A 57,671-nucleotide genomic window follows, 5' to 3' on the forward strand; every position below is an offset into this window, starting at 1 on the left:
CGGCGTCGAGCGCGGTGCCGCCGGCGGCGAGCACCGCTTCGCCCGCGGCGAGTGCGGCGTTGAGACCGGCGCGTGCGGCGGCGTCGGTTGCGGCGCTCACCGTCTCGCGCGTCAGAATGCCGGCGCCACCATGGACCAGCAGCGTCCAGGGGCGGGGGGTGTCGTTCGGTGTCGTCATGTCCTGCATGGCGCGCGGCCTAGCAGATCGCGGGGCGCCTGCCACCCTTTGCGACCGGTGCCGGAACGCCCAGCAACATGCCCAACCCGGGCCAGGCGCGGGCGGCGCCATAGGCGGCGGCACAGGCCAACAGCGTGGCGGCGAGCAGCAGGGCCGCCTCCCGCCAGGGATCGAGCGCCAGCGGCAGGGTGAACCAGGTCACCAGTACGATCACTGGATGGTGGACGATATAGGCCGGGAATACTGCACGACTAAGGGGTCTGCGCCAGCGATGGTCGCTGTTGAACGCGCGGTCGGCGAGGTGAAACAGCGCGACGACCATCGCCCATGCCATGACCGATCGGGCGGCGCGGTTGGCCGCCATGGCGAGATGCGGCGGCACGACGTCGCCGGGATATTGCAGTTCGACCGACACGACGACCGCGCCCGCAACCAGTGCCAGCAGGATGGCGCCGGCGGCATGGCGGTGCAGCGCGCGCCACAATGCCGGCCGCCGCGCGACGAGATATCCGAGCGCGAACAGCGGCAAATATTGCGAGTGGCCCGCGATGTCGTGGAGCAGGCCCTGACCCTCCGGCACCACGAACAGCGCCGCCAGCCGGATCGTCGCCATCAGCGCGATCGGCGCCCACAGCAGCCGATTGCCGCGCGACAGCCACGCCGCCAGCCGATCCATCCGCCGCGCCGCGCCCGCCGTCGCGACGAACGCGGCGAGCAGCATCGAATAGGTCCAGAGATAGACCAGGAACCAAAGATGTTCCCAGCTGGGAAATTCGACGCCGTAGAAGGTGCCGACCCGCCAGCCGTCGAGCAGCCAGAAGCGGAGATAGCCGTGCGGATAGCCGCCCTCCAGCACCCGCACCCACATTTCGAGCGGCACGATGGCCAGCATGCCGAAGGCGAGCGGGACGAGCAGGCGGCGCGACCGTTCGGCGGCGAAGGCGTGCGGCGTCGCGGCGCGCGCGACCAGCGTCGCGCTGGCATAGCCCGATACCGCGAACAGCAGGCCCAGCCGCCACGGCGTCACCGCCGCCATCGGCGCGATCAGCGCGGTATAGGCGTGGCCGGTGGTCACGACCCAGTGCCACGGGCTGAACGCCATCGCGATATGATAGAGGATCAGCACGCCGAACGCACCGATGCGGAGCCAGTCCAGCCCGTAATGACGCGACGACAATGACTTGGGCCCGATTGGCACGATGGATTCCCGGCGCGACTTTCGCGTGAAGCAATGCGGGGCTATATCGGATCGCAAGTAACCCAATTGTTAGCGAGACTGTTCATGTCGATCCGCCCGTGGCGCGATATCCACCGCCGCCAGAGCCGCAAGATCATGGTCGGCAACGTGCCCGTGGGTGGCGACGCGCCGGTCACGGTGCAGACGATGACCAATACCGATACGTCGGACGCGGTGGCGACGATCGACCAGATCCGCCGCTGCGAAGAAGCGGGTGCCGACATCATCCGCGTGTCGTGCCCCGACGTCGAAAGCACCGCCGCCCTCAAGCTGATCACCCGCGCCGCGCGTGTGCCGATCGTCGCCGACATCCATTTCCATTACAAGCGCGCACTGGAAGCCGCCGATGCGGGGGCCGCGTGCCTGCGGATCAATCCGGGCAATATCGGGTCGAACGAGCGCGTTGCCGAAGTCGTCCGCGCGGCGAAGGCCAATGGCTGCGCGATCCGCATCGGCGTGAATGGCGGCAGCCTCGAAAAGCATCTGCTCGAAAAATATGGCGAGCCGTGCCCCGACGCGCTGGTCGAATCGGCGATGGACCACATCAAGCTGTTGCAGGACCACGACTTCCACGAGTTCAAGGTCGCGGTGAAGGCATCCGACCTGTTCCTGGCGGTCGCGGCGTATCAGCAGCTGGCCGAGATGGTCGACTGCCCGCTGCACCTGGGCATTACCGAGGCGGGCGGCTTCGTCGGCGGCACGGTCAAGTCGTCGATCGGCATCGGGTCGCTGCTGTGGTTCGGGATCGGCGACACGATCCGCGTCTCGCTGTCGGCCGAGCCGGAAGAGGAAGTACGCGTCGGGTTCGAAATCCTGAAGGCGCTGGGCATCCGCAATCGCGGGGTGCGCGTCGTGTCGTGCCCATCGTGCGCGCGACAGGGCTTCGACGTGATCCGCACCGTGCAGGCGCTGGAGGAACGGTTGCAGCATATCCGCACGCCGATGTCGCTGTCGGTGCTCGGCTGCGTCGTCAACGGCCCCGGCGAGGCGCGCGAGACCGATATCGGCATCACCGGCGGCGGCAACGGCAAGCACATGGTCTATCTGTCGGGGGTCACCGACCATCATGTGCAGGATGCCGACATGATCGACCATATCGTCAAGCTGGTCGAGGCGAAGGCGGCGGAGATCGACGCGGCGAGCGCGGCGGTGCCGCAGGCGGCGGAGTAACGCTGCTTGCCGTAATCCGTTTGGTTCGAGCAGCTTCGAGCCTGTCGAGAAGCGTCCGTCGAGACCCCCCCGTTTTGGCCGGGGCTTCTCGACAAGCTCGAAGTAAACGGGGTGGGAGTTCGGAAAGTTCTTACGACCCGCCGAGAACGTTCACGCTGAACGCCACCACGCCCAGGTTGAAGACGAACGCCATCAGGCAGTGCCCGGTCGCGGTCCGGCGCATCGTGCGCGAGGTGATCGACACGTCCGACGTCTGGAACGTCATGCCCAGCGTGAAGGCGAAATAGAGGAAATCCCAGTAATCCGGCTCGTCCGTGCCGGGTATGTCGATCCCGCCGCTGTCCTTGCCCGCGTCGTCGGCAGTGTAGAACAGATGGGCATAGTGCAGCGCGTAGATCGTGTTGGCGAAGGTCCAGGCGATCAGCAGCGTTGCGACGACCAGCACGACCACGCCGGTCGACGGGCTGCCGCGCTGCATCAGTTCGGCGGCGATCGCGGTCAGCAGCACGACCGCGATCGCGGCGGACAGGACGAGCAGCAGCGGTCGGTTGGCATCGTTGCGCACCGCGGCCTGTCGCATGCGGTCGGCCGAGGCGCCGAGCAGCGAGATGCACGACAGGAGGAACACGACCGCACCGATGTCGAACGCCAGCGGGCCGCCGATCCGCCAGCCGAGTGCCGGCACCGACCAGCATCCCGCGGCGAGCGTGACGGCGACGAACGCGACGAAACGGGCAGGGGCGAGGCGCTGGCCGAGGTGGAGGGGCATGGGGGTGGTGTATCGTGCCAACTGCGACGCGACAATTCCTCCCCGGCACGGGGAGGGGAACCGTCGCCGGAGGCGATGGTGGAGGGGGATCGCCGCGCAACGCTACGGTTCCGTTTGCCGACACCCCCCTCCACCATGCTGCGCATGGTCCCCCTCCCCGCGTGCGGGGAGGATCGGGTTGCATCCGGCTTCGGGCCGCGCGACAGGGACGCCATCATCCGCAGCCCGAAAGGTCCCCATGTCCGCCGCGTCGTCCAGCCTGCGCGCCTTCCTCGTCGCCGGGGCGGGGATCATGGTCTATACGATCATGGACGCAATGATGAAGCGGCTGTCGATCGATAGCGGCGCCTATAATGCGGTGCTGTGGCGGTCGCTGACCGGTGCGGCGCTTTGTGCCGTGGTGTTCGTCGCGGGCGGTCGGCGCTGGCCGGCATGGGCCGTGCTCAAGCTGCATATCGGACGCGGGGTCGCGGGCGGGGCGTCGGTCGTGCTGTTCTTCTGGGGCCTCGCACGCGTGCCGATGGCGCAGGGGGTGGCGCTCACCTTCCTCGCGCCGCTGATCGCACTGTATCTGGCGGCGTTCTTCCTCGGCGAGACGATCCGGCGCAGCGCGATCGTCGGGTCGCTGGTCGCCTCGCTCGGCGTGCTGGTGATCGCGGCGGGCGAGGTGCAGGCGGATGCGTCGACGCAGGCGGTGCTCGGCAGCCTCGCCTGCGTCGCGGCGTCGATCCTCTATGCCGTCAGCCTGATCCTGTTGCGGCGACAGGCGCAGGCGGCGGACCCCTTGGAGGTCGCGCTGTTTTCCAGCCTGGTCATGGGGCTGATGCTGCTGCCGGCGGCACCGTGGCTGGGCGCGATGCCGGCGCCGTCGCAATATGCGACGCTGCTGGGCGCGGTGGTGCTGGGCACCGCATCGATGATGGCGCTGGCCTGGGCCTATGCGCGGGCGGAGGCGCAGGTGCTGGCCCCGGTCGAATATAGCGCGTTCCTGTGGGCGGCGGTCAGCGGCTGGGTCGCGTTCGGCGAGACGGTGTCGCTCTATACGGTGGTCGGTGCGCTGCTGATCGTGGCAGGATGCATCGTTGCAGTCCGGCGGCGGGTGCCGGCGGTGCAGAGCGAGGCGGGGGCATGAGCGCGGACGAAGGATTGCTGGCGTGGATCGAGGAGTCGCTCGCGCCGCTCGGGCAGGTGACATGGCGGCGGATGATGGGCGGCGCGACGCTGTATCTGGACGGGACCGTGTTCGCGATCGTCGGCGACGATACGTTGTGGTTCAAGGCCGATGCGGAGAGCGATGCCGCCTGGGATGCGGCCGGTGCCGAGCGGTTTTCGATGGCGCGCAAGGACGGCAGCATCGCGACGATGAACTATCGCCGTGCGTCGGACGATGTGCTCGACGATGCCGATGCGCTGCGCGAATGGGCGGTGCTGGCGGTCGAGGCCGGGCGGCGCGCGCCGGTGAAGAAGCGCAAGCAGCGCGATCAGGCGTCACCCCGGACCTGATCCGGGGTCCCGCTTTCCCTTCCGTCGAGAATAAGCGGGACCCCGGGTCAAGCCCGGGGTGACGAAGAATGGGGGATCGTCAAGTGTATCCCCCAGAGGTCAAATCAGCGACCCGGAACTTCGTAGTCGTGCGGTTCCTCGCCCTGCGCCTTGGCTTCGTTGTAACGCTCGATCGCTTCGAGGGTGATGCGCTTGGCTTCCTCGGCGCCGCCCCACGTACCGATACGGACCCACTTCTTCTTTTCGAGGTCCTTATAGTGGGTGAAGAAATGTTCGATCTGTTCGAACACGATCTCCGGCAGATCGGCCTTTTCGCCGACATTGCTGTAATAGGGGAAGGTCGAGTCGACCGGCACGCAGACCAGCTTTTCGTCGCCGCCGGCTTCGTCCTCGAGGTTCAGCACCGCGATCGGGCGCGCGCGGACGACGCAGCCGGGGATGAAGGGCGAACGCGACACGACCAGCGCGTCGAGCGGATCGCCATCGGGCGACAGGGTGTGCGGCACGAAGCCGTAATTCGCCGGATAGCGCATCGGCGTGTGCAGGATGCGATCGACGAAGAGCGCGCCCGAAGCCTTGTCGAATTCATACTTGACCGGTTCGCCGCCGGTCGGAACTTCGATGATGACGTTCAGGCTGTTGGGCGGGTTGTCGCCGACCGGCACCATGTCGATGCGCATTGATAATACTCCCTCGTCTCACGCGTATGCGCGGTAGACGCGCCCTTTACCGGTTATTTACGAACGGAGAAGGGGCTTTTCCTTGGAATCGTTGCGGACGCGTCCATCCGGTCCCGATGTGGGACCGGATGGCGCGTGCGGCTTATCTGGCGGTCAGCAGGCGGTCGAGGCCGCTGTCGCCGTCGCCGACCTTTTCGAGGCGCGGATAGCGATGGCCGTCGAAATAGGGGATGGCGACCTCGCGCACGCTGTCGTCCATGCGGACGGTCAGGCGGATCGGGTCCTTGGTGCCCTTCGCCGCGCCAACCGCGTCGCGCAGCCGGTCGGGGGTATAGGCGGTGCCGTTCACCGCGACGATGGTCGTGCCGGTTTCGAACCCGGCCTTGAACGCCGGGCTGCCCCAGATCACCGAGCCGACCTTGCCGTCCTTGTTCACGGTCAGGCCGAGCGAATAGGGGACGGACACGCCGCCGGCGCTCTTTTCGCGCCCCTTCAGATACGGCGTTGGCGTGTCGGTATAGACGATCCGGTAGCCATTGGCGGCAAAGCCGTCGATCGGCGCGCGGTCGGTGCGGGCGTTCAGGCGCTTGTCGAGGAAGCCGGCCCAGTCATAGGGCTGGATGGCGTTCAGCGTCTTGACGATATCGGCCTGGGTATAGGGCAGCACTCCCCAGTCGCCGTCGCGCACGCCGAAGAAGGCGCGGGCGAAATCGTCCATCGACTTGGTGCCGCCCGACTGCTTGCGCAGGATCGAATCGACCTCCATCCACACCAGCAGGCCTTCGTTGTAATAATCCTCCGACCGCTGCCAGCTGACCCAGCCCTTGGGACGACGGGCGGTGATGACCGGATCGTTGGTGGTGTCGATCAGCGGACGCCACTGACGCCCCTCGCGCGCGTCCAGCGCCGCGGCGATGTCGGCATAGGCGTCGAGCGTATCCTGCTTCGACACCAGGCCCGAGCGTGCCTGCAGCACATAGCCCCAGAATTGCGTCTGCCCTTCATAGACCCACAGCATCGAGTTGCGCATCGGTGTGCGGAAATCGGGGGTGAACAGGTCCGCCCCGCGGCGGAACTTGCCGTCCCAGCTATGGGTGAATTCGTGCGGCAGCAGGTTGCGTTCGCCAGGGCCCGCATTCCAGTCGGTGAAATAGCCCGGATCGACGCCATTCTCCGAAGAGCGGTGATGTTCGAGGCCGATCGACCCCATCTTGTCGGTGATCGACAGCAGGAATTCGTACTTGTCGTAATGCTGCGCGCCGAACAGCTTCACCGCCTGTTCGACCAGCCGGGTATGTGCCGCGATCTGCTCGGGCGTAGCGGCCAGTTCCGACGGCTTGTCGGCGACGACGTTCAGCCCGACGCGGTCGGTCAGCGGGAAGCGCTTGAAATATTTGCCGGCGAACACCGGCGAATCGATCAGCGTTTCGTAGCTGGTGCGGTCGTAGCGATAGACGCCGTTCTGCACCTTCGACGGCAGGCCCGATGCGGCGGTCCAGCCGGCGGGGTAGCGCACCGTCGCCTCGATCGGGATACGGCGGGTGAAATAGCCCGCCGGATAGAGGCTGACCGATTCGAACTGGAGGTTCAGCATTTCCGGAGTCACGACGATGCGGCCCTGATCGCCCTGCTGCGCGGTCAGGAACTGGAACTGTACGTCGAGATTCTTCGCACCCGCCGGCACGTCGATATGGAAGGCGAACATGTCGAGCACGTCGCGGGTCCAAGGCAGCTCGCGCCCGTTGGCGCGTACGACCAGGCCGGCCAGCTTCTCGATCTCGCCGCGCGGGCCGTGCTTGCCGGGCAGCCATTTCGGCATCAGCAGCACCATGTGCCCGCTGCGCGCGACCGGAATGGTTTCCTTCACGCGGAAGATGCCCTGCACGGTGTCGGTCGCATCGACGTCGAGCTTGATGGTGCCGGGATAGTCCACTTCGCGCGCTACGGGCACGGTATCCACGATCGGCGTCGGCTGGGGCAGGGTGTTGCCGGGCGGGTTGATCTGCTGCGCGGCGGCGGGAAGGACGGTGGTGGTCAGCAACAGGGCGGCAAAGGCGATACGCAAGGGCAGGGACTTCCTTTTGAAAAGGATATGCTTCACCGGATGCTTACCATCGCGGGTGTAGCGGATAGCGCATGTATCAGCCCAACTCCTTGTCCTTGCAAGCCGAACCCGACCGGCGTCCGGCATCCGCGGTATCGTCGGGCGTGGGGTTGGCCGGGCTGGCCGGATTGTTCGCCTGGGTCGCGGTCGCGTGGCATTACGGGATGGACGGGCCCTATGCGGCGCTGACCAACGTCGCCGCCTGTGCGCTGCCGATGGTGCTCTGGTCGCTGCTGGTCGACAAGGTGCATCGCAACCCGTCGACAGGGATCGACTGGAACAACGTGCGGCCGTGGCGCGAAACGGTCGAGATCAGCCTGACCAAGCTGGCGGGCCTATGGATCACCTGGGCCGGAATCGCGGGGATCTATGCCACCGGGCGGTTCTATTGGGAGGGCGGGTTCGCCTTTTCGATGTGGGTGTTCGGGGCGGCGGCGGTGCCGCTGTTCGTGCTGTCGATCCCGTACATGCTGTGGATCGACCGGCGGCTGGTCGAGCCGAAGGACGGTTGCTGGGCGCTGGGCGCGTGGGCGATGCATCTTGACGAGCCGATCGACGCGCAAGCGATCTGGAACCATCTGCGCGGCTGGGCGGTGAAGGCGTTCTTCCTCGCCTTCATGCTCGCCATCGTGCCGCCGGGGTTCGGCGAGTTCATCCGCACGCAGCGCTCCGCCGTGCTGACCGGGCCGGTGCCTTTGGCCAATTGGCTCATCACCTTCATGTTCGTGATCGACGTGGCGTTCGCGACGGCGGGCTATATCCTTGCGATGCGGCCGCTCGATACGCATATCCGCAGCGCTACGCCCTATGCGGCGGGGTGGTCGGCGGCGCTGATCTGCTATCCGCCGTTCATCCTGATGGCCAATGGCGGACCGCTGGATTACCATCCGGGAACGGCGGACTGGACCTATTGGCTGGCCGATTATCCGGTGCTGTTGTGGATCGTGGGCGCGGTGCTGGTAGGGCTGACCGCGATCTATGCGTGGGCGACGATGGCGTTCGGGTTGCGGTTTTCGAACCTGACGCATCGCGGCATCCTGACGCATGGACCCTATGCGTTCAGCCGGCACCCGGCCTATCTGTCGAAGAACCTGTTCTGGTGGATTTCGACGATTCCGGTGCTGACCACCGCGGACAGCTGGACATCGGCGGCGCGGAGTACCGCGATCCTGGCCGTCGTCAGCGGGGTCTATTACTGGCGGGCGAAGACCGAGGAATGGCATCTGGGCGCTGACCCGGTGTACCGGGCGTATAGCGACTGGATGGTTCGGCGGGGGTTGGTGACACGGCTGTTCAACTCCTCCCCGCCCCGCGGGGAGGGGGACCATGCGCAGCATGGTCGAGGGACTTAGCCACGGGCGGAGCGTTTGCGGCGTCGCCCATCCACCATCCGCTGCGCGGACGGTCCCCCCTCCCCGCGAAGCGGGGAGGATCTGCTTAGAAACTATATTCGCCGTACACCTTCGACAGGTCGCCACCCCATTCGCCGGCGAACTTGTCGAGCAGGACCTGCGCCGGGACCTTGCCCGAACGGACGACTTCGCGCAGCGGTTCGAGGAAGCCGCTTTCGTCGTCGCCCGAGGCGCTGAGGCGGCGGCGGGCGCTGAGGCCCCGGCTGGCGATGTCGAGAACGTCACCCGCGACATCGCGCAGGGTGCCGCCGCCGGGCAGCGGGGCGTCGAGGCCGAGCGCAGGGACCGTGTCGCGGAGGCGCTGGCGGTCCTCGATCGACCAGCCCTTCACCAGATCCCATGCGGCGTCGAGTGCGCCCTGGTCGTAGAGTAACCCGACCCACAGGGCGGGGAGGGCGCAGATGCGGCCCCACGGCCCCCCATCGGCACCACGCATTTCGAGGAAGGTCTTGAGGCGCACTTCGGGGAAAGCGGTGGAGAGATGGTCGGCCCAATCCTCCATCGTCGGCTTTTCGCCCGGCAGGACCGACAGCTCACCCTTCAGGAAGTCGCGGAACGACAGGCCGGCGGCGTCGATATAGCGGCCGTCGCGATAGACGAAGTACATCGGGACATCGAGGGCGTAGTCGGCATAGCGTTCGTAGCCGAAGCCGTCCTCGAATACGAAGGGCAGCATGCCGGTGCGCGCGGGATCGGTGTCGGACCAGATGTGCGAGCGATAGGAAAGCTGGCCGTTGGGCAGGCCGTCGGTGAAGGGCGAATTGGCGAACAGCGCGGTCGCGAGCGGCTGCAGCGCGAGGCCGACGCGGAATTTCTGCACCATGTCCGCCTCGCTCGCATAGTCGAGGTTCACCTGGATCGTGCAGGTGCGCAGCATCATGTCGAGACCCATGCTGCCGACGCGCGGCATGTGGTTGAGCATGATGCCGTAGCGGCCCTTGGGCATGATCGGCAGTTCGTCGCGGCGCTTGTCGGGCCACATGCCCAGCCCGAGGAAGCCGAGGCCCAGTTCGTCGCCGACCGCCTTGACCTGATCGAGATGGCGGCCGGTTTCGGCGCAGGTCTGGTGCAGGTTTTCGAGCGGCGCGCCCGACAATTCGAACTGCCCGGCGGGTTCGAGGCTGACCGATCCGTCCTTGCCGGTCAGCGCGATGACCTTCCCGCCCTCTTCGACCGGGCGCCAGCCGAAGCGTTCGAGGCCGGCGAGCAGGTCGCGGATGCCGCCGGGTTCGTCATAGGACGGGGCGGCATGGTCGGACGTGCGATAGACGAATTTCTCGTGCTCGGTGCCGATGCGCCAGCGTTCGGCGGGCTTCTCGCCCCCGGCGAAATAGGCGATCAGTTGCGAGCGGTCCTCGATGACCGCTGCGTTGCTGTCCGAAACGGTCTTCGTGCTCATGATCGCGCCCATACGCCGCACGGACGGGCCGCGCTAGGGGGCTGTCATTGATACAGGGAAAGCCCGGCTACCAGTCGCCGGCCGCCGCCATCCACAGTGCGGTCGCCGCCGCCGCCGCCGTTTCGGCGCGCAGGATGCGCGGGCCGAGCGCCATGCCGACGGCTTGGCCTTGCGCGCGGATCTGTTGGCGCTCCTCCGGATCGAAGCCGCCCTCCGGCCCGATCAGGATCGCTGCCGGGCCGGGGCGGGTGCGCATGGCGTCGAAGGCAGGGACGCCGCCGGTCTCGTCGGCGAAGAACAGCGCGCGCTCGGCCGGCCAGTCGCGTAGCAGCGCGGGGAGCTTCACCGGTTCGACGAGCGCGGGCAGCGCGGTGCGGCCGCATTGCTCGGCCGCCTCGACCGCATGGGCGCGCAGGCGGTCGAGGTTGAGGCGATCGACCACCGTCCGCCGGGTGAGCACCGGCACGATCCGGTCGACGCCCAGCTCGCACGCCTTTTCGATCACCCAGTCGATGCGGCCCTTCTTGGTAGGCGCAATGCACAGCCACAGGTCGGGGACGATTTCGCGCGGGCGCAGCTGGTGCTCGACGGCGAGGATCAGGTCGCGCTTGCGCACCTCTGTGGCGCGGGCAAGCCATTCGCCGGTCGCGTCGTCGAACAGGCGGACGATGTCGCCGTCCTTCAGGCGCATCACCGACAGGAGATAATGTGCCTGTGCCCCGTCGAGGCGGATGCGGGCGCTTTCTGCGAGGGGCTGTTCGACGAACAGGCGGGGCGACGAATCGGGCGGCCAGGCGGGGGTAGCGGGCATGGAGACGGGGTTAGAGATGATCGGGTTCGGGTTCAAACGTCCGTATCCCCGCGCAGGCGGGGATCCAGAGCCGCGGACGCCCCGCTCCGTTACCCTGGATCCCCGCCTGCGCGGCGATACGGGTGCGGTCAGGACGCCAGCTTCATCAGCACCAGACCGCCGAGCAGCATCGACGCCGCGATCAGCCGCAGCGGCGTTACTGCCTCCCCCAGAATCACGATGCCGACGACGAAGGCGCCCAATGCACCGATGCCGGTCCACACCATATAGCTGGTGCCGAGCGGCAGCTGCTTCATCGCCAGCGACAACAGGCCGAAGCTGGCGAACATCGCGACGAAGGTCGCAAGCGTCGGCCAGGGTTTCGAGAAGCCGTCGGACAGCTTCATATAATAGGCCCAGACGATCTCCAGCAGCCCGGCGACGGTAAGCAGGACCCACGGCATCAGTCGGGGGTCCCGTCGCGTTCGACGCGGTAGGCGGCGTCGAGATAGCGCTCGGCCGCCGCGCGCAGCTCTGGCGCCTTGTCGAAGGCTTCGGCGGGCGGCGGGGCGAAGCCGAAGGCGTCCATCAGCGTCCACAAGGCGAAACGGCGCGAGGGATCGCGTTCGACGCCGAAATCGATGCTCATCCGCTCGCGTGCGGCATCCTGTTCGGCGGCGGTCAGCGTGTCGGGATCGGCGGTGCCAAAATAATGGTGGAGCAGCTGGTCTAGGTCCATGGCTCCTCCCGTAGCGGTCCCGGCGACATGACGAAAGTTTAACGCAACCTGCTCAGGGGCCGGACCGTAGATGCCGTCTCGATAGAAGGAGACGGGACATGCGGTTCGTTGCTCTGTTCGCCCTGCCCATCGCGATGGGCGCAGGCCAGCCGGCCTTCGCCAAGGGGTGCATCCGTGGCGCGGTCGCCGGTGGCGTTGCCGGACACATGGTCGGCAAGGGGCATGGCAAGCTGGGCGCGGTCGCCGGCTGCATCGCGGCGCATCATCATTATGGCAGGCAGGCCAAGGCGGCGGCCAAGCGCTGACGTTCGCCCTGTGCAAGCCGGCCGGTCCGTGGCAGCAGGGGCGGCATGTCGTCCCCTGCTCCTGCTACCCAAGTCGCCGATACCGAACATCGCGGGCTGATCGCCGTCCTGCCCGCCGCTGCGCGACCCTTTGCCTTGCTGGCGCGGTTCGACCGGCCGATCGGATGGTGGCTGCTCTATTGGCCCGGCGCGTGGGCGATCGCGCTGTCGGGTCGCGCGGTCGAGCGGTGGGACATGCTACTATGGTTCCTGCTCGGCAGCATCGCGATGCGCGGGGCGGGATGCGTCTATAACGACATCGTCGACCGCGATCTCGACCGGCAGGTGGCACGGACCGCCAATCGGCCGCTGGCGAGCGGGGCGGTGTCGCTCAAGGCGGCATGGGTGTGGCTGGTGTTCCTCAGCCTGATCGGCTTCGTCGTCCTGCTTCAGCTGAACTTCACCGCCGCGATCGTGGCGCTCGGCAGTCTGGTGCTGGTTGCCGCCTATCCGTTCATGAAGCGGATCACCTGGTGGCCGCAGGCGTGGCTGGGCATGGTGTTCAGCTGGGCCGCACCGGTCGCGTGGGCGCAGATGGCGGTGGCGGACTGGACGCCGCTGCTGTTCCTCTATGCCGGGGCGATCGCGTGGGTCATCGGCTATGACACCATCTATGCGTGCCAGGATATCGAGGATGACGCGATGGTGGGGGTCCGGTCGTCGGCGCGGGCGATGGGCGCGCGGGTGCGGCCGGGCGTCGGGCTGCTCTATGTCGTCGCGGTGGCTTGCTGGGCGGGCGCGGTGTGGCGGGTGTTTCCGACGCCGCTGGCGCTGGTTGCGCTGCTGCCCACCGCGCTGCACCTGTTGTGGCAGGTCGCGACGCTCCGGCCCGACGACGGGGCGAACACGCTGCGCCGGTTCCGGTCGAACCGCGATGCCGGACTGCTGCTGTTCCTCGGCCTGTTGACCGTGGGGCAGGCGGCATGAGCGTTGCCGTGAGGGGAGCGGCTTCCCATCTGGCTCCCATGCTCGATCCCCAGACCGCCGCCGACCGCGCCCAATCCGCCATCGCCCGCGCCCGTGCCCATGGCGCCGATGCCGCCGACGCGATCCTCGTCGCCGATACCGCGCTGTCGGTGTCGGTCCGGCTGGGGCAGCTGGAGGATGTCGGCCGGTCGGAAGGCGCCGAGCTGGGGCTGCGCGTGTTCGTCGGGCAACGGTCGGCCAGCGTCTCGACCTCCGACCTGTCCGAAGCGGGGCTTGCGGCCCTTGCCGAGCGGGTGGTGGCCATGGCGCGTGCGGCGCCGGAGGATCGTTGGGCGGGCCTCGCGCCGGCCGAACGGCTGCTGCACGGCGCGCCGCCGCTGCTCGATCTGGACGATGGTGGCGAGGTGCCGCCGCAGGTGCTGCGCGAGGCGGCGCTGGCGGTGGAGGATGCGGCGCGTTCGGTCGCGGGGGTGAGCAATTCCGAGGGCGGATCGGCCGGCTATAACCGCGCGATCGTCGCGCTGGCGACCAGCCATGGCTTTGCGCAGGGCTATGCCGTCACCAGCCACGGCATTTCGGCGAGCGTGCTGGCGGGCGAGGGTGCCGCCATGCAGCGCGACCATGCCCATCATTCGGCGCGGCACCGCACGATGCTGGAGTCGCCGGAGACGGTCGGCCGGCGCGCGGGCGAACGCGCCGTCGCGCGGCTGAACCCGGTGAAGATCGATGGCGGGGCGATGCCGGTCGTGTTCGACCCGCGCGTCGGCGGCAGCCTGATCGGCCATGTGCTGGGCGCTATTTCCGGCCCGTCGATCGCGCGCGGGACCAGCTTCCTGCGCGAACATCTCGGCCATGCGATCCTGCCCGAGGGGCTGTCGATCATCGATGATCCGCACCGCCCGCATGGACTGCGCGCGCGGCCGTTCGATGGCGAGGGGCTGGCGGTATCGCCGATGGCGCTGGTCGAGCGGGGCGTGCTTCAGACCTGGCTGCTCGACAGCGCGTCGGCGCGGCAGCTGGGGCTGGAGCCGACCGGCCATGCCTCGCGGGGCCTGAGCGGTCCGCCGGGGGTGACGACGGGCAACGTCCATCTGGCCGGGGGCAGCGGCAGCGTCGCGGCGTTGATCGAGGATGTCGAGCGCGGCGTCCTGCTGACCGAATTGATCGGGCAGGGGGTGAACGGCGTCACCGGCGATTACAGCCGCGGGGCGTCGGGCTTCCTGATCGAAAAGGGTGAGATCACGCGGCCGGTGTCGGGCATCACCATCGCCGGCAATCTGCGCCCGATGCTGCTGTCGATGCGTGCGGCGGGTGATCTGGAGCATCGGCAGGGTGTCAATGTGCCGACGATCCGGGTCGATGGCATGACGGTGGCGGGTGGCTGAGGCGGCGCTGCTAGACGAGGTAACCGCGATTGCGGGGGAGGCGGCGGCGCTGGCGCTGGCCAGCTGGCGTGGTGATTTCCAGACATGGGAAAAGGCGCCGGGTAATCCGGTATGCGAGATCGACCTGACCGTCGACCGGCTGCTGCGCGAGCGGCTGTCCGCGCTGCTGCCCGAGGCGGGCTGGCTGTCGGAGGAGACGGCCGATGATGCGAGCCGGCTGGCGCGGCGGCAGGTGTGGATCGTCGATCCGATCGACGGCACCCGCGACTATATTCGCGGGCGCGACGGATGGGCGGTATCGGTCGCGCTCATCGAGGATTGCCAGCCGGTGCTGGGGGTGCTGGACGCGCCGGTCCGGCGGCAGCGCTGGACGGCGGCGGCGGGGCAGGGGGCGCGGATGAACGGCGAGCGGCTGGCGGTCAGCCCGCGCGTCGACTTCGCCGGCAGCCGGACCCCGGTCGACGCGCTGCCCAAGGCGGACCGCGACCTGTTGATGGTCGCCAAGCCCAATTCGATCGCGCTGCGCATGGCGATGGTGGCGAGCGGGGAGGCGGATTTCCTGGCGACGCTTCGCTGGGGAAACGAGTGGGACGTGGCGGCGAGCATCCTGATCGCGCGCGAGGCGGGGGCGACGGTGACCGATGCGATCGGGCGGAAGCTGCGCTTTAACCAGGCACGGCCACAGTTCTTCGGGGTGATGGCGGCGGCGCCGGGCATCCATGGTGCGGCGGTGGAGCGGTTGAGGGACCGGGCGATCGTGGCGTTGGGGAAAAGGTAGGCTCGGCCGTATCCCCGCGAAGGCGGGGATCCAGGATCAGGAACGCGACGGTAGCGCTTGCGGCTCTGGATCCCCGCCTTCGCGGGGATACGCCGACCGTGGGCGAGGAACGGATCAGCCGCCATTCATCGGCGTTGTGCCAGCATCATGGCGATGACCACGACCCTTCCCGACCGGAGCCGTATCGGCGCGATGGCCGTGACGGTCGGCCTGCACGTGCTGCTTGGCTGGGCGCTGATCGTCGGGCTGGGGGTGGACGTCACGCGGACGGCGCAGAGTGCGTTGGCGACGTTCGACATCCTGCCGCCGCCACCCGATCCGCCGCCCCCGCCACCGGTGCCGCAGGTCGTGCGGCAGGGGCGGCCGGAGGGACGTGCCGCGCCGCCCAATATCCGGTCCAAGGCGACCGAGATCGTCGCCACGCCGCCCGTCGTGCCGCTGCCGGTGCCGCCGCCGGTCGTCACCGCACCGGTCGCCGGGCCAGGGAATGACGCATCGTCAGGCGCGACCGATACGGTCGGGCCGGGGACCGGGGCCGGCGGGGTCGGCGATGGCTTGGGTAGCGGTGGCGAGGGCGATGGCGACGGGAGCGGCGGGGGCGATACGCCGCCCGAGCAGATCGGCGGGTCGTTGCAGGGCGCGCGGCTGCCGCGCGAGCTGGAGGAATATGGCTTCGAAGGCTCGGTCGAGGTGCGCTATATCGTCGAGGTCAACGGGCGGGCGAGCGAGTGCCAGATCATGCGCTCCAGCGGCAATCGCGCGATCGATGCCGCGACCTGCCGGCAGGTCGAGCGTGCCTTCCGGTTCCGACCCTCGCTCGACGGGCGGGGGCGGCCGGTGCCGTCGGTGATGGTGCAGCGCCATTATTGGGACGTGGAACGCGACCGCGAATAGCGCGGATTCGCGCCAAAGTTCACTAAGTTCACACTAGTGACGTGTTTGCGTTGTTGCGTAGCATTCGCATGTGGCGGAGGTGTTGGATCGACGGTGGGAAAGAGCCGCACGGAGGGTAGGGCGGTTCGGGCGGTGTAGGAAAATGGTTTCTGGGTATCTGGCGTCATTCCCGCGAAGGCGGGATCGATAGACGCTGCGGCCGTGGTTCCATCGCCGATGTCGGCGTGTATGGCTTCCCGCCTTCGCGGGAATGACGGGGCCGCGGCCGGGGTTGGTACTGGCCCGAGTAGGCGGCTGGAGCACTATGACCTGAGGTTGAAGCGTTCGTGCCTAGGGACCGCTTACCAAGTGCTTCGATACGGGCCTTCGACTTCGCTCAGTCCCTACTCAGCACAAACGGTGCCGTTTGAGGTCGGCCGGATTCAACCGCGTCGGACGACGGGGTCGATTTCGTCCGTTCTGACTGGATGCCGGTCCGCTTTTACCTGCGGTCGGACAAGAAGCGGGACCCCGGGTCAAGCCCGGGGTGACGATGGAGGTGGAGAGGACGTTCCGGCCTATTCCTCGCCCTGATACTTGATCTGCAGAAACCGCTCGCGCGTCGCGAGGCTGTCGAGGTCGCCTTGGGCCAGTTGTTGCGTCATCGCGGCGATTTCGCTGTCGATGATCTTCAACCCGTCGACCAGTTGCTGGTCCGGGGTGCGGCCGTTGCGTTCGACGCGGCGGAGCGGTTCGGGGACGCGCCGGTAGCCGCGGACCAGTTCGGGGAGTTGCTCGCCGACCAGCTTGCGGACTTCGGCCGCCGCCGGTTCGTCGTCGGGCAGGGTGGCGAGCTGCGCCGAGAGCGTGTCTAGCTTGACGCCGATCGCGTCGGCCAGTGTGATGGCGGGCGCGGGGAGGGCGGGGCGTTGGGTGGCGAGCCAGCGTTCGGTCTGGGCGGGGAGCGACTTGATCGGGGCCTGACCCAGTTGCTCGACGGCGACTTCGCGGGTGACCGGCATCAGCGCGAACAGCGCGGTCGCGGCGATCAGCAGCGCCATGACGATCATCGCGCCGCCCAGACCCAGCGGCACGAACCAGCCGATGACCAGGGCGGCGAGGATGATCGCGCCATCGGCCGCAGCGATGCGGCCGAGGCGGCGCAGGACCTCCGCCTCGCGCCTGCGCCGGGCGCGGGGGGCTACGGCGCCGTGGCGTTCGCGGGCGCGTTCGAGCGTCAAGCTGGCGCGTTCGAGGACCTCGTCGCTGCGCGACATCGCGTTACATCGCCTCCAGCTTGAAGGTTTCGCCGCCCTGCGCATTTTGCGACGCGCCCTCGGCCCGGGCGATATAGCCCTTCGACTTCTCGACCTCGTTGGACAGGGTGCCGATGGTGGTCTTCATCGAATCCAGCGCCTTCAGCTTGAAGGTGTCGATCGCGTCCATCGTGTCATAAACATTCTGGAAGGCACGCTGGAGCACTTCGACCGGAATGGTCGAGGCGGCGGCCTGTTCGTGGATCGTCGCGGTCTGCGACCGCAGCAGCTTGCCGGTGGAATCGATGATATTGGCGGTGGTGGTGTTGAGTGCGGTGATCTGTTCGAGCACCAGCTTCTGGTTGGTCAGCGCCTGCGCGACCGTCACCGCGGTGCGCAACGCGCCGACCGTCGTGGTGCTGGCGCGGTCGACGCCCTTCACCAGCTCGACATTGTTCTTCTTGACCAAGTCGAGTGCGAGATAGCCCTGTACCGTCACCGCCATCTGGGTCAGCAGGTCCTGCGACCGCTGGCGGACGTAGAAGAGCGCGGTTTCGCGGATCGCCTTGGCCTTGGCCGGGTCGGTGTGGTCCAGCTCGTTGGCCTTTTCCTCCAGCTTGCCGTCCATCTCCTGCGACAGATAGATCATCTGTTCGAGGCGGCCCATCGCGGTCCACAGGTTCGCGCGTTCGGTGTCGATGGCGGCATTGTCCATCAACAGCTCGTCCTTGCCGGACTGGAGCCGCTTGAGGATCGAGGCGATGTGGCTCTGCGCGGACTTGTACCCGTCGAAATAGTCGCGGACCTTGTTGCCGAACGGGATCATGCCGAACAGCTTTTTGGGTTCGAGCAGATTGCCCTGCCGGCCGGGATCGAGGTCCTCGATCGTGCGGCGCAGTTGCGCCAGATCGGCGCCGACGCCCGATTCCTGGTCCATCGCCTTTACGGGGCGGTCGAGGAAGCGGTTCGACTGGCCGGCGGCCTCGCGGATTTCGCGTGCGCCCAGGTTGCTGATCGCATCGACCCGCTTGCCGAATTCGGGCGAGTTCGCGTCCTGGGCGACCAGCTGATCGATGAAGTCGTCGACGCGGCGCTGGAGTTCGGTGCGCTTGGTATCGTCGACCGGGACCAGCCCGGCGGCCTTGGCCGGGGCGACGGTCGGCACCGGATCTGGCGGGGTCAGCACCAGTGCTGGCTCTTCGGTCGTCTGCGTTGCCATATTTCCTCCACGTCGTCCGCCGGTTGATGCCATGCGAACACGGTATCGTTCAACTGTCCTATTTATGTAATACACGTTGGGGGTGCAAGGTCGGCAGGCAGGAAGAAGGTTGGTTCACGCGAAGGCGCGGAGGCGCGGAGGGGTTTCGTACCGGGAAAACGCCCGCGACCGGGAGACGCCTTCGCTCGCTGAACCGATGGAGACGAGGCCGCTGGCGCGGGTGAGCTTGGAGCCAGGCGCACCCCTCCGCGCCTCCGCGCCTTCGCGTGAACCATCTTCTTCTTGTCCCATGCCGCAACGCAACAAGCAGGGGTCTTCCGGTTTGGCGCGAAATACGCTAAGCGCGCGGCCAATTGCACTCCCGCAGTATCCAGGAAATACCATGAGCCTTCGCAACGTGGCGATCATCGCCCACGTCGATCACGGCAAAACCACGCTCGTCGATCAGTTGTTCCGTCAGTCCGGCACGTTCCGCGACAATCAGCGCGTCGAGGAACGCGCGATGGACTCGAACGACCTCGAAAAGGAACGCGGGATCACCATTCTCGCCAAGCCGACCTCGGTCGAATGGGTGCCGCCGGCGGGTGGCGAACCGGTGCGGATCAACATCGTCGACACCCCCGGCCACGCCGATTTCGGTGGCGAGGTCGAGCGCATCCTGTCGATGGTCGACGGCGTCGTGCTGCTGGTCGATTCGTCGGAAGGCGCGATGCCGCAGACGAAGTTCGTGACCGGCAAGGCGCTGGCGCTGGGCCTGAAGCCGATCGTCGTGGTCAACAAGGTCGACCGCAGCGACGCGCGCATCCAGGAAGTGCTGGACGAGGTGTTCGACCTGTTCGTGTCGCTTGACGCGAATGACGAACAGCTGGATTTCCCGGTGCTCTATGCGTCGGGCCGCAACGGCTATGCCTCGACCGACATGGATGCGCGCGAAGGCACGCTGCAGCCGATGTTCGAGACGATCGTCAGCCATGTCCCGCCGCCCGCGCTCGACGTCGATGCGCCGTTCACCTTCCTGGTGACGCTGCTCGACCGCGACAACTTCCTCGGCCGCATCCTGACCGGCCGCGTCAATTCGGGCACGGTGAAGCTGAACCAGCCGATCCACGCGCTCGACAATTACGGCAACGTGATCGAAACCGGCCGCGCGTCGAAGATCATGGCGTTCCGCGGGCTGGAGCGCGTGCCGGTCGACGAGGCGAAGGCGGGCGACATCATTTCGCTGGCGGGTCTCACCGTCGCGACCGTCGCCAACACCATCGCCGATACGTCGGTCAGCGTGCCGCTGAAGGCGCAGCCGATCGATCCGCCGACGCTGTCGATGCGTTTCGCGGTGAACGATTCGCCGATGGCGGGGCGTGAGGGCACCAAGGTCACCAGCCGCATGATCCGCGACCGCCTGATGCGCGAAGCGGAATCGAACGTGGCGGTGAAGGTCACCGAAGCCGACGACCGCGACAGCTTCGAAGTCGCCGGCCGCGGCGAATTGCAGCTGGGCGTGCTGATCGAAACGATGCGCCGCGAAGGGTTCGAACTGGGCATTTCGCGTCCGCGCGTGCTGTTCGGCACCGACGAGCAGGGCAACAAGACCGAGCCGTACGAAACCGTCGTGATCGACGTGGACGAGGAGTTCTCGGGCACGGTCGTCGACAAGATGAACCAGCGCAAGGCCGAGATGACCGACATGCGCCCGTCGGGTGGCGGCAAGACGCGCATCACCTTCTCGGCACCGTCGCGCGGCCTGATCGGCTATCACGGCGAGTTCCTGTCGGACACGCGCGGCACCGGCATCATGAACCGGCTGTTCGAGAAGTACGGTCCGCACAAGGGCCAGATCGAAGGCCGTAAGAACGGCGTGCTGATCTCGAACGGTGCCGGCGAAGCGCAGGGCTATGCGCTGGGTCCGCTCGAGGAACGCGGCATCCTGTTCGTCGGGCATGGCGAAGCGCTGTACGAGGGCATGATCATCGGCGAGAACGCCAAGACGGACGACCTCGAGGTCAATCCGATGAAGGCGAAGCAGCTGACGAACTTCCGCGCATCGGGCGGCAAGGACGACGCGATCCGCCTGACCCCGCCGAAGAAGATGACGCTGGAACAGGCGATCGCCTATATCGACGATGACGAGATGGTCGAGGTGACGCCGAAGAACATCCGTCTGCGCAAGCGGCACCTGGACCCGCACGAGCGGAAGAAGGCGAGCCGGGCCAAGGCCGCAGCGTAAGCTCGGCCGAGCCTCAAGGCTCGCCCGGCCGGCCTTGCGGAAGGCAAGGACCGACGACGTGGCTTTGCCACGTCGGGCCACCGGAAACGAAAGCCGCCCCGGAAGCGATTCCGGGGCGGTTTGTCGTTCGGCGACGGGCGGTTGCGGCGCTCTCGAGAAGAAGCGGGACCCCGGGTCAAGCCCGGGGTGACGATCGGGGTGAGCTATCGCCTTAAGCGGCGGGCCTCGACACCCACCGCCCCTCAGGCGTCCGGCACCGGCTCCCGCAGCAACGGGATCAGTTCGCGATTGAGGTCGTCCAGATCCATCGCGCCGGCCTTGGCGTAGCGGACGATCCCGCGGCGATCGATGATGTAGTTGGTCGGGACGGCGGGCCGGGCATGGGTGATGCCCTTGATCGCCTTGGCCGGGGTGATCGCCAGCGCGGCGAACAGCGCCTTCATCTTGTAGATCGGCACCGACCCTTCGGTGGTGACCGCGAAGACTCGGGCGCCATGTTTCTTGACCTGACGGTAATAGCCGTCGAGCAGCGGCAGCTCGACGCGGCACGGCACGCACCAGGTCGCCCAGAAATTGACGAGGATGACCTCGCCGCGATGCTCGGCGATGGTGGTCTTCGTCCCGTCGGCCAGCGTCAGTTCGATCGGCGGCGCAGGCTGTCCGACCTTCAGTTCCTTGGCGGCGGCCGGCGTCGCGACGATCAGCGCGGCGGCGAGCGGTAGAGTCCAGTTCGGCATGTTCGTGTCCCCCCTGCCGCCATCATCGCGCGAACGCGGCGGCGGTCAAGCGGCGGTCACAGGAACAGCCATCCGACCGTCGCGCCGACCGCGACGATCGTCGGCGTCACCCAGCCTCCCTTCAATCGCCACGCCATTGCCAGCGCTGCGGCGAACAGCGCCGCGCCGACCGGCGGATCGACCCGCCCGCCGGTCACCAGCGCCAGTTGCACGAAGGTCGCGGCGATGATTCCAACAACCGCCGCCGCCACGCCGGTCAGCGCATGGCGCAGCGAGGGGGCGTCGACGACGCGCTCGAGCCGTTCGAAGAAGATCAGCGAAAAGGCGAAGGCAGGGAGAAACATGCCGAGCGTGATCGCCAGCGCACCGGCCAGGCCGCCCGCAACGAAGCCGACGAAGGTCGCGAAGATGACCAGCGGCGCGGGAATGACATTGGCGAAGGCGACCCCGTCTAGGAACGCCGCATCGCCGATCCAGCCACGGCCGACCGTATCGGCACGGACATAGGGGATGGCGGTATAGGCCCCGCCAAAGGTCAGCAGGCCACCTTTCAACCCGGCGATGAAGAGCGCGACGACCGTGAGCGGCTGGACCGACGCTGCGGCAGGGGTGGGCGGGGCGATGGAGAGGCTGGCAACGGCGGCGGCGATGCCGGCAAGTCCGATCGCGAGCGCAAGCGGCGGGCGGTGCTTCATTGCATAGACGGCGCCGCCAGCCAGCAACGGGATCCAGAACGGCACCCGGCCCAGCGTCGCGGCGACCGCCGCCAGCGCGATCAGCGCCAGCAGCCGATCCTCCACGACATGCTGACCGATCCGCATGACGGCACGCAGGATGACGGCGAGGATCGCGACCTGGATGCCGAGCAGCAGGCCTCCGAGCGCCACGCTGCCCTGCACGACGGTGACGTACAGCCAGCCGACCAGCAGCATCAGGCAGAAGCCGGGCAGCATGAAACCGAGGCCGGCGAGCAGCCCGCCGATCCGCCCGCGCGCCAGCACGCCGAAATGGACGCAGAGTTCGTGGGCTTCGGGCCCGGGCAGGATTTGCAGCACGGCGAGCAGCCGATTGAACCGGCCCTTGTCGATCCAGCGTTCTTCCTCGACCAGCGCCTGCCGCAACATCGCGATCTGCGCGACCGGGCCGCCAAAGGCGAGACAGCCGAAGCGCAGGAATTTGCAGAATAGTGGTATCAAGCCGATCGACGGCGGACGGGACGGTGCGGCAATTTCCATGAACGAACGCTCCCAAGGCCGCGCGAACGCGGCCGGTGGAGCGGAACTTGGACGCAGGCGTCTGAACGGGCGTCCGCATTGCCCGTAGGCGGAATTGCACACCGACCGGGCAACGAAGTCAAGATCGCCCCCTCGCGCAGCCCCGCCCGCGCTGCTATCTCCCGCCCATGCCCCATCTCTATCTCGTCGACGGCTCCGGCTATATCTTTCGCGCCTATCACCGGCTGCCGCCGCTGACCAACCAGCATGGCGAGCCGGTGGGGGCGGTCTATGGCTATACCACCATGCTGTGGAAGCTGGCCGATGCGCTGCACAAGGCGGATGGGCCGACGCACATGGCGGTCATCCTTGACAAATCGTCGAAGACGTTCCGCAACGACCTGTACGATCAGTATAAAGCGCATCGGCCGCCGCCGCCCGAGGACCTGGTGCCCCAGTTCCCGATGATCCGCGATGCGACGCGGGCGTTCAGCCTGCCGTGCATTGAGGAAGAGGGGCTGGAGGCCGACGACATCATCGCCTGTTATACGCAGGCGGCGCTGGCGCAGGGCTGGGCGGTGACCATCGTCAGTTCCGACAAGGATCTGATGCAGCTGATGACCGACCCGTCGGTCGACATGCTCGACACGATGAACAACCGGACGCTGGGGCCGGACCATGTGGTCGAGAAGTTCGGCGTGACCCCGAACAAATTGGGCGACGTGCTGGCGCTGATGGGCGACAGCGTCGACAATGTGCCGGGCGTGCCGGGGGTCGGGCCGAAGACCGCCGCCAAGCTCATCAACGAGCATGGCGACCTTGAAGCCGTCCTCGCCGCGGCGCCCGAGATGAAGAAGGGCAAGCTGCGCGACAACCTGATCGACCATGCCGACAATGCGCGGCTGTCGAAGGTGCTGGTGACGCTGAAATGCGATGGCGGGCTGCCCGAACCGCTCGACGCGCTGGAATTGCAGGGGATTCCGGAGGCGCCGCTGCGCGCGTTCCTCGAACATCACGGGTTCCGCACGTTGCTGACCAAGCTCGGCCAGGTTGCCGATACGCCGGTTGAGACGCCCGCCGCGCCGGTGGCGCAGGACGACGAGCCGGCCTGCGATCATGACGCATACGAGACGGTGGTGACGCAGGAGGCGCTCGACCGCTGGGTGCAGGTCGCGCGGCATCAGGGCTGGGTGGCGATCGATACCGAGACGACGGGTCTGGACGCGACGCGGGCAGAGCTGGTCGGCGTGAGCATGGCGCTGCACCCGAACCTCGCCTGCTATATTCCGATCGGCCACGGCGGGACCGACATGTTCGCGGAGAAGCCGGAACAGCTGTCGCGCGAGGCGGTGCTGGCGACGTTGAAGCCGTTGTTCGAGGACGAGAGCGTCCTGAAAATCGGCCATAACCTGAAGTACGACATGATCGTGCTGGCGCGCGCCGGGCTGACCGTCGCGCCCTATGACGACACGATCGTCATGAGCTTTGCGCTCGACGCCGGGTTGCACGGGCATGGCATGGACGAACTGGCCGCGACGCATCTCCAGCATAGCTGCATCGCGTACAAGGACGTGGTGGGGACGGGGAAGAAGCAGATCGGCTTTGGCGAGATCGACCTGAAGACCGCCACCCGCTATGCCGCCGAGGATGCCGATGTGACGCTCCGGCTGTGGCGGCGGTTCAAGCCGCGGCTGCCTTATGAGTCGGCGACGCGGGTGTACGAGATGGTCGACCGGCCGCTGGTGCGGGTGATCGCCGACATGGAGCAGGCCGGGATCAAGGTCGATGCCGGCGTGCTGGCCAAGCTGTCGGAGGATTTCTCCGCCCGCATTGCGGCACTGGAAACCGAAATCCACGAGCTGGCGGGGACGAAGTTCACCATCGGGTCACCGAAGCAGTTGGGCGACGTGCTGTTCGTGACGCTGGGCATCAAGGGCGGGCGCAAGGGCAAGTCAGGGGTCTATTCCACCGACGTCAACGAACTGGAACGGATCGCCGCCGACAAGGATTCGCCCGGCGCGGCGATCGCGGCGAAGGTGCTCGACTGGCGGCAACTGTCCAAGCTGAAAAGCACCTATACCGATGCGTTGCAGGCGCAGATCAACCCGGCGACCGGGCGGGTGCATACGTCGTACAGCCTGACCGGTGCGCAGACGGGACGGCTGTCGTCGACCGATCCCAATCTGCAGAACATCCCGATCCGCACCGAGGTCGGCCGGCAGATCCGCGATGCGTTCGTGGCCGAGCCGGGCAATGTCATCCTGGCGGCCGACTATTCGCAGATCGAGCTGCGGCTGGCGGCGCATATCGCCGACGTACCGCAGCTGCGCGAGGCGTTCGAACGCGGCGACGACATCCACAGCATCACCGCGCAGGAGCTGTTCGGCGAGGTCAACCGCGACACGCGCGGGCGGGCCAAGACGATCAACTTCGCGATCCTCTACGGCATCAGCCGCTGGGGGCTGGCCGGGCGGCTGGACGTGAGCGCGGACGAGGCGCAGGCGATGATCGATCGCTATTTCGACCGCTTCCCCGGCATCAACCGCTATATCGCCGAGACGACGCAGAGCGTGCGCACGACCGGCTTCACCACGACCTTGTTCGGGCGCAAGACGCATTTCCCGCGCATCCAGTCGAAGGTGCAGCATGAGCGGCAGGGCGCCGAACGCGCCGCGATCAACGCGCCGATCCAGGGGACGAGCGCCGACATCATCAAGCGGGCGATGGCGCGGATGGGGCCTGCGCTGGCCGAGGCCGGCCTCACCGAAGTGCGGATGCTGTTGCAGGTGCACGACGAACTGGTGTTCGAACTGCCCGAGGGGCTGGTCGAGGCGGCGACGCTGGTGATCCGGCAGGTGATGGAGACGGCGGCGGAACCGGTGGTGCAGCTGTCGGTGCCGCTGGGCGTGGAGATCGGGACGGGCAAGAGCTGGGGCGCGGCGCACTAGAGCGGTTTCCGACCAGATTGAGCCATCGTCATCGCCGTGCGGGCGCCCGCTTCGCGGCGGGGTGATTTCCCGCCGGGGCCGCGTTGCTCGTCGGTTACGATGCGACTGCATCGCTCCCTCCTCGCGCCTTGCCCCAAACCGAAATCCCCTCCGTGCCGACGATCCAATCTGGTCGGAAACCGCTCTAGCGCCGGGTTCGCCCTATCGGCGTGGCTGGCACAGTAGCCGCTCGAGACCGGGCAGGGCGACGATACGCACGCCTGTCATGCCGATTTTGCGTGCCGCGACGTCTACCGGCGTGGCACCGGAAGCGGCGGTGGTAACGAAGCCCGCGCAATGCAGTGCGGCGTTCGACAGGTGCAGCATGTCGGTCGCTCCCGCCGCGTCCGGTACATGCCGGGGAACCGGCTGTCCAAGCGCTGGATCGTTGAGGCGGTATAGCACCGACGGCGACAGGCCGTGTCTGGCGTACAGCGCATCCTGCGCAGCGATCCATCCGTTCAGTCGGGCATCTTCGCGCGCGATCGTCGCCGCCACCTCGTCCGGCGTCGCGCCGGCGCCGGTCATCGCCGTGCGTAGCTGCGCATGCATGTCGCTTCGCGACGCCGCGTCGGGCGCACCGTGCCACAGCACGAGCGCCCCGGGTAATATGGTTCGGTGCGCGGCGGCGGCGAACAGATAATTGGCGCACGACGATGCGCAGACGCCGTCGACGACGATGCTCAGACGGCGCGCCTCGACCATTCCGGCCATCGCCAGCGCGGTTTCCGCTTCGCCGCCCGCCGAATTGATGACGACTCGTTGCACTTTGTCCGTCAGATGCCGTTCGAGCGCAGCGGCATCCCCCGGACGGATCAGCCCGCTGATCCGCACGGTGGCGGCATCGACCGGGGTGATGCGAAAGGAACCCGTCGCCTCGCCCCATGGCGACCCGGTCGCCGCGATCAGCAGCGCCAGCGATGCGGCGATCGACATGCCGTGTTCCTTCCCGATACTGGCATAGACTGCCCGACGCAGGGCAGGATGCGCGCTACGCCGTCGTGTCGCAACCGCCGGCGATTGCGAAGGCCAGTCCGGTTATCGACCCTTCGCCTCCAACCACCGGTCGATCTGCTCGATCTCCTCCTGCTGCGTGTCGATCACCGCCTGCGCCAGCGTGCGGGCCTCAGGGTCCTTGCCATGCGCCAGTTCGGTGCGGGCCATCGCCACCGCCGCCGCGTGGTGAACGCGCATCTGCTGCATGAAATCGACATCGGCGTCGCCGGTATAGGGCGGGGCCTTGGTCATCATGGCGGCCATCGATTGCTTGTAGCCGCGTGTCGCTGCGGAGTCCGTCGCCCCTGGCGCCATCGCGTCATGCGCCATGGCGTCGTGAGGTTGCGCGCCGTTGCCGGGGGCGGGCTGTTGCGAACAGGCCGCCAGCAGGGTGAGGCCGAGGATCGTCGCGGCTGGCTTCATCGATCGTCTCCATCGTTGCGGTAGTCCAAAGGCCGGGGCGTCCGATCGTTCCGACCGTTGCCCGCAAGCCGCACCCCGCGGGCAAAGCGCATACGGGGGCTATGGGGAGCGGACGCCCTGGCGTAAGAGGCCGCGATGATCGATCCTTCGCGCGTCGCGTGACCGACGCGCCGACCCAACCCGCCGACGACATCGCCGCCCTGGCCAAGGGCGGGCGGACGAACGTGTTCGGTTTCGTCCTGCGGCTCGTCGCGCGCCTGCCGTTCCTGTTCATCGCCGGACGCATCTATGGCCCGGAAATCGTCGGGCGGTTCGCGCTGGCGGTGCTGGTGGTCGAACTGGCGGCGCTGGTCGCCACGCTGGGGTTGAAGCGGGGGCTGGCGCAGGCGCTGTCGTCGACCGACCGGCCGCATGCCCATGTCGTGTGGGACGCACTGGCGGTCGCGTTCATCATGTCCGTCGCGGCCAGCGCCGTGCTGTTCGTATTCCCGCAGGTGATGTATCCGAACAGCGAGGTGATCGGGTTCGAGCGCCTGCTGCCGCTGATCGTGTTCGCCATCGCCTGGTCGGACGTCAGCTTGGCGGCGCTTGCCTATCGGTTGAACGTCAAGGCGGCGGTGACGGCGCGCGCGGTGGTGGAGCCGTGGACGATCTCGATCGCGGCTTGGGCGCTCAGCTATTATTCGACGCGCGACGGGCTGATCATGAGCTACGTCCTGTCGATGGCGGCGGCGCTGGTCGCGTCGATCGTGCCGTTCATCCGCAGCTATGGCCTGCCCTATGGCTGGTCGCCGCATCTGCGGCCGATGCTGGCGCTGGTGAAGCGCAACATGCCGCTGGCCGGGGCCGATGCGATCGAATGGGGCACGCGCAACGTCGATCGCTTCATTCTGGGGCTGCTTTTCGGGCCGGCGATTGTCGGCATCTACTATATGGCGCAGCAGGTCGCGTCGCTGCCGCAGAAGCTGAAGACCAGTTTCGACCCCGTGCTGGGCCCGGTCATCACCCAGAGCCTGGCGGCGGACGACAAGAGCGCAGTCGCGCGGCAGGTGCGGCAGGTCGGTTTCTGGATCATCACCGCGCAGGCGGCGCTGGCGCTGGCCGGGAGCATCCCGGCGTCCGGCGTGATGGGCGTGGTCGGGCGCGAGTTCGTGAGTGGCGCGGGGGCACTGTCGTTCCTGCTGATCGCGGAGGTGCTGGCAGCGAAAGGCGCGGTGTCGGAAGCGGCATTGGTCTATATCGCGCGGCATCGCAACCTGATGATCTCGATCGGGCTGCTGACGTTCCAGGTCGTGCTGAGCTTCGCGTTGGTATTCCTGATGCGATCGTTCGGCCTGCCGCAAAATTATGCGGCGGTGGGGCCGGCGATGGCCTTGTGCATCTCGGTCGCGCTGGGATCGGTCATCAAGTCGGGGCTGCTGTCGAAGCTGCTCGGCCATAGCGTGCGCGATTTCCGCCCCGCCTTGCTATGGGCGGTGCTGGCCGCGGCGCTGATCGGATCGGCGATCATGCAGCTGCCCAAGCGGTTCGAATGGGCCGAGATGCTGTTCGGCATACCCGTGATCCTCGCGACCTATTTCGCGATCCTGTGGCGCTGGGCGTTCCGGCCGGAGGACAAGGCGCTGTTCCACAAGAGCGCGGCGGCGAGCGAGGCGACCATCCCGACCGACCGGTACAAGGTGTAGCGGGCGGGCGGTCGTCGCCCCAGATCGAGAGCGGGTCCTGCCGCGACATGCGTCATCCCCGCGCAGGCTGGGATCTCTCGCCGACAGCACCCGGCAGGAGCCGCGAGAGGCCCCAGCCTTCGCTGGGGCGACGTTTGCCGGTCGGCAGATTACTCGTTGGGGGCGAAGCGCGCCCGTTACCGGAACGGCGGTTCGTTGAATGCGCGCAGCTTGCGGCTGTGCAGCCGGGCGCCCTCCAGTCGCAGCTGCTCGCAGGCCTCGATGCCGATGCGCATATGTTCGTTGATCGCGCGTTCGTAGAAACGGTTGGCCTGTCCGGGCAGTTTCAGTTCGCCGTGGAGCGGCTTGTCCGAAACGCACAGCAGCGTGCCGTAGGGGACGCGGAAGCGGTAGCCCTGCGCGGCGATGGTCGCCGATTCCATGTCGATCCCGACCGCGCGGCTGAGCGAGAAGCGCAGCGCCGAGCGGCTGAAGCGCAATTCCCAGTTGCGGTCGTCGGTGGTGACGATGGTGCCGGTGCGCAGGCGCTTCTTCAACTCATCGCCCGACTGGCCCGACACGATCTCCGCCGCGCGCGCCATCGCGACCTGCACCTCGGCGATCGCCGGGACGGGAATTTCGGGCGGCAGCACGTCGTCGAGGACATGGTCGTCGCGCAGATAGGCGTGGGCGAGGACATAGTCGCCGATCCGCTGGCTGGGACGCAGGCCGCCGCAATGGCCGATCATCAGCCATGCCTCCGGCCGCATGACCGCCAAATGGTCGCAGATCGTCTTCGCGTTGGACGGGCCGACGCCGATATTGACCAGCGTGATCCCGGTGCCGTCGGGCGCAACGAGGTGATAGGCCGGCATCTGGTGCCGCCGCCATGCGCTGTCGCTGACCATGCGTTCCGCATCGTCGCCGGCGGTCGCCAGCACGCCGCCCGCGCCGGACAGCGCGGTATAGCGGCTGGGCGTGCCATCGGCGGCGGGCTTCAGCTGCTCGCCGGCCCAGCGGACGAATTCGTCGACATAGCGGTGATAGTTGGTGAACAGCACGTACTGCTGGATGTGCTCGGGCGGCGTGCCGGTGTAATGGCGCAGGCGTGCGAGCGAGAAGTCGGTGCGCAGGCCGTCGAACAACGCCAGCGGGCGATGCGCATCCTGCGACGCCCAGAGGCCATCGGCGATCTCGTCACCGATATGCGCCAGCTCGGTCGCAGGGAAATAGCGGGCGAGTTCGGTCGCCGATACCGCGTCGAGGCTGAGTGCGTGCCCCGCGTCGAGGACATAGGGGAAGGGAATTTCCTGCCGCCCCGCAACCGCCTCGACCGTCACGTCGTGGTTTTCGATCAGCAGGTCGAGCTGCTCGGTCAGATAGGCGGCGAACATCGCCGGCTTGGTCACGCTGATGCGATATTCGCCGGGCGTCGTCAGCCGGCCATAGGCGCGCGACGGCGTCGGCCGTTCGCTGCTGCCGCGATAGGTCAGGCGGATTTCGGGATAGGCGAACGACCCGTCGACCCTGGCGGAAGAGGGCGGGGGCGTGCCGTCGGTGAGGTAGCGGTCCAGCGCGGCGCGGAGGCGCGCGACCGAGGCGGTGTAGAGCCGATCGAGTTCGGCGACGATCTGGGAAGCCTGCGTCATCGACCGTGGCTAAGGCGGCGCGCGGCGCAACGCAAGCCCCCGGCGCGCGCGTAACGCGCCGGGGGCAGCGGCCTCAGGTCGCCGAGGGCGGGACCTTCGGCGTGGCGTCGGCCTCGCGCTTCTTTTCCATCAGCTTGGACGCACCGAACGCGGCGCCGGCAATCGCGGCGGCGGCACCGGCGACGATCGCGGCGGTCGCGCCGGGATGTGCCTTCACGGTTTCGGCGGTCGACTTGGCGGCGCTGCTGACGGCATCGCGCGACTTGGCAGCGGCGTCGCTGACGCTGTCCTTGGCCGAGGCGTAGGTCGCCGATGCCTTTTCGGCGAGCGTGCCCGAGGTTTCGGCGACGTCGTTCGCGATGTCGTTGGCGACATCCTTCGCGGCGTTGGTCGTGGTCGTCGTGTCGGTCATGACGTTCCCTTTCCTGATCGATATGGCTGCGTAACTACCGACTAACTCGAACGGTCGCCGCCGGTTCCGTTACAACCGGCGGGAAATGGCCCCTTGTCCCACGACGTCGCACCAGCGAAGGCTGGGGCCTCGCGCGGCTCCTGCTGCGTGCTGTCACCGTAAGACCCCAGCCTTCGCTGGGGTGACGTGTGCGTGCGAGTCTGCGCGAACAGCGTTAGAGCGATGCCAGCAGGTTTTCGGCGGAACTGACCTTGAACTCGCCGGGTGCCTCGACATGCAGCGCCTCGACCACGCCGTCGTTCACCAGCATCGCATAGCGTTGCGAGCGGGTGCCCATGCCATAGGCCGAGCCGTCCATGGTCAGCCCGATCGCCTTCGCGAAATCGGCATTGCCGTCGGCCAGCATCGTTACCTTGTCACCCGCATCGCCGGCCTTGGCCCAGGCCGACAGGACGAAGGCGTCGTTGACCGCGGTGCAGGCGATTTCGTCCACGCCCTTGTCACGGAATGCCTGCGCCTGTTCGACGAAGCCGGGCAGGTGCCTGGCCGAGCAGGTCGGAGTGAAGGCGCCGGGGACCGAGAACAGCGCGACGCGACGCCCGGCGAAGAAATCATCGGTCGATACCTGGTCCGGGCCGTCGGGCGTGACCTTGGTAAGGGTGGCGTGGGGCAGGCGGTCGCCGACCTTGATCGTCATGAATCTCTCCGCTTCGGGTCCGGCGCACGATGCGCGCCGCCATGCAGCTTGGGTGCGCTCATGGTCCTTTTCAACCATGGCGCTCGGTCGCGGGCGGGATTAGCGTCGGCGGCATGATGGACCAGACGCGATTCCTTGCCGGAGAGATTTTGCTTGCCATGCCGGGGATCGGCGATCGCCGGTTCGACCATGCGGTGATCGCGATGTGCACCCATGACGAAGAGGGCGCGATGGGGGTCGGGATCGGCGATACGATCGACGGCCTGGGGCTGCATGCGCTGTTGAAGCAGCTCGACATCGAACCGGGCGAGGCGCCCGATGCGCCGATCCACCTCGGCGGGCCGGTCGAAACGCGGCGCGGCTTCGTGCTGCACGACGACAGCTGGAGCGGGCAGGACACGATCGACGTGGCCGGCAAATGGGCGCTGTCCGGGTCGATCGACGTGCTGCGCGCCATTGCGGCGGGCAGCGGGCCGTCGCGCTACCTGATCGCGCTGGGCTATGCCGGCTGGGAAGCCGGACAGCTGGAGAGCGAATTGTCGCGCCATGGCTGGATGAACGTCGCCGGCGACGGGGCGCTGCTGTTCGACGTGCCGACCGCGACGCGCTGGCGCGGCGGGTTCGAACGGGCGGGCATCGATCCGCGGTTGCTGGCGCTGGGTGCGGGAACCGCCTGACCACGGCATATAAAGGAATCTTTATATAGGATTTGCGTTTCGGCGGGGCCGCCGGTAGAGGCGGACCATCCGCCATGGGTGCGCCCATGGCCCCACGCAGGAGCATCCCATGGCTACCGCCATTGCCGACAAGCAGACCGATTACGTCATTCGCGACATCAGCCTCGCCGATTTCGGTCGCAAGGAAATCGAGATCGCCGAAACCGAAATGCCGGGCCTGATGGCGCTGCGCGACGAGTTCGGTGCGTCGCAGCCGCTGAAAGGCGCGCGCATCACCGGTTCGCTGCACATGACGATCCAGACCGCGGTGCTGATCGAGACGCTGGTGGCGCTCGGCGCCGACGTCCGCTGGGCGACCTGCAACATCTTCTCTACGCAGGACCATGCCGCTGCCGCGATCGCGGCCAAGGGCATTCCGGTGTTCGCGGTGAAGGGCGAGAGCCTGGCGGACTATTGGGACTATGTCGGCGACATCTTCAACTGGGGCGACCAGACCGCCAACATCATCCTCGACGATGGTGGCGACGCGACGATGTTCGCGCTGTGGGGCGCGAAGCTCGAAGCCGGCGCGACGCTGGGCGAGCCGGAGAATGAGGAAGAAGTCGAGTTCCAGCGCGCGCTGAAGGCGTTCATCGCCAAGCGTCCGGGCTATCTGACCGAAACCGTCAAGAACCTGAAGGGCGTGTCCGAAGAGACGACGACCGGCGTCCACCGCCTGTACGAAATCGCGAAGAAGGGTGAGCTGCCCTTCCCGGCGATCAACGTGAACGACTCGGTCACCAAGTCGAAGTTCGACAACCTCTATGGCTGCAAGGAATCGCTGGTCGACGCGATCCGTCGCGCGACCGACGTGATGCTGGCCGGCAAGGTCGCGTGCGTCGCGGGCTTCGGTGACGTCGGCAAGGGCAGCGCCCAGTCGCTCCGCAACGGCGGCGCGCGTGTCATGGTCACCGAGATCGATCCGATCTGCGCGCTGCAGGCGGCGATGGAAGGGTTCGAGGTCGTGACGATGGACGAGGCCGTCGAACGCGCCGACATCTTCTGCACCGCGACCGGCAATGCCGACGTCATCACCGCCGAGCATATGGCGAAGATGAAGCCGATGAGCATCGTCTGCAACATCGGCCACTTCGACAGCGAGATCCAGATCGCCGCCCTGTCGAACTATGAATGGGACGAAGTGAAGCCGGGCACCGACCTGGTGAAGTTCCCCGATGGCAAGCAGATCATCGTGCTGGCGAAGGGCCGCCTCGTGAACCTCGGCTGCGCCACGGGCCACCCGTCGTTCGTGATGTCGTCGTCCTTCACCAACCAGGTTCTGGCGCAGATCGAGCTGTGGACCAAGGGCGAGAACTACAAGAACGAAGTGTACGTTCTGCCCAAGCACCTCGACGAAAAGGTCGCGGCGCTGCATCTCGAAAAGCTGGGCGTGAAGCTCAGCAAGCTGACCGAGAAGCAGGCGTCGTACATCGGCGTGCCGGTCGAAGGGCCGTTCAAGCCGGACCATTATCGCTACTGATCGCCCACGCGATCCGACGCCACAGGGGGCGGGCATCCACCGGGTGCCCGCCCCTTTTGTTGCACGTTTGCAACGCTCTGCGCCGAAACCACCCCGGCAATCATTCAATACGTTGCAAATGAAACCGACTGCGTATCGTAGGAATGCATATAACTGTATGAGTAAGGGGTCTGTTTCATGAACCAGTCAACGTCGCGTTTGCGTGCCGGTGTCGCCCGCAGTGCCGTTGTCGTCGCCGCGCTGATGGCATCGGCGGCCGCCACCGCGCAGACTGCCGCGCCCGGCAACAGCGATAACATTCCGATCCCGGCAGACCCCGCCGCGCAGACCGCCGAAGACGCCAGCAACGGCGACGAAATCGTCGTCACCGGTACGCGCATCCGTCGCCCGGACTTCGAATCGCCCAGCCCGGTCGTCTCCGTCAGCGCCGCCGCGATCCAGCAGGCCGGCAGCACCAACCTGACCGACATCATCGCGCAGGTCCCCGCGCTGCAGGGGTCGACGACCTCGGCCGATACCGCGGGCAGCGGCGTCGGCATCGGCGCGTCGGGCCTCAACGTGCTGAACCTGCGCAACCTTGGCACCGATCGCACGCTGGTGCTGATCGACGGCCGTCGCCAGGTCGCGTCGGTTCCGGGGTCGCAGGCGATCGATATCGGTACGATCCCGAGCGATCTGGTCGAGCGGTTCGACGTTCTGACCGGCGGCGTGTCGGCGGTGTACGGTGCCGACGCGGTGACCGGCGTGGTCAACTTCGTCCTGAAGCGCAACTTCGAGGGCATCACCGCCCGCGCTCAGGCCGGCATTTCCGAATATGGCGATGCGGGCAAGCGCCTGCTGGCCGTCACCGTCGGCAAGAATTTCGCCGACGGCCGCGGCAACGTCGCGCTTGCCTATGAATATGGTTCGGAAAGCCGTCTGGAATCGCGAGACCGCGCGCGCCTGCGCGGGAACGGGCTGGTCAGCTTCCAGCGCAACCCGAACGATCCGGAGTTCCGGCCGGGCTATACCGGCGGTGCCAGCAACGGCATCCCCGACAATATCCCGACCCGCGACGTCCGCTACAACGACACCGCGCGCGAGGGTGGCATCGACGTCGATTTCGACGGTCAGCCGGACTATATCGTCAATGGCGCGGGACAGCTGGTTCCATTCCAGCTGGGCACCGTGTTGCGTCCCGGTTTCTCGCAGGGCGGCACCGGCACCAAGACCGCCGATTATCTCAACGACCTGCTGCCGCGCATCGACCGCCATGTTGTGAACGCGATCACGCATTTCGACGTGTCGCCGGCGCTGACGCTGTTCGCCGAGGGTAAATACGCCCGCAACAAGTCGTTCACCGTCGGTCAGCCGTCGTTTGACTATTATCTGTTGGCGGAGGACGGCAATCCGTATCTGCCGGCCGGCCTGCCCAATCTGGGCAATGGCGGCGTGCTGATTACCCGTGACAATTTCGACATCGGTCAGCGCGGTGAGACGATCACCCGCGAAACCTATCGCGCCGTCGTCGGTGCGAAGGGCCAGATCAACGACCATGGCAGCTACGAACTGTCCTATGTCTTCGGGCAGTCGGACATCGCCAACCGCTATGTCAACAACACCTATAACGACCGCTTCTATGCGGCGCTGGACGCGGTGCGCGATCCGTCGAACGGGCAGATCACCTGCCGGGTGAACCTGCAGCCGAACTGGACGCCGAACCAGCCCTATGCCAGCCGCACCGTGGTGAACCCGACGACGTTCCGGCCGGGTGAGTGCGTGCCGCTCAACCTGTTCGGCGATGGTGCGCCGAGCCAGGCGGCGCTCGATTTCGTGCGTGCGACCACCACCGACCGTTCGCGCCTGCGCCAGCATGTCGTGTCGGGATCGATCTCGGGCGATTTCGGTCAGTTCTTCAAGCTGCCCGGCGGTCCGGTCAACTTCGCGCTGGGTGCCGAGTATCGGAAGGAAGAGAGCCGGTTCGTGCCCGATGCCATCGCGGCACAGGGGCTGACCTTCACGAACTCGCTGGGTCGCGAAGAGGGTCAGTTCGACGTGAAGGAAGGCTTTGCCGAACTCGATGCGCCGATCCTGAAGGACCTGCCGTTCGCCTATCGCCTGAGCGTCGGCGCGGCGATCCGCTTCTCCGATTATTCGACCATCGGCGGCACGACGACGTGGAAGGTCAACGGCACCTACGCGCCGGTCCGCGACATCGTGTTCAACGGCACCTATTCGAAGGCGGTGCGCGCCCCGAATATCGGCGAGCTGTTCGCGGGTCAGTCGCAGACCTTTGCCTTCATCACCGACCCGTGCGATCGGGCCGAGTTGCAGAACGGCACGGCGACCCGCGCGGCGAACTGCCGCACGCTGCTGAGCGGTCTGGGCGTTGCCGATCCGGCCAATTACGTCGATGCGCGCTCGACCAACATCTCGGGCTTCTCGGGCGGTAACAGCCAGCTGCGTGAGGAAGAAGCGACGACCTGGACCGCGGGCGCTGTGCTGCAGCCGCGCTTCATCCCGGGCCTGTCGTTGCGTGCCGACTGGTACGACATCAACCTGCGCGGTGCGATCAACACGGTCGCGGCCAACGAAGTCGCGCGGCTGTGCGTCGATCAGGCCACGCTGGACAACGTCTTCTGCCGGTCGATCACGCGTACCAACGTCGCCAGCAACACGGCGGCCGTTGGCAACATCACCAGCTTCGTCGTCGCACCGCAGAATGTCGCGCGCTTCAGCACCGCCGGTCTGGACGTCAACGTCAACTACGCCTTCGATGCGGGTTCGGCGGGCCGTTTCAACCTGCGTCTGATCGGCAACTATCTGGACAAGCTGGAGTTCATCGGCACGCCGGGAGCCCCGGTCACCAACCGTCGCCAGGAAGCGGGGTATCGTGCGCCGAAGTACAGCGCGAATGCCGATCTGACCTGGTCGCTGGAGAATGTCACCGTCAACTACGGTGTCAACTTCATGGACAAGACGCTGCGCTACGCCAATCTGACGAACGAGAACAACCCGGACGTCGTTGCGCCCGAGTACAAGTACATCAAGGCGATGTGGCAGCACGATATTTATGTCAGCGTCGATGCGACCGACCGCTTCCAGTTCTTCGGTGGCGTGAACAACGTGTTCGGTCAGAAGGCGGACATTGCCGACACGACCTATATCCAGCAGGTCATCGGCCGCTACATGTTCGCGGGCGCTCGCATAAAGATGTAAGCGCACGCCCCGGGCGGCGATCCGTCGCCGGGAAGCGATAGAGGGGCGGCACCATGCGGTGTCGCCCCTTTTTCGTGCCGGTCGTGGTGAGGTCCGGGAAACGCGGCTTCCGCCCGGAGCGGCTCCGAATTGTTGCTGGTATGTGGCGGGGTGTTGCATGGCAACAACGCTGCCCCGCTAAATGACCCGTTTCGTACCGTTGCGACGAAAGGACCGGGCGAACTGCGCGCCGGTCGCATGCCCTAATATGGTATACTAAACTGAAAAGGGGGATCGACCGATGAAGCAACCGATATCGCGCTGGCGGCTGAACGCCGCACGCAGCGTCCTCGCCATGGCTGCCGTTCTGGCGGCGGCATCCGCTTCGGCGCAGGATGCGCCGGCGACCGTCGGCGACGAACAGGCAACGACCGATCCCGCCGAGGAGATCGTCGTGACCGGTTCGCGCATCGTGCGGCCCGAGCTGGAGGTTGCCAGCCCGATCGTGTCGGTCACCGCCGCCGCGATCGAGGCGACCGGTCTGAACAACATCACCGACGTGCTGATCCGCAATCCCGCGCTCAGCGCATCGGTCGGCGGTGCGCGGTCGGGCGGGGGCAGCCCGACGCCGCTGGCCGGCACCGGCGCCAATTTCCTGAACCTGCGCAATCTGGGGACGAACCGGACGCTGGTGCTGGTCAATGGCCGTCGCCACGTGGCGGGCGTCCCCAATACCGCCGCGGTCGACATCAACTCGATCCCGCAGGACCTGATCCAGCAGGTCGACGTGCTGACCGGCGGCGCGTCGGCGGTCTATGGCGCCGACGGCGTGTCGGGCGTCGTCAATTTCGTGCTGCGTCGCGATTTCGAAGGCGTGACCGCTCGATTGCAGGCCGGCATCTCGGACGATGGCGACGCCGGCAACCAGCTGGCATCGATCGTCGCCGGCAAGAACTTCGCCGGTGGACGCGGCAACGTCACGGCCGCCTATGAATACAGCAACACCGAACGGCTGAGCAGCTTTGCACGGCCATTTTCCGGCGATCCCGACCATTTCCAGGAATTGTGGCAGAACATCAACGATTTCCGCCCGGGCGCGAACGGCATTCCGTTCGACGATCCCAACATTCCGGATCGCATACTCTACACCAACCTGACCTGGGCGGACAGCGCGCCCGACGGCGCGGTCGACCTGAACCTCGACGGCATTCCCGACTTCACCGGCAGCGGCCTTCCCTATGACGGCGGCACCTTCCTGCCCGGCGGCAGCGGCCGTGCGATCGGCGGCACGTCGAACACGCCGACCGCGGGATATTTCGGCGACCTGTATCCGGCGATCGAACGCCATGCCGCCAACCTGCTGACCAGCTTCGAATTTTCGGACAAGGTCCGCTTCTTCGCAGAGGGCAAGTTCGTCCGGACCCGCGCCTATTCGGTCGGGCAGCCGAGCTTTGACTTCTACACCTATCTGATGCCCGACAATGCGTTCCTGAACGATCGGTTCGGCGCGAATGCGGCGCCCAACGGTGCCTTCATCTCGCGCGACAATTTCGACTTCGGCATTCGCGGCGAGCGGGTGCGGCGCGATACGTGGCGCGGGGTCGTCGGCTTCGACGGCGAGATCGCCGAGAACACGCGCTACGAAATCTCGTACGTCTATGGCCGCACCAGCGCGCGGTCGTCGCAGACGTCGAACCCGATCGGCGACCGTTATTATGCGGCGATCGATGCGGTGCGCGCGCCGGACGGATCGATCGTCTGCCGCTCGACGCTCGATCCGTCGGCGCTCAGCCCGGCGGCGACCACCTTCACCCCGGGGGCGGGCAGCCCGTGCCGGCCGCTCAACCTGCTGGCGAACGGCGTCGCGTCGCAGGCCGCGCTCGATTTCGTACTGGCGAGCAATGTCGGCCGCGCGCTGGTCGACCAGCATGTCGTGTCGGGATCGATCTCGGGCGACAGCCGTGCCGTCTTCGAACTGCCCGGCGGTCCGATCGGCTTTGCATTCGGTGCGGAATATCGGCGTGAGCGCAGCCGGTCGGACCCCGATCCGTTCAGCGTCCGGGGCGAGTTTCGCGATTCCGCCGCGCTGCCGCCCAGCGCCGGCAGCTTCGACGTCAAGGAAGTGTTCGGCGAAGTGAACGTGCCGCTGCTCGCCAACATGCGGTTCGCCGACCTGCTGTCGTTCGGCGCCGCCGCCCGCGTGTCGGACTATTCGACGGTGGGGTCGACCCGCACGTGGAAGTTCGACGGCATCTATGCGCCGATCCGCGACATCCGCTTCCGCGGCTCCTATTCGCAGGCGGTCCGCGCGCCCAATATCGGCGAATTGTTCCTGCCGACGACGGGCACGTTCGGCTTCGTGACCGATCCGTGCGATCTGGCGAACCGCAATCAGGGGACCCAGTATCGCGAGGCGAATTGCCGCACGCTGTTGGCCGGGCTGGGGCTGACTCCGCAGCAGATCGCGACCTTCACCCCGTCGCGGGTGCCGTCGGCGACCACCTCGCGGCGCGGCACCGTCGGTGGCAACCGCAACCTGGCGGCGGAAATCGCGACGACGTGGACCGCGGGCGTCGCGCTGCAGCCGCGCTTCATCCCCGGCCTGACGATCACCGCCGACTGGTACGACATCCGCATCCGCGACGCGATCAACACGCCCAGCCCGACCCAGCTGGCGCAACTGTGTGTCGATCAGCCGACGATCAACAACCAGTTCTGCGCCAACGTCTTCCGGTCGACCACCACCGGCTATGTGCTGGGCGACGGCAACGATCCGCAGCGGCGCATCGGCTTCAACGTCGGACCGGCCAACGTCGCCGCGTTCCGTACGTCGGGTGCGGATTTCGCGGTCAACTATACCGTACAGCCGGGCAAGCTGGGCCGCTTCGACTTCAACGTGAATGCGGGCTATCTCGACCATATCTCGTTCGTGCCGACGGTGGGCGCGGACGTCGATGACAACACGCTGGAACAGTATAATCCGCGGTGGCGCGGGTCGGGCAACATCACCTGGACCCTTGACGCGCTGTCGCTGAACTACGGGCTGGTCTATTTCAGCAAGACCCGTCGCTTCAGCGTCGAGGAACTGGCCAACAATCCGGACCTGTCCGATCCGAAGTTCTTCTTCTGGCCGGAAATGTTCCAACACGACATTCGTGCCGAAGTGCGGGTGAACGACCGGTTCCGCTTCTATGGCGGCGTCAACAACCTGTTCGAACAGACGCCGATCTGGGGTTCGCTGAACTACCCGATCTCCGGCGTCGGCCGGTTCCTGTATGCCGGCGCGACGATGCGCATGTGATCGGACGCGACCGAGGTTTCGGTTGAACGATTCTGGCCGGCACCATGCGGTGTCGCCCCTTTTTTATGCGGGCGCTAACGACTAGGCAGGGGGCGTGCCCATGTCCGCCGTTCCTTCGTCTGCCCGCGAGGCGCTTGCTTGATTACGCTCAGCCTGATGGCCGCCATCCTGTCCGGTGTCGTGCTGGCGCTGCTGGTGGGGGCAAGCGCGTGGATGCTGCATGCCGGCCTGTCCGCACGGCGGCGGGCGGCGGCGGATGCGGCGTCGTTCGCGTCGCTGAACGCCACCCTGTCCGCATCGCCGGCGCTGGCGATGGTGGTGCGGGCCGATGGGCGATTGCTGCTCGACCAGCCGCTGGCCGACCGGCTGGGGCGCAGCGACATGCCGGCGTCGCTGGCCGATCTGGGCAATGCCGATAGCGGGCTGGAGCCGGGCAGTGCCGACCGGCTGGTCGATGCGATTACCGCGGCACTGCGCGGGGGCAAGCCGTTCCGCACCGTCGTGCGCGCGACCGGTTCGGCGCGGTCGTTGTTCGCGATTGGCGAGCGGGCGCCGGCGGCCCTCAATACGCCGGGCGGGGTGCTGGTCTGGTTCTTCGACGCGACCGAATTCCATGACGAGATCGCGACGCTGGGCGCCGAGGCCGAGGAATATCGCGCGGCGTTCGAAGCGCTCTCCAGCCTGATCGAGGCGGCACCGATGCCGATGTGGTATCGCGACGACAGCCTGCGCCTGGCCATGGTCAACACCGCCTATGTCCGCGCGGTCGATGCCGCCGATGCCGCAGAGGTGATCGCGCGCCAGGTCGAACTGGTCGAGGGCGTCGGCATGGGCGGGCCGCTGGCCAGCGCGGCGATCGCGCGCGATACCGGACAGCCGCAGGTCGCGGCGATGCCGGCGACGATCAATGGCGAACGGCGGATGCTGCGCGTCCACGACATGCCGCTGCGCGACGGTGGGACCGGCGGCTTCGCAATCGACGTGCACGAGATCGAGGAAGCGCGCGGCAAGCTGAAGCGCAGCCGCGAGGCGCAGCGGGCGATGCTCGACCGGCTGTCGGCGGGCGTGGCGCAATTCGCGCCGGATCGTACGCTCGTCTTCTACAACCAGCCGTTCGGCCGCACCTTTGCGATGAAGCCCGAATGGCTGGCCGACCGGCCCGAATTCGACCGGGTGCTCGACCGGATGCGCGAGGCCAAGCGGCTTCCCGAAGTCCGGGACTTTCCGGGGTGGAAGGCGGAGCGGCGCGACTGGTTCCGCGCGGCCGAGGGCGCGATCGAGGAACAATGGCATCTGCCCGGCGGCACCCATCTGCGCGTCGTGGCGCAACCGCTGCCCGAAGGCGGGTTACTTCTGATCTTCGAGGATCGCACCGAACAGGTGCAGCTCGCCAGCGCCCGCGACACGCTGCTGCGGGTGCGCACCGCGACGTTCGACAATCTGTTCGAGGCGCTGGGCGTGTTCGCGGCGGATGGGCGGTTGCAGATCTGGAACGCGAAGTTCCGGCAGGTCTGGGGGCTGGACGACGCGTTCCTCGATTCCCACCCGCGGGTCGATGCGCTGGCTGAGCGGGTCGCCGACAGCCTCGCCAGTCCCGGCAAGGCGGCGCTGATCCCCGAACTGGTCCGCTTCGCCACGCAGCAGCGGATGCAGCGTTCGGGCCGCTTCGCCATGGCCGATGGGCGGCATTATGAGTTTGGCGCGGTGCCGCTGCCCGATGGCAACGCGCTGCTGACCATGCTCGACATCTCCGACAGCCGGCGGATGGAACAGGCGCTGCGCGACCGCAACGAGGCGCTGGAGGCGGCGGACCGGGTGAAGACCGCGTTCGTCGCGTCGATGAGCTACGAACTGCGCACGCCGCTGACCTCGATCAAGGGGTTCGCCGAGATGTTGCAGGCGGGCTATGCCGGCAAGCTGACGCAGGACGGCGCGCGTTATACCGACGCGATCCTCGAATCGGTCGAGCGGCTGGGCGGGTTGATCGACGACACGCTCGACCTGACCGCCAACGAAACCACGCCGGTCGCACGCGCTACGGTGCCGTTGAAGATGATCGCGACCGAGGCTGCCGATGCGGCGCGGGCGGCGGCGACGGCGCGTGGCGTCGAACTGGCGGTGGAGATCGCACCGACCGCCGGGGTGATGCTGGGCGATGCGCGGCGGTTGCGGCAGGCGGTGGGCCATCTGCTCGACCATGCCATCGGCGGGTTGCGGCAGGGCGGGCGCGTGCTGCTGCATGTCGACGGCGATGCGCAGCGGGCGCGGATCGTGGTGTCGGACGACGGTCCCGGCATGTCCAAGGACGCGGTGGCGCGCGCGTTCGACCGCTTTGCCCAGGCCGGCGCGACGCGGGTCGGGGAACGCGCGCTCAGCCTCGACCTGCCGCTCGCCCGACAGGCGGTCGAGGCGCATGGCGGGACGATCGAGCTGGTGTCCGAAAAGGGCGTCGGCACGATGGTCACCATCGACCTGCCGCGCGAGCCGTGATGCATCTGCCGGACGAAGCGGCGGCGCATGCGCTCGGGGCGAAGCTGGCGGCGGTGGTGCAGCCGGGTGACGTGATCGCGCTGTCGGGGCCGCTCGGCGCAGGCAAGACGAGTATCGCGCGCGGGGTGTTGGCGGCACTGGGGCTGGCGGGGGAGGCGCCCTCGCCGAGCTTCGCGATCGTCCAGCCCTATGATCCGCCGGAGGTGCGCCTGAGCGTCCTGCACGTCGATCTGTACCGGATCGAGGAACCGGACGAGGCGCTCGAACTGGGACTGGACGAGGCGGACGATGCGCTGCTGCTCGTCGAATGGCCCGAACGGCTGGGCGACGATCCTTGGCCGGATGCCCTTTGGCTGACCCTCGCGTTCGACGAAGCGGGCGGGCGGCGCTTGACAGCGCGCGTGCCGGACGCTTGGGAAAGCCGATGGCCGCTGATCTGAACCCGCGCGATGCGGCTGTCCCGTTCCTCACTGACGCCGGCTGGGGCGAAGCGCAGATATTGCCCTTGGCGGTCGATGCCTCGTTCCGCCGCTACTACCGCGTGATCGAGGCGGGGCGCAGCGCGGTGCTGATGGACGCGCCGCCGCCCGAGGATACGCGCAAGTTCGCCCATATGGCGGCATGGCTGGGCGAACGGGGCTTTGCCGCGCCCGCGATCCTGGCCGACGATGCTGCTGCCGGCTTCATGCTGCTGGAGGATTTCGGCGACATGCGGATGCGCGAGACGGTCGACGCCGCACCCGAAAGCGAAGGCCGGCTATATGCCGCCGCCGTCGACCAGCTGCTCCGCCTGCAACGCCATGAGCCGGCCCCGGTCCCTCCCTACGACCGCGCGTTCATCCTGCGCGAGGCGAACCTGCTGATCGAATGGTATTGCGACGCGCTGGGCCTCACCGTCGATACCGAAGGTTATGTAGCGGCATGGAATGCGGCGTTCGACGCGCTGCCCGACATGCCGGTCGTCACCGTGCTGCGCGACTATCACGCCGAAAATCTGATGCTGCTCGACGATGCGCGGCTGGGGCTGCTCGATTTCCAGGACGCGCTGGCCGGGCATCCGGCGTACGACCTCGTGTCGCTGTTGCAGGATGCGCGGCGCGATGTGCCGGCGGTGGTCGAGGCGTCGATGCTCGCCCGCTATCGGGAGTCGACCGGCGTGGGCGACGGGTTCGACGCCGCCTATCATCTGTTCGGCGCGCAGCGGAACGCGAAGATCCTCGGCATCTTCACCCGGCTGTGGCGGCGCGACGGCAAGCCGCGCTATGGCGCGCTGTGTCCGCGCGTGTGGCGCTATCTGGAGCGTGACCTGACCCATCCGGCGCTGGCCGGGGTCGCGCGCTGGTTCGATCTCAACATCCCGTCGCCCAAGCGCGGCGATCCGCAGGAACTCGCATGACCACGCTCCGTTCGATCCGTCCCCATCCGCAAGCGACGGTGCCCGAAACCGCGATGGTGATGGCGGCGGGGCTGGGCAAGCGGATGCGCCCGCTGACCGCGATGCGGCCCAAGCCGCTGGTCGAGGTCGCCGGCAAGCCGCTGATCGATCACGTGTTCGACCGGTTGCGCGGGGCGGGGGTCAAGCGCGCGGTGGTCAATGTCCATTACCTGGCCGATGCGATGGAAGCGCATCTCAAGCACCGTGTGAAGGGCATCGACGTCGCGGTGTCCGACGAACGCGCGAAGCTGCTGGAGACCGGCGGCGGGCTGGTACAGGCGCGCGAGCTGATCGGCGACCAGCCGTTCGTCTGCGTCAATTCGGACAATCTGTGGGTCGACGGCCCGGTCGACTCGATCCGGCTGCTCAGCAATTTGTGGGACGACGACCGGATGGACGCGCTGCTGCTGCTGGTGCCGCAGGCGCTGGCGCACGGCCATCGCGGGCAGGGCGATTTCCACATCGACGCGATGGGCCGCATCACCGGCCGTCGCAAGCCCGGCCGGCTTGCGCCGTTCGTGTTCACCGGCGTCCAGATCCTGTCGCCGCGCGTCATCGCCGACTGGCCGGAAGGCGCGTTTTCTACCAACTTGTTCTGGAACCGCGCGATCGAAGCCGGGCGCGCCTATGGCGTGGTGCACCAGGGGCTGTGGTTCGATGTCGGCACGCCGGGCGCGATCGCGATGACGGAGGCGGTCCTCGCCGATGGCTGAGGGGCGGCGCCTCAGCCTCTATACCATCCCGATCCATCGGGCATTTGCCGATGCGCTGGCGGTCGGGCTGATCCGCCGGTTCGGCGGCGACCGGCTGGCGCTGGCGCAGGGCATGGTTCTGGTGCCGACCAACCGCGCCAAGCGGACGGTGCAGGAAGCGTTCGTGCGCGCCAGCGGCGGCGGGTTGCTGCTCCCCCGCCTCGTCGCGATCGGCGACCCCGAACTGGACGAAGGCGTCGGCAGCTTTGCCGATCCGGCCGACCAGGAACCGATCCCGCCCGCGATCGATCCGCTCGCCCGACGGATGATCCTCGCCCGGCTGGTGACCGAGGAGCGCCAGCGCGCCGGGCGTCCGGTCGATGCGGCGGAGGCGGTGCGACTGGCCGGTGACCTTGCCGCGACCCTCGACCAGCTGCTGGTCGAGGAGGTCGATCCGGCACGGCTGCGCACCCTCGACCTCGACGAAACATTGTCGGCGCATTGGGAACGCTCGCTCGACCTGTTCCGCATCGTGCTCGACCGCTGGCCCGGCGAACTGGCGGCGCTGGGGCGGATCGATCTGGCCGACCGGCGGACCCGGCTGCTCGGGCGGCTGTGCGCGCGCTGGGCGGTCGATCCGCCCAAGGGGTTCGTCTGCGCGGCGGGCATCGCCACCAACGCGCCGGCGATCGCCCGCATCCAGCGCTGCGTCGCCGGCCTGCCGCGCGGGATGGTCGTGCTGCCCGGCCTCGACCTGGCGATGGACGATGACGAATGGGCGTCGCTCGGCCCCCATGCGCCCGATCCCGTCACCGGCCGGCGCAAGCGGTCGATCGAGACGCACCCACAATATCATTTGAAGCTGCTGCTCGACCGGATGGGCGTCAACCGCCACGAATTCGTCCGCTGGCAGGCGGCGAGCGAGCATGACGCGACCCCGACGCGCAGCCGCGCCATTGCCACCGCGCTCAGTCCCGCCGAGCGGACGCACCACTGGATCGACGTGCCCGCCGCCGACCGGCGCCTGTCCGGTGTGCGGATGGTCGAACTGGCGACCCCGGCCGAGGAAGCGCAGGCGATCGCCGTCGCGCTGCGCGAGGCGTTGGAGACGCCCGGCCGCACCGCCGCGCTGGTGACTCCCGACCGGATGCTCGCGCGACGGGTGGCGGCGCACATGGCGCGCTGGGGTGTCAGTGTCGACGATTCCGCCGGGCAGCCGCTGTCGCTGCTCGCGCCCGGTACGTTGCTGCTGGCGTTGGTCGAGGCGGCGGCGCAGGCGTTCGCGCCGGTCGCGTTGCTGTCGCTGCTGAAACATCCGTTGGTGAAGAGCGGGGACGCCGAACAGCGGGTGCTGTGGCTCGATGGTGTGCGCCGGCTCGACCGGGCGTTGCGCGGCCCGCGTCCGGCGCCGGGCTTGGCAGGGATCGAACGTCATCTGCGCGAGGGCGAGCCGCGCGATGCCGCGATCCGCGCGGCGGCGGCGGGCTTCTGGGAAATCGCCTGTCCGCTGCTGACGCCGCTCGCCGACATCTTCGCATCCGGGCCGCAGCCGCTCGTCCGCCTGCTGGGGGTGCTGCGCGAGACGGCGACCACGCTGGCGGGCGACGCGGCGTGGAGTCGGCCCGAAGGCCGCGCCGCTGCCGAACTGATCGCCGCGCTGGAGGAACAGGCGGCGATCGGCCCGCCCTTGGTCGATCCCCGTGTGCTGCCCGCGCTCCTGCGCACCTTGCTGGACGAAGTGGCGGTGCGTCCGCCGCAGGGCGCGCATCCGCGCCTCGCCATTCTCGGCCTGCTCGAAGCGCGGTTGCAGACCGCCGACCTGATGATCCTCGGCGGCCTGAACGAAGGGGTGTGGCCGGCGCTGCCGTCACCCGATCCGTGGCTTGCCCCGCGCATTCGCGCCGATCTGGGCCTGCCCGGTCTCGAACGCCGTATCGGCCTTGCCGCGCATGATTTTGCCGGGGCGATGGGCGCGCCCGACGTGGTGCTCACCCGCGCGGCGCGCGACGCGACCGCGCCGACCATCGCGTCACGGCTGTGGCTGCGGTTGCAGGCGCTGGACGACAATCTGGAGCGTGCAGGGCATTTGCGCGACTGGGCGCGGGCGATCGACCGGCCCGCATCCTTTGCTGCCGCAGCGCGCCCCGCACCGCGCCCGCCGGTAGCACAGCGCCCGCGCCGCATCTCGGTGACCGAGGTCGACCGCATGAAGGCCGACCCTTACGCCTTCTATGCGCGGCGGATGCTGCGCCTGTCGCCGATGGACGCGGTCGATGCCGATGCGACCGCCGCATGGCGGGGAACGGCGGTGCACGGCGTGCTCGAACGCTGGGCGCGCGAGGACGGGCTGGACCCGGCGAAGCTGCGCCGCCGGTTGCAGGCGCTGTCCGACGATCCGCGCACCCATCCGCTGCTGCGGGCATTGTGGGTGCCGCGCCTGCGCGAGGCGATCGACTGGGTCGCGTCGCTGACGCACCAGAAGCTGGCCGAGGGGCGCGACGTGGCGGCGGTCGAATGCGACGGCAAGCTCGCCATCGCCGGGGTCGAACTGTCGGGCAAGGCCGACCGGATCGATCGCGCCGCCGACGGCAGTCTCGCGATCATCGACTATAAGACCGGCAAGGCGCCGAGCGGCAAGGCGGTGGCCGCCGGCTACAGTCTGCAACTGGGGCTGCTGGGCTTGATGGCCGAACGCGGCTGCTTCGCCGGGGTGCGCGGCACGGCAAGCGCGTTCGAATATTGGTCGCTGATCAAGGACAAGGACAGCTTCGGCAAGTTCACCACCCCGGTCAACGCCAACGGCACCGGCGGCAAGATTGCTACGGCGGAATTCGTCGCCACCGCGCTGCGTCATTTCGAGGATGCGGTCGCCCGCTTCCTGACCGGCGACGAAGCCTTTACCGCCAAGCTGGTGCCCGAATATGCCATCTATGCCGATTACGACCAGCTGATGCGCCGCGACGAATGGTATGGCCGTGAGTGAGGTCCGCGCGCTCCAGCGGTTGAAGAACGACCAGGCGGCGGCCAGCGACCCGCATCGCCATGTCTGGCTGTCGGCGTCGGCCGGCACCGGCAAGACGCACGTGCTGTCGGCGCGGGTGTTTCGCCTGCTGCTGCGCGGGGTCGATCCCGCCGCGATCCTGTGCCTGACCTTTACCAAGGCGGGCGCGGCGGAAATGGCCGAACGCGTCGCCAGCCGATTGGCGCGCTGGGTCCGCCTGCCGACCGCCGAGTTGAAGGCCGATCTGTTTGCGTTGGGTGAGGACGTGAACGACCCGGCGCTGCTCGCCCGCGCCCGCACCCTGTTCGCCCGCGTCCTCGACGCGCCGGGCGGCGGCGTGCGTATCCAGACGATCCACGGATTCTGCCAGAGCCTGCTCGCCGGCTTCCCGGTCGAGGCGGGGCTGGTCCCCGGCTTCCGCCCGCTCGAGGCGCGCGAGGAAGCGGGCATGGCGCGTGAGGCGCTGGCCGAACTGCTGGTCGAGGAACAGCGCACCGGGTCGAGCCGTATCGGCGATGCCATTGCCGCCATGTCACTGCGCATGGGCGAGGGCGCGGCCGAGAATTTCCTGCGCGAATGTGCCAAGCGGCCGCAGGCGATGACTGAACTGCCGAGCGGCATTCAGCCGTTCCTGCGCCGTGCGCTGGACCTGCCGTCGATGCCGATCGACGAAATGCTGGCGGAAGCGTGCAGCGACGACGAATTCGACTGCGACGCCTTGGAACGGCTGGCCGCCGCCAACCTCGCCTGGGGCACGGCGACGGGCAAGAAGACGCATGGCGCGATCATGGACTGGCTGGCTGCCAGCCCGGTCGAGCGCGCCGCGCGGGTCCGCGACATCCGCAAGATCTTCTTCACGGCCGAGGACACGCTGCGCAAGGCGTCGGCCAAACTGGTCGCCGCCGAACCCGATTATGACGAACTGGCCTATGCGGTCGGCGGCCGTGCCGGTGAGCTGATCGAGGAAGCCGCACGCATGGGCTATGCCGATGCGCTGGCCGACGCGCTGGAGGCGGGGCGTGCTTATGCCGACGCCTATGTCCGTGCCAAGCGTCGGGCGGGCGCGGTCGATTTCGACGATCTGATCCGCGAGACGCTGAACCTGCTGGCGCAACCGGGCATCGGCGACTGGGTCCGCTTCAAGCTCGACCAGACCACCGAACATGTCCTGATCGACGAGGCGCAGGACACCAATCCCCAGCAATGGGCGATCGTCCGTTCGCTGGTCGAGGAATTCTTCAGCGGCGATGCGGTGCGGACGGCGGGGATGCGGACGCTGTTCGTCGTCGGTGACTACAAGCAGGCGATCTTCGGTTTCCAGGGCACCGACCCGATCTATTTCCGCGCGGCGCATGTCGATTTCGAACGCCGTGCCGCACTGCCCGACGATTATCGCGGCGATGCGCGCGAGCTGGATACGTTGTCGCTGACCCACAGCTTCCGCACGACGCGCCCGGTGCTGGAATTCGTCGACGCCGCCATCGCCGCCTTGCCCGACCCCGGCATGGGCATCGACGCGCCCGACACCCATGACAGCGAGGTGCCCGGCCCCGGCACCGTCACCCTCTGGGCACCGACCGTGGTCGAGACGCCCGACGATGCCGAGGAAGGCTGGATCGACGACGTCACCCGCGTCATCGCGACGAAGATCGCGCGCGAAATCGCCGGCTGGATCGGCACGCTGCCGCTGGAATCCAAGGGGCGGATGCTTCAGCCCGGCGACATCATGGTGCTGGTCAAGCGGCGCGGCGACCTCGCCTCGCTGATCGTCGCGCGGCTCTATGCGGAGGGGGTGCCGGTGGCGGGCGTCGACCGGCTGCGGCTCGATGCGCCGCTGGCGGTCAAGGATTTGCTCGCCGCGATCCGCTTCGCGCTGCAACCCGATGACGATTTGAGCCTTGCCTGCCTGCTCGTATCCCCGCTGATCGGCTGGACGCAGGAGCAACTGCTCGCAGGGGCACTGCGCGAGAGCGGAAGCCTGTGGCGGCATCTGCGCCGGACGAACAGCGAGGTGGTCGAACCGCTGTCGCGCATCCTGCGCCGTGCCGATTTCGCGACGCCCTATCGCTTCCTTGAGGAACTGTTGTCGGGCGAGATGGACGGCCGCCGCAAGCTGATCGCGCGGCTGGGGGAGGAGGCGCGCGACCCGATCGACGAGCTGCTCAACGCCGCTTTGTCGTTCGAAAGCGTCGCCACATCGTCGCTGCAACGTTTCGTCGAATGGTTCGACCGGGGCGAGGTGGAGATCAAGCGCGACGCCGGCGGCTCGGGCGGCGCGGTGCGGGTGATGACCGCGCACGGGTCGAAGGGGTTGCAGGCGCCGCTGGTGCTGCTGGCCGATGCCGCGATCGATCCGGAGAACAGCCGGCGCGGGGTCGTCCAATGGGCACCCGAAAGCCATGACGGCGCAGCCTTCCCGCTGTTCCGCCCGCGTGGCAGCGAGGCGGGCACCCCGGTCGACGGCGCCTTTGCCGCCAGCGACCGCCGCGAGTTGGAGGAGCATTGGCGGCTCTTCTACGTCGCGGCGACCCGTGCCGAGGAGCGGCTGGTCATCGCCGGCGCGCCATCACCGAAGTGCAAGGGCATTCCGCCGGCGCTCAGCTGGTACAGCGCCGCCGCCGCCGCTTTCGATGCGCTTGGGGTGCCGGGGAGCGAGGACGGTGACCGGCTGTTCACCGGCCTGACGCCGCAACCCCCGATCGCCGTCAGGGCACGGTCGGCAACCGCACCGGCCGCCGCCGCATCGGCGCCCGCCTGGCTCCGCGCGCCGGCCCCCGCCGAGGCCCGCCCGCCGCGCCCGCTCGCCCCGTCGGCAGTGGGCGAGGACGAGGTGTCCGATCCGCCGCCCACCGCGACGATGCGCGCGGCAGCGGAGCGGGGCAGGCTGCTCCACCAGCTGTTCGAACGCCTTCCCGAACTGCCACGCCACGAGCGCGCCAATGCCGCCGGACGCTGGCTGGCCGGCGCGGCGGGCGTCGAGGATGCCGCCCTCCGTCGCCGGGTGACGCGCGACGCGATGGCGGTGCTCGACGATCCGGCCTTTGCCGACTTGTTCGGCCCCGACGCGCTGGCCGAAGCGCCGATCGCAGCGGTCGTTGGCACGCAGGTCGTCGCCGGCACGGTCGACCGGCTGTGCGTCGGCAGCGACACGGTGCGCGTGGTCGACTTCAAGACCGGCCGCCGCGTGCCCGACACGGTCGAGGACATTCCGGTCTATCACCTGCGGCAGATGGCGGCCTATGCCGCCGCACTGCGCGTCATCTTTCCCGACCACGCGGTAGAGGCGGCGTTGCTCTACACCGCCGGTCCGCGCCTGTTCGTCCTGCCCGGCGAACTGCTCGACGCGCACAAGCCCGGCTTGGGGGCGGGGGAACAAAGCTTGCCCCGCACAGCTTGAGGTGCCGGCCCCCCGATCATAGATACTGGCGCAAGAAGGAGATTATCATGCCGACCAAGACCGTTACCGACGCCAGCTTTTCCGCCGACGTGCTGCAATCCGACAAGCCGGTGCTGGTCGATTTCTGGGCGGACTGGTGCGGCCCGTGCAAGATGATCGCTCCGGCGCTGGAAGAAATCGCCGACGAACTGGGCGACAAGGTGACGATCGCCAAGGTCGACATCATGGCCAACCCCGACACCGCCGGGTCGATGGGCGTCCAGTCGATCCCGCTGCTGAAGCTGTTCAAGAACGGCCAGCCGGTCGCCGACCTGCTCGGCGCGCGGCCGAAGAGCCAGCTGAAGGCGTGGCTCGAGGGTGAACTGGGCTGATGCCGCCGGCGGCGGACCATCGCCGCCGCTGACCGGAATACCTATCGTCGCCCCGGGCTTGACCCGGGTTCCCGCTTCTTCTTCCTCGACTGAGCCGTGAGAAGAAGCGTGACCCCGGATCAAGTCCGGGGTGACGGTTATGTGCGGGGCGTCAACATCCCCAGGCATCCCTGCCACAACCGTCGCCCCAGCGGAGGCTGAGGCATCGACTGACTCCTGTCCCGCGCTATCCGCCACAGATCCCGGCCTCCGCCGGGATGACGCGAGGTTCAACGGGACGAAAGCGGCCTTCCGTCGCCCCTCAGCTCCGATAATCGGCGTTGATCGAAATATAGCCGTGCGTCAGGTCGCAGGTCCACACCGTCGCGCGGCCTTCACCCAGATGCAGGTCGACGCCGATCTCGACCTCCTGACCCTTCAGATGCGCCGCTACCGGCGCTTCGTCGTAACCGGCTACCGCCAGCCCGCCTTCGGCGACCTGCGTCGTGCCGAACCGGATCGACAGCTTGTCACGCTCGGCCGGTTCGCCCGCCTTGCCGACCGCCATGACGACACGGCCCCAATTCGCATCTTCGCCCGCGATGGCAGTCTTCACCAAGGGCGAATTGGCGATGCTCATCGCGATGCGGTGCGCGCTGCCGTCGCTCTCGGCCCCTTCGACGGTAATGGCGATGAACTTGGTCGCGCCTTCGCCGTCGCGTACCACCAGATGCGCCAGTTGCCGGCACAGGTCATGCAGCGCCGCCGCGAACGCATCGGCCCCGTCATCATCGAACGACGCGATCGGCGCATTCCCCGCCGCCCCGGTGGCAAAGGCCAACACGGTGTCGCTGGTCGAGGTATCGCCATCGACCGTGATGCACGAAAAGGTCTGGCGGTTGGCCGCCTCCAGCGCGCTTTGCAGGAACGCCGGATCGACCGCCGCATCGGTGAAGATGAAGCCGAGCATCGTCGCCATGTCCGGCGCGATCATGCCCGACCCCTTGATCACGCCCGACAGCTTGACCGTCCGGTCGCCGATCCTGGCGGTGGTGAACGCACCCTTGGTAAAGGTGTCGGTCGTGCCGATCGTCTCGGCCACCGCTTCCCAGCCACAGGATTCGGCGACGAACGCGGCGTCGAGGCCCGCTTCTGCCTTGTCGATCGGCAGCGGCACGCCGATCACGCCGGTCGAGGCGACGAACACGTCGGACGGCTGGCATGCCATCGCCTGCGCGGTGCGCGCCGCGATCGCTTCGACCGCGGCACGGCCCCGGTCGCCGGTAAAGGCGTTGGAGTTGCCGGCATTGACCACCAGCGCCCGCGCCCGGCCCAGCACCAGCGCGCGACGGCACCATTCCACCTCGGGCGAGGGGCATTTGCTGTTGGTCAGTACGCCGGCGACCGCCGTCCCCTCGGCCAGCGTCACGAAGGTCAGGTCGCACCGGTCCCAATTCTTGTACCGCGCCCGCGCGACGCGCAGCGTAACGCCTCCGATCTGCGGCAGCGCGGGAAACGGCGTGGCGAGCGGGGAGGTGGCAGTCGACATGGGCGCAGGGTCCGGTCTAGCCTGCGCCGGGTTCGGGGCAGGGGGTGGCAATGCGACGGTTCCTACGCATGGGCGCGGCGGTTGCAACGCTTTGTTGGGGTGGCGGGGTTTGCGCACAGACACCACCCGAAAGGATCGGTGCCGCCACATGGTTGACCGACGACGATTATCCGGAGGTGGCGCTTCGGCGGGGCGAAGAAGGTGTCGTGAAGTTCGCGATCGATGTCGACCGGCGGGGAAGGGTTGAAGGGTGCCGTATCCTCGAGTCGGCCGGCGCTTCGTTGGATCAGGCGACGTGTCGCGGACTGTTGACGCGGTTGCGATTCAAGCCGGCGCGTGACGCGGATGGAAAGGCCGTAGCGGGCGTTTGGCAGCGTGAGATGCGGTGGAAATTGCCGGGCCGCTCTTCCGACAAGTAGATCGACCGCGTCTGGACGCCGGGCCACCCATTCCCTATGTCTCGCCACACTTGCGGCCGGGCATCCTGTCGCGAAACCAAACCGTCTGGACGTATCGCTTGCGTTTGCTGCTGTTCCTCTCCGCGCTGCTGACGGGCCTGACCGGCCTGCTGCCCGGCGTGGGAGTCGCGAATGCGCGGCAGGTCGCACAGGCGCAGGCCGTTGCCGGGCAGATCGCGGTCGCCGTGGTCGAGGCCGGATCGGCCGCGACCGCCCGTCCGCTACAGCCGTTGGTACGCGATCCGCAGCCGCTGTTCCTGACGCCCGCGCCCCATGTCGCGGTCCGCGCGCGCACGCTACGCACCCACGAATAGCGCGCACCCGCGCCCTTCCGACCCCTTATTCCAGCGCAGCCGGCGACCGCATCGCGGCGCGCTTCCCGTAGTTTCAAGGAAATTCGCCCATGTTCGGTGGCCTCGCCAAATCGCTGTTCGGGTCGTCCAACGACCGTTACGTCAAGTCGCTCGGGTCGATCGTCGACAAGATCAATGCGTTCGAACCCACGCTGACCGCCATGTCCGACACGGAACTGGCCGCGCAGACGCCGAAGTTCCGCGAGCAGCTGGCGGGCGGCGCCAAGCTCGACTCGCTGCTCCCCGAAGCCTTCGCCACCGTCCGCGAAGCCGCGCGCCGCGTGCTCGGCATGCGCCATTTCGACGTGCAGATGGTCGGCGGCATCGTGCTGCACCGGGGCGAGATCGCCGAGATGCGCACCGGTGAGGGCAAGACGCTGGTCGCGACGCTCGCCTGCTATCTCAACGCGCTGCCCGGGGACGGCGTCCATGTCGTCACCGTCAACGACTATCTGGCGCGACGCGACGCGGCGCAGATGGGGCAGGTCTATGGCTTCCTGGGCCTCACCACCGGCGTGATCGTGCCGAACATCGCCGACCACCAGCGCCGCGAAGCCTATGCCGCCGACATCACCTATGGCACCAACAACGAATTCGGCTTCGATTACCTGCGCGACAATATGAAGTTCGACCGCGCGTCGATGACGCAGCGGCCGTTCAACTTCGCCATCGTCGACGAAGTCGACTCGATCCTGATCGACGAAGCCCGCACCCCGCTCATCATCTCCGGCCCGACCGACGACAAGTCGGACCTGTACCGCTCGGTCGACGAAATCGTGAAGCGCCTGTCGCCGGACGATTACGAGAAGGACGAGAAGCAGAAGTCGATCGTCCTGACCGAGGACGGCACCGAAAAGGTCGAACGGATGCTGGAGGATGCGGGCCTGCTGGTCGGCGCTAACCTCTACGACTTCGAGAATACGCAGGTTGTGCATCACGTGAACCAGGCGCTGCGCGCGAACGTGATGTTCAAGCGCGACACCGACTACATCGTGAAGGACGGCAAGGTCGTCATCATCGACGAATTCACCGGCCGCATGATGGACGGCCGCCGCTGGTCGGACGGCTTGCACCAGGCCGCCGAGGCGAAGGAAGGCGTGACGATCGAGCCGGAGAACCAGACGCTCGCCTCGATCACCTTCCAGAATTATTTCCGCATGTATCCGAAGCTGTCGGGCATGACCGGCACGGCGGCGACCGAAGCGCCCGAATTCTTCGACATCTACAAGATGAACGTCGTGTCGATCCCGACCAACGTGCCGGTGCGCCGCGTCGACGAAGAGGACGAATTCTACAAGACGCTCGACGACAAGTTCCGCGCCATTGCGAAGAAGATCCGCGAACATGCGTCACAGGGGCAGCCGGTGCTGGTCGGCACCGTCTCGATCGAAAAGTCGGAACTGCTGTCCGAATTCCTCACCCAGGAAGGCGTCGATCACAAGGTCCTGAACGCCCGCTATCATGAATCCGAAGCGCATATCGTGGCGCAGGCGGGGCGGCTGGGCGCGGTCACGATCGCCACCAACATGGCCGGTCGCGGCACCGACATTCAGCTGGGCGGCAATCTCGAATTCCGGATGCTCGACGAACATCCGGACCTGGTCGAGGGGACGAGCGAATATGACGCCGCCGCCGCGCGCATCCGGGCGGAGATCGTCGAGGAAAAGCAGAAGGTCTTGGACGCCGGCGGCCTGTTCGTGCTCGGCACCGAACGCCATGAAAGCCGCCGCATCGACAACCAGCTGCGCGGCCGCTCGGGGCGTCAGGGCGATCCCGGCCTGTCGCGCTTCTATCTCTGCCTCGACGACGATCTGCTGCGCATCTTCGGACCGGACACGCTGTTCGCCAAGATGATGCGCAACAATATCGAGGATGGCGAGGCGATCGGCAGCAAGTGGCTGAGCCGCGCGATCGAAACCGCGCAGAAGAAGGTCGAGGCGCGCAACTATGACGTGCGCAAGCAGGTCGTCGAATATGACGACGTGATGAACGACCAGCGCAAGGTCATCTACGAACAGCGCGCCGACATCATGGACGCCGATGCAGTGGGCGATGTCGTGGTCGACATGCGCCACGCGGTCGTCAACACCATCGTCGGCGACGCGGTGCCGCCCGACAGCTATCCCGAACAGTGGAATGTCGAGGGGCTGCGGGAACAGGCGCAGGAGCTGCTGGGCGTCGATGCGCCGGTCGCCGAATGGATCGCGAACGAGGACGGGCTGGACGCCGAAACCCTCGAGGAGCGCATCCGCACCGAAGCCGATGCGCTGGTTGAGGCCAAGTCGGCCGAACTGGACCCGGAAAGCTGGACGCAGATCGAAAAGTCGATCCTGCTCCAGACGCTCGACCACCACTGGAAGGAGCATCTGGCGATGCTCGACGCGCTCAGGGCGGTCATCCACCTGCGCGCCTATGCCCAGAAGACGCCGATCAACGAGTACAAGCAGGAGGCGTTCGCGCTGTTCGAACGGATGCTCGGCAGCATTCGCGAGGACGTGACCCGCACCATGGCGCACGCCAACTTCAACTTCCAGGCGCCGCCCGAACTGCCCGAACTGCCCGATTTCCTGACGATGCACATCGACCCGCTGACCGGTGAGGACGACAGCTGGGGCGGGGAGGGCACGCCGGGCCTGATCACCACCCGCGTGCCGATGCTGCAGATGGCCGCCCCCCAGCCCGACGAGGACCTGGGCGACGATCCCGCCAGCTGGGAAGGCCGCGTCAGCCGCAATGCGCCGTGCCCGTGCGGGTCGGGCCGCAAGTACAAGCACTGCCACGGCGCGCTGGTGGCGTAACCACTACCTCGACCGCGAAAGACGTATCCCCGCGCAGGCGGGGATCCAGGGTTACGGGCGATGGCGCTTGCGGCTCTGGATGCCTGCCTGCGCGGGATACGTTTGTCAGCTAGGCGAAGTCTCGGTCGTCTGTTGGTGACCCAACGCTCCCCCCGTCACCCCGGGCTTGACCCGGGGTCCCGCTTCTTTTTCTTCCACGCCGGCAAAGAAGCGGGACCCCGGATCAAGTCCGGGGTGACGATGACGGCTGGTGGCGCCGCTAGTCTCGCAACTGTCCCCAGCTTGAGTTGGAGCGACATGATACGGGCACAACAAAAAAGGCCGCCGCTCCCATGAGGAACGGCGGTCTTTCCGCATTCAGCCCGTAGCTTACGTTACCGGCGCGGTTCCGGCTCCATCACGCTCGGCCCCAGGCTCTGCAACACCGCGCGGGCGTCGAACGCGCGGACGTTGTTGGCAGGCTTCGGCCCGCGACCCAGCACGATTTCCGCCATCGCCTCATACTTGTCGACGGTGCGGATATCGACCGAGCGGTCGAAGAACGGATCGCCCCAGAACGGGTCCCAGGTGCGCCAGCCGAACGCCGGGCTGCGATAGCGCCATGCCGGGCCCCATCCGCCCCAGCCAAAGCCCGCGCCCCATCCGCCGAAGCCACCGACGCCCGGCGTCGAATAGGTCCGGCTGCGCAGATTGGTGTCGCGGTCGGCC

The 57,671-nt window shown here is 67.5% G+C and carries 46 protein-coding genes (2 of these 46 running past the window's edge); 26 read left to right on the forward strand and 20 right to left on the reverse strand.

Annotated features, from left to right (window positions below; all coding sequences use genetic code 11):
• Nucleotides 1-178 carry the start of an isoaspartyl peptidase/L-asparaginase gene (locus CA237_RS05240; RefSeq protein WP_066689509.1) on the reverse strand. It extends 767 nt beyond the left edge of the window, so the window shows 178 of its 945 coding nt (coding positions 1-178); its start codon is at nucleotides 176-178; its stop codon lies beyond the left edge, outside the window.
• Nucleotides 179-197: 19 nt separating this feature from the next.
• Nucleotides 198-1,376, reverse strand: coding sequence for an acyltransferase family protein (locus tag CA237_RS05245; RefSeq protein WP_164523837.1), 1,179 nt, complete (start codon nucleotides 1,374-1,376; stop codon nucleotides 198-200).
• Nucleotides 1,377-1,460: 84 nt separating this feature from the next.
• Here CA237_RS05245 and ispG point away from each other — a divergent pair, with 84 nt between their 5' ends.
• Nucleotides 1,461-2,585 (forward strand): flavodoxin-dependent (E)-4-hydroxy-3-methylbut-2-enyl-diphosphate synthase, encoded by a 1,125-nt coding sequence (gene ispG / locus CA237_RS05250; protein WP_066689448.1) that lies wholly within the window; start codon nucleotides 1,461-1,463, stop codon nucleotides 2,583-2,585.
• A 130-nt stretch (nucleotides 2,586-2,715) separates the two neighbouring features.
• Here ispG and CA237_RS05255 read toward each other — a convergent pair whose 3' ends face one another.
• Nucleotides 2,716-3,354, reverse strand: a complete 639-nt coding sequence (locus CA237_RS05255; protein WP_066689447.1) for a DUF1345 domain-containing protein — start codon at nucleotides 3,352-3,354, stop codon at nucleotides 2,716-2,718.
• Nucleotides 3,355-3,592: 238 nt separating this feature from the next.
• On the opposite strand from CA237_RS05255, the gene CA237_RS05260 reads away from it, so the two are divergent.
• Both CA237_RS05260 and CA237_RS05265 read left to right on the forward strand, forming a co-directional pair.
• Entirely contained in the window at nucleotides 3,593-4,486 is an 894-nt protein-coding gene (locus CA237_RS05260) for a DMT family transporter (RefSeq protein ID WP_066689446.1), read from the forward strand.
• A complete protein-coding gene (locus CA237_RS05265) occupies nucleotides 4,483-4,857 on the forward strand; it encodes a TfoX/Sxy family protein (RefSeq protein WP_066689445.1) in 375 nt (124 codons plus the stop codon). The genes CA237_RS05260 and CA237_RS05265 overlap by 4 nt, the downstream gene beginning before the upstream one ends.
• A gap of 104 nt (nucleotides 4,858-4,961) precedes the next feature.
• On the opposite strand, the gene ppa is transcribed toward CA237_RS05265, so the two are convergent.
• Nucleotides 4,962-5,537, reverse strand: coding sequence for an inorganic diphosphatase (ppa, locus tag CA237_RS05270; RefSeq protein ID WP_066689444.1), 576 nt, complete (start codon nucleotides 5,535-5,537; stop codon nucleotides 4,962-4,964).
• A gap of 142 nt (nucleotides 5,538-5,679) precedes the next feature.
• Nucleotides 5,680-7,608, reverse strand: a complete 1,929-nt coding sequence (locus tag CA237_RS05275; protein WP_241215442.1) for a peptidase M61 — start codon at nucleotides 7,606-7,608, stop codon at nucleotides 5,680-5,682.
• A gap of 65 nt (nucleotides 7,609-7,673) precedes the next feature.
• On the opposite strand from CA237_RS05275, the gene CA237_RS05280 reads away from it, so the two are divergent.
• Entirely contained in the window at nucleotides 7,674-8,993 is a 1,320-nt protein-coding gene (locus CA237_RS05280) for an isoprenylcysteine carboxylmethyltransferase family protein (protein ID WP_126013219.1), read from the forward strand.
• Between the two features lie 85 nt (nucleotides 8,994-9,078).
• Here the strand turns inward: CA237_RS05280 and CA237_RS05285 are convergent, their stop codons facing one another.
• The 4 genes from CA237_RS05285 to CA237_RS05300 form a co-directional block, all read right to left on the reverse strand.
• On the reverse strand, nucleotides 9,079-10,452 hold the full coding sequence (locus CA237_RS05285) for a glutamate--cysteine ligase (protein WP_066689508.1): 1,374 nt from the start codon (nucleotides 10,450-10,452) through the stop codon (nucleotides 9,079-9,081).
• A 67-nt stretch (nucleotides 10,453-10,519) separates the two neighbouring features.
• Nucleotides 10,520-11,263 (reverse strand): 16S rRNA (uracil(1498)-N(3))-methyltransferase, encoded by a 744-nt coding sequence (locus tag CA237_RS05290; RefSeq protein WP_126013222.1) that lies wholly within the window; start codon nucleotides 11,261-11,263, stop codon nucleotides 10,520-10,522.
• Nucleotides 11,264-11,391: 128 nt separating this feature from the next.
• On the reverse strand, nucleotides 11,392-11,706 hold the full coding sequence (locus CA237_RS05295) for a multidrug efflux SMR transporter (RefSeq protein ID WP_126013225.1): 315 nt from the start codon (nucleotides 11,704-11,706) through the stop codon (nucleotides 11,392-11,394).
• Nucleotides 11,706-11,981, reverse strand: a complete 276-nt coding sequence (locus CA237_RS05300) for a hypothetical protein (protein WP_126013228.1) — start codon at nucleotides 11,979-11,981, stop codon at nucleotides 11,706-11,708. Before CA237_RS05300 ends, CA237_RS05295 begins: the two co-directional genes overlap by 1 nt.
• Nucleotides 11,982-12,079: 98 nt before the next feature.
• Between CA237_RS05300 and CA237_RS05305 the strand changes: the two genes are divergently transcribed.
• The 5 genes from CA237_RS05305 (at nucleotide 12,080) to CA237_RS05325 (ending at nucleotide 16,309) form a co-directional block, all read left to right on the forward strand.
• Nucleotides 12,080-12,286, forward strand: coding sequence for a hypothetical protein (locus CA237_RS05305; RefSeq protein WP_126013231.1), 207 nt, complete (start codon nucleotides 12,080-12,082; stop codon nucleotides 12,284-12,286).
• Nucleotides 12,287-12,331: 45 nt separating this feature from the next.
• On the forward strand, nucleotides 12,332-13,252 hold the full coding sequence (ubiA, locus tag CA237_RS05310; RefSeq protein WP_126013234.1) for a 4-hydroxybenzoate octaprenyltransferase: 921 nt from the start codon (nucleotides 12,332-12,334) through the stop codon (nucleotides 13,250-13,252).
• Between the two features lie 38 nt (nucleotides 13,253-13,290).
• Nucleotides 13,291-14,637 carry a metallopeptidase TldD-related protein gene (locus tag CA237_RS05315; RefSeq protein WP_126013237.1) on the forward strand — a complete coding sequence of 449 codons (1,347 nt, stop codon included), beginning with the start codon at nucleotides 13,291-13,293 and terminating at the stop codon, nucleotides 14,635-14,637.
• On the forward strand, nucleotides 14,630-15,415 hold the full coding sequence (locus tag CA237_RS05320; protein WP_126013240.1) for a 3'(2'),5'-bisphosphate nucleotidase CysQ: 786 nt from the start codon (nucleotides 14,630-14,632) through the stop codon (nucleotides 15,413-15,415). Before CA237_RS05315 ends, CA237_RS05320 begins: the two co-directional genes overlap by 8 nt.
• Nucleotides 15,416-15,568: 153 nt before the next feature.
• Nucleotides 15,569-16,309: a TonB family protein gene (locus CA237_RS05325; RefSeq protein WP_084401428.1), complete on the forward strand. Its 741-nt coding sequence runs from the start codon at nucleotides 15,569-15,571 to the stop codon at nucleotides 16,307-16,309.
• Nucleotides 16,310-16,866: 557 nt separating this feature from the next.
• On the opposite strand, the gene CA237_RS05330 is transcribed toward CA237_RS05325, so the two are convergent.
• Nucleotides 16,867-17,565, reverse strand: a complete 699-nt coding sequence (locus tag CA237_RS05330) for a hypothetical protein (protein ID WP_126013243.1) — start codon at nucleotides 17,563-17,565, stop codon at nucleotides 16,867-16,869.
• A gap of 4 nt (nucleotides 17,566-17,569) precedes the next feature.
• Nucleotides 17,570-18,763, reverse strand: a complete 1,194-nt coding sequence (locus CA237_RS05335; protein ID WP_066689433.1) for a toxic anion resistance protein — start codon at nucleotides 18,761-18,763, stop codon at nucleotides 17,570-17,572.
• 382 nt (nucleotides 18,764-19,145) lie between these two features.
• Between CA237_RS05335 and typA the strand changes: the two genes are divergently transcribed.
• Nucleotides 19,146-20,987 (forward strand): translational GTPase TypA, encoded by a 1,842-nt coding sequence (gene typA / locus CA237_RS05340; RefSeq protein WP_066689432.1) that lies wholly within the window; start codon nucleotides 19,146-19,148, stop codon nucleotides 20,985-20,987.
• Nucleotides 20,988-21,229: 242 nt separating this feature from the next.
• Here the strand turns inward: typA and CA237_RS05345 are convergent, their stop codons facing one another.
• Entirely contained in the window at nucleotides 21,230-21,724 is a 495-nt protein-coding gene (locus CA237_RS05345; RefSeq protein ID WP_066689431.1) for a TlpA disulfide reductase family protein, read from the reverse strand.
• Nucleotides 21,725-21,780: 56 nt separating this feature from the next.
• Nucleotides 21,781-22,959 (reverse strand): chromate efflux transporter, encoded by a 1,179-nt coding sequence (gene chrA, locus CA237_RS05350; RefSeq protein WP_066689430.1) that lies wholly within the window; start codon nucleotides 22,957-22,959, stop codon nucleotides 21,781-21,783.
• A gap of 167 nt (nucleotides 22,960-23,126) precedes the next feature.
• Between chrA and polA the strand changes: the two genes are divergently transcribed.
• The gene (gene polA / locus CA237_RS05355) at nucleotides 23,127-25,886 is read left to right on the forward strand and encodes a DNA polymerase I (protein WP_066689429.1); all 2,760 of its coding nucleotides are present in this window, start codon (nucleotides 23,127-23,129) and stop codon (nucleotides 25,884-25,886) included.
• 201 nt (nucleotides 25,887-26,087) lie between these two features.
• Here the strand turns inward: polA and CA237_RS05360 are convergent, their stop codons facing one another.
• Nucleotides 26,088-26,861 (reverse strand): ATP-dependent Clp protease proteolytic subunit, encoded by a 774-nt coding sequence (locus CA237_RS05360; RefSeq protein WP_066689428.1) that lies wholly within the window; start codon nucleotides 26,859-26,861, stop codon nucleotides 26,088-26,090.
• A gap of 102 nt (nucleotides 26,862-26,963) precedes the next feature.
• Nucleotides 26,964-27,344 carry a DUF305 domain-containing protein gene (locus CA237_RS05365; protein ID WP_066689427.1) on the reverse strand — a complete coding sequence of 127 codons (381 nt, stop codon included), beginning with the start codon at nucleotides 27,342-27,344 and terminating at the stop codon, nucleotides 26,964-26,966.
• 158 nt (nucleotides 27,345-27,502) lie between these two features.
• On the opposite strand from CA237_RS05365, the gene CA237_RS05370 reads away from it, so the two are divergent.
• Nucleotides 27,503-29,029 carry an oligosaccharide flippase family protein gene (locus CA237_RS05370; protein WP_066689426.1) on the forward strand — a complete coding sequence of 509 codons (1,527 nt, stop codon included), beginning with the start codon at nucleotides 27,503-27,505 and terminating at the stop codon, nucleotides 29,027-29,029.
• Between the two features lie 176 nt (nucleotides 29,030-29,205).
• Here CA237_RS05370 and CA237_RS05375 read toward each other — a convergent pair whose 3' ends face one another.
• The 3 genes from CA237_RS05375 to CA237_RS05385 form a co-directional block, all read right to left on the reverse strand.
• Entirely contained in the window at nucleotides 29,206-30,657 is a 1,452-nt protein-coding gene (locus CA237_RS05375; RefSeq protein WP_066689425.1) for an AMP nucleosidase, read from the reverse strand.
• A 73-nt stretch (nucleotides 30,658-30,730) separates the two neighbouring features.
• Nucleotides 30,731-31,069, reverse strand: a complete 339-nt coding sequence (locus CA237_RS05380) for a hypothetical protein (protein WP_066689424.1) — start codon at nucleotides 31,067-31,069, stop codon at nucleotides 30,731-30,733.
• Between the two features lie 214 nt (nucleotides 31,070-31,283).
• Nucleotides 31,284-31,766, reverse strand: coding sequence for a peroxiredoxin (locus CA237_RS05385; RefSeq protein ID WP_066689423.1), 483 nt, complete (start codon nucleotides 31,764-31,766; stop codon nucleotides 31,284-31,286).
• A 116-nt stretch (nucleotides 31,767-31,882) separates the two neighbouring features.
• On the opposite strand from CA237_RS05385, the gene CA237_RS05390 reads away from it, so the two are divergent.
• From CA237_RS05390 to trxA, 11 genes are all read left to right on the forward strand, one after another.
• Nucleotides 31,883-32,443, forward strand: a complete 561-nt coding sequence (locus tag CA237_RS05390) for a YqgE/AlgH family protein (protein ID WP_066689422.1) — start codon at nucleotides 31,883-31,885, stop codon at nucleotides 32,441-32,443.
• Between the two features lie 109 nt (nucleotides 32,444-32,552).
• Nucleotides 32,553-33,962, forward strand: coding sequence for an adenosylhomocysteinase (gene ahcY, locus CA237_RS05395; RefSeq protein ID WP_066689421.1), 1,410 nt, complete (start codon nucleotides 32,553-32,555; stop codon nucleotides 33,960-33,962).
• 177 nt (nucleotides 33,963-34,139) lie between these two features.
• Nucleotides 34,140-37,160, forward strand: coding sequence for a TonB-dependent receptor (locus CA237_RS05400; protein ID WP_066689420.1), 3,021 nt, complete (start codon nucleotides 34,140-34,142; stop codon nucleotides 37,158-37,160).
• 280 nt (nucleotides 37,161-37,440) lie between these two features.
• Nucleotides 37,441-40,440, forward strand: a complete 3,000-nt coding sequence (locus CA237_RS05405) for a TonB-dependent receptor (protein WP_126013246.1) — start codon at nucleotides 37,441-37,443, stop codon at nucleotides 40,438-40,440.
• Nucleotides 40,441-40,596: 156 nt separating this feature from the next.
• Complete coding sequence (locus CA237_RS05410) at nucleotides 40,597-42,930, forward strand: PAS domain-containing sensor histidine kinase (protein ID WP_126013282.1); 2,334 nt, start codon at nucleotides 40,597-40,599, stop codon at nucleotides 42,928-42,930.
• Nucleotides 42,930-43,370, forward strand: a complete 441-nt coding sequence (gene tsaE / locus CA237_RS05415; protein ID WP_066689418.1) for a tRNA (adenosine(37)-N6)-threonylcarbamoyltransferase complex ATPase subunit type 1 TsaE — start codon at nucleotides 42,930-42,932, stop codon at nucleotides 43,368-43,370. Before CA237_RS05410 ends, tsaE begins: the two co-directional genes overlap by 1 nt.
• A complete protein-coding gene (locus CA237_RS05420; protein WP_066689417.1) occupies nucleotides 43,355-44,326 on the forward strand; it encodes a phosphotransferase in 972 nt (323 codons plus the stop codon). The genes tsaE and CA237_RS05420 overlap by 16 nt, the downstream gene beginning before the upstream one ends.
• Nucleotides 44,323-45,078 (forward strand): nucleotidyltransferase family protein, encoded by a 756-nt coding sequence (locus CA237_RS05425; RefSeq protein WP_066689416.1) that lies wholly within the window; start codon nucleotides 44,323-44,325, stop codon nucleotides 45,076-45,078. Before CA237_RS05420 ends, CA237_RS05425 begins: the two co-directional genes overlap by 4 nt.
• Nucleotides 45,071-48,040, forward strand: a complete 2,970-nt coding sequence (gene addB, locus CA237_RS05430) for a double-strand break repair protein AddB (protein WP_066689415.1) — start codon at nucleotides 45,071-45,073, stop codon at nucleotides 48,038-48,040. The genes CA237_RS05425 and addB overlap by 8 nt, the downstream gene beginning before the upstream one ends.
• Nucleotides 48,027-51,455, forward strand: coding sequence for a double-strand break repair helicase AddA (addA, locus tag CA237_RS05435; protein WP_066689414.1), 3,429 nt, complete (start codon nucleotides 48,027-48,029; stop codon nucleotides 51,453-51,455). The genes addB and addA overlap by 14 nt, the downstream gene beginning before the upstream one ends.
• A gap of 47 nt (nucleotides 51,456-51,502) precedes the next feature.
• Nucleotides 51,503-51,826 (forward strand): thioredoxin, encoded by a 324-nt coding sequence (trxA, locus tag CA237_RS05440; protein WP_055760313.1) that lies wholly within the window; start codon nucleotides 51,503-51,505, stop codon nucleotides 51,824-51,826.
• Between the two features lie 301 nt (nucleotides 51,827-52,127).
• Here the strand turns inward: trxA and argJ are convergent, their stop codons facing one another.
• The gene (argJ, locus tag CA237_RS05445; RefSeq protein ID WP_126013249.1) at nucleotides 52,128-53,354 is read right to left on the reverse strand and encodes a bifunctional glutamate N-acetyltransferase/amino-acid acetyltransferase ArgJ; all 1,227 of its coding nucleotides are present in this window, start codon (nucleotides 53,352-53,354) and stop codon (nucleotides 52,128-52,130) included.
• Between the two features lie 152 nt (nucleotides 53,355-53,506).
• Here argJ and CA237_RS05450 point away from each other — a divergent pair, with 152 nt between their 5' ends.
• The 3 genes from CA237_RS05450 (at nucleotide 53,507) to secA (ending at nucleotide 56,963) form a co-directional block, all read left to right on the forward strand.
• Nucleotides 53,507-53,773 (forward strand): energy transducer TonB, encoded by a 267-nt coding sequence (locus tag CA237_RS05450; protein WP_164523838.1) that lies wholly within the window; start codon nucleotides 53,507-53,509, stop codon nucleotides 53,771-53,773.
• Between the two features lie 98 nt (nucleotides 53,774-53,871).
• Nucleotides 53,872-54,126, forward strand: coding sequence for a hypothetical protein (locus CA237_RS05455; RefSeq protein ID WP_126013255.1), 255 nt, complete (start codon nucleotides 53,872-53,874; stop codon nucleotides 54,124-54,126).
• Between the two features lie 89 nt (nucleotides 54,127-54,215).
• Complete coding sequence (secA, locus tag CA237_RS05460; protein ID WP_126013258.1) at nucleotides 54,216-56,963, forward strand: preprotein translocase subunit SecA; 2,748 nt, start codon at nucleotides 54,216-54,218, stop codon at nucleotides 56,961-56,963.
• A gap of 374 nt (nucleotides 56,964-57,337) precedes the next feature.
• Here secA and CA237_RS05465 read toward each other — a convergent pair whose 3' ends face one another.
• Nucleotides 57,338-57,671 carry the 3' portion of a hypothetical protein gene (locus tag CA237_RS05465; RefSeq protein ID WP_241215439.1) on the reverse strand. It continues 278 nt past the right edge of the window, so the window shows 334 of its 612 coding nt (coding positions 279-612); its start codon lies off the right edge, out of view; its stop codon occupies nucleotides 57,338-57,340.

Origin of the sequence: Sphingomonas sp. ABOLH (genome assembly GCF_003951715.1) — a bacterium.
GTDB lineage: Bacteria > Pseudomonadota > Alphaproteobacteria > Sphingomonadales > Sphingomonadaceae > Sphingomonas > Sphingomonas hankookensis_A.

Coding starts and splice junctions, on each gene's coding strand:
- ispG (WP_066689448.1), top strand. CDS start 1,461: ATGTCGATCCGCCCGTGGCGCGATATCCACCGCCGCCAGAGCCGCAAG.
- CA237_RS05255 (WP_066689447.1), bottom strand. CDS start 3,354: ATGCCCCTCCACCTCGGCCAGCGCCTCGCCCCTGCCCGTTTCGTCGCG.
- CA237_RS05260 (WP_066689446.1), top strand. CDS start 3,593: ATGTCCGCCGCGTCGTCCAGCCTGCGCGCCTTCCTCGTCGCCGGGGCG.
- CA237_RS05265 (WP_066689445.1), top strand. CDS start 4,483: ATGAGCGCGGACGAAGGATTGCTGGCGTGGATCGAGGAGTCGCTCGCG.
- ppa (WP_066689444.1), bottom strand. CDS start 5,537: ATGCGCATCGACATGGTGCCGGTCGGCGACAACCCGCCCAACAGCCTG.
- CA237_RS05280 (WP_126013219.1), top strand. CDS start 7,674: ATGTATCAGCCCAACTCCTTGTCCTTGCAAGCCGAACCCGACCGGCGT.
- CA237_RS05285 (WP_066689508.1), bottom strand. CDS start 10,452: ATGAGCACGAAGACCGTTTCGGACAGCAACGCAGCGGTCATCGAGGAC.
- CA237_RS05290 (WP_126013222.1), bottom strand. CDS start 11,263: ATGCCCGCTACCCCCGCCTGGCCGCCCGATTCGTCGCCCCGCCTGTTC.
- CA237_RS05295 (WP_126013225.1), bottom strand. CDS start 11,706: ATGCCGTGGGTCCTGCTTACCGTCGCCGGGCTGCTGGAGATCGTCTGG.
- CA237_RS05300 (WP_126013228.1), bottom strand. CDS start 11,981: ATGGACCTAGACCAGCTGCTCCACCATTATTTTGGCACCGCCGATCCC.
- CA237_RS05305 (WP_126013231.1), top strand. CDS start 12,080: ATGCGGTTCGTTGCTCTGTTCGCCCTGCCCATCGCGATGGGCGCAGGC.
- ubiA (WP_126013234.1), top strand. CDS start 12,332: ATGTCGTCCCCTGCTCCTGCTACCCAAGTCGCCGATACCGAACATCGC.
- CA237_RS05315 (WP_126013237.1), top strand. CDS start 13,291: ATGCTCGATCCCCAGACCGCCGCCGACCGCGCCCAATCCGCCATCGCC.
- CA237_RS05325 (WP_084401428.1), top strand. CDS start 15,569: ATGACCACGACCCTTCCCGACCGGAGCCGTATCGGCGCGATGGCCGTG.
- CA237_RS05330 (WP_126013243.1), bottom strand. CDS start 17,565: ATGTCGCGCAGCGACGAGGTCCTCGAACGCGCCAGCTTGACGCTCGAA.
- CA237_RS05335 (WP_066689433.1), bottom strand. CDS start 18,763: ATGGCAACGCAGACGACCGAAGAGCCAGCACTGGTGCTGACCCCGCCA.
- typA (WP_066689432.1), top strand. CDS start 19,146: ATGAGCCTTCGCAACGTGGCGATCATCGCCCACGTCGATCACGGCAAA.
- CA237_RS05345 (WP_066689431.1), bottom strand. CDS start 21,724: ATGCCGAACTGGACTCTACCGCTCGCCGCCGCGCTGATCGTCGCGACG.
- chrA (WP_066689430.1), bottom strand. CDS start 22,959: ATGGAAATTGCCGCACCGTCCCGTCCGCCGTCGATCGGCTTGATACCA.
- polA (WP_066689429.1), top strand. CDS start 23,127: ATGCCCCATCTCTATCTCGTCGACGGCTCCGGCTATATCTTTCGCGCC.
- CA237_RS05360 (WP_066689428.1), bottom strand. CDS start 26,861: ATGTCGATCGCCGCATCGCTGGCGCTGCTGATCGCGGCGACCGGGTCG.
- CA237_RS05365 (WP_066689427.1), bottom strand. CDS start 27,344: ATGAAGCCAGCCGCGACGATCCTCGGCCTCACCCTGCTGGCGGCCTGT.
- CA237_RS05375 (WP_066689425.1), bottom strand. CDS start 30,657: ATGACGCAGGCTTCCCAGATCGTCGCCGAACTCGATCGGCTCTACACC.
- CA237_RS05380 (WP_066689424.1), bottom strand. CDS start 31,069: ATGACCGACACGACGACCACGACCAACGCCGCGAAGGATGTCGCCAAC.
- CA237_RS05385 (WP_066689423.1), bottom strand. CDS start 31,766: ATGACGATCAAGGTCGGCGACCGCCTGCCCCACGCCACCCTTACCAAG.
- CA237_RS05390 (WP_066689422.1), top strand. CDS start 31,883: ATGGACCAGACGCGATTCCTTGCCGGAGAGATTTTGCTTGCCATGCCG.
- ahcY (WP_066689421.1), top strand. CDS start 32,553: ATGGCTACCGCCATTGCCGACAAGCAGACCGATTACGTCATTCGCGAC.
- CA237_RS05400 (WP_066689420.1), top strand. CDS start 34,140: ATGAACCAGTCAACGTCGCGTTTGCGTGCCGGTGTCGCCCGCAGTGCC.
- CA237_RS05405 (WP_126013246.1), top strand. CDS start 37,441: ATGAAGCAACCGATATCGCGCTGGCGGCTGAACGCCGCACGCAGCGTC.
- CA237_RS05410 (WP_126013282.1), top strand. CDS start 40,597: ATGGCCGCCATCCTGTCCGGTGTCGTGCTGGCGCTGCTGGTGGGGGCA.
- tsaE (WP_066689418.1), top strand. CDS start 42,930: ATGCATCTGCCGGACGAAGCGGCGGCGCATGCGCTCGGGGCGAAGCTG.
- CA237_RS05420 (WP_066689417.1), top strand. CDS start 43,355: ATGGCCGCTGATCTGAACCCGCGCGATGCGGCTGTCCCGTTCCTCACT.
- CA237_RS05425 (WP_066689416.1), top strand. CDS start 44,323: ATGACCACGCTCCGTTCGATCCGTCCCCATCCGCAAGCGACGGTGCCC.
- addB (WP_066689415.1), top strand. CDS start 45,071: ATGGCTGAGGGGCGGCGCCTCAGCCTCTATACCATCCCGATCCATCGG.
- addA (WP_066689414.1), top strand. CDS start 48,027: ATGGCCGTGAGTGAGGTCCGCGCGCTCCAGCGGTTGAAGAACGACCAG.
- trxA (WP_055760313.1), top strand. CDS start 51,503: ATGCCGACCAAGACCGTTACCGACGCCAGCTTTTCCGCCGACGTGCTG.
- argJ (WP_126013249.1), bottom strand. CDS start 53,354: ATGTCGACTGCCACCTCCCCGCTCGCCACGCCGTTTCCCGCGCTGCCG.
- secA (WP_126013258.1), top strand. CDS start 54,216: ATGTTCGGTGGCCTCGCCAAATCGCTGTTCGGGTCGTCCAACGACCGT.